Origin of the sequence: Muricauda sp. SCSIO 65647, assembly GCF_021534965.1 — a bacterium.
Taxonomy (GTDB): Bacteria; Bacteroidota; Bacteroidia; order Flavobacteriales; family Flavobacteriaceae; genus Flagellimonas_A.
The window spans coordinates 345223-402893 of record NZ_CP091037.1; the positions used below are offsets into that span (position 1 = coordinate 345223).

Below are 57671 nucleotides of genomic sequence, written 5' to 3' on the forward strand. Positions count from 1 at the left end.
TTTTAAAAAAGGAGATACCGAGGGTTTTGTGAATTATGGCCTGACCATTGAGAACATAAAATTTGCGGCAATCTTTATCGAAAACAAAGACGAGGGTATTATTAAAATATCGTTTAGGTCTACAGGAGATTTTTCGGTAAATGAATTCGCAAGAGAGCATTTCAATGGTGGGGGGCACACCAATGCTGCAGGTGGCAAAAGCAATATCTCTATGAATGAGACCGTTGAAAAGTTTACCGGTCTTCTGCCCCAATACCAAAAAAAACTTGCTGTATGAAACGGTCAATGATCACTCTCGTTCTATTATTGGCGATAACATCATGCAAACAGCCAGAACCTAGGCGTCCGGTCAAAGTGAAATCTGGTAGTTTTTTTACCGAAACGGTCGAGCGAAACAAAAAAATACTTGCTCAAGAAGAAGCGCTCATCAGACGTATTATCGAAAAAGATACGGCCAACGATTATCACCAAAGTGCTTCTGGCTTTTGGTTCCAATACCAAAAAAAGAATGATACCGCCACCTACCTACCCCGGCCCGAAGATGGGCTTCTGTTGTCATACAATATAGTGACCATGGCCAATGATACCATTTATACCGAAGAAGAAATTGGTCTGGTGCCCTACATTGTAGACAAGCAGCAACTTTTTCCTGGACTAAGGTATGCCGTAAAACTATTGAAGGAAGGTGAAAGGGCGGCTTTTCTTTTTCCCTCTTCACTAGGTTATGGCTATCATGGCGACAACAACAAAATCGCACCCTTGACCCCAATACGGTCAACGATTGAAATACATGAAATCAAGAAACAACAAAGTAGTATTAATCAAAACAAATAAACACGAATGAAGAACCGATTTCTTTATCTATTGACCCTAACAGTGTTCTTTACGGCATGCAAGTCAAGTAAATATGCTGATTTGGGTGATGGCATTTTTGCCGATATACAGACCAGCAAAGGAGAAATTGTAGTAAAACTGTACCATGAGGCAACTCCTGTGACCGTGGCCAACTTTGTATCATTGGCCGAGGGCAATAGCCCTTTTGTCGATGACAGGTACAAAGAGAAAAAGTATTACGACGGACTTGTCTTTCACCGGGTCATAAAAGATTTCATGATCCAAGGAGGCGACCCCGAGGGAACGGGAAGGGGCAACCCCGGCTACAAGTTCAAGGACGAGTTTGTAGATACCTTGAAGCATGCCAAAAAAGGACTTTTGTCCATGGCAAATTCTGGCCCTAAAACCAACGGAAGCCAGTTTTTCATTACCCACAAGGCAACCCCCTGGCTTGATGGCAAGCATACCGTTTTCGGCGAGGTGATAAAAGGTATTGAGGTGGTCGATTCAATCGCAAACACAAAGACAGTGGTTCAAGACAAACCTGAGGTCGATGTGGTGATGAAAAAGGTAGAGATCATTCGTAACGGAAGGAACGCCAAAAAGTTTGACGCCATTCAGGTCATGGCCGATTATTTCGCCGAGGAAGAAGAAGCCATTGCCGCGATGAAAAAACGTAAGGAGGATTTGGTTTTTGATTTTCAATCCCAGATAGAAAATGCAGAGACCACAGATTCAGGATTAAAAATCTTGAAGTTGAAGGAAGGTTCTGGAGAGCAGCCCAAAATCGGTCAAAAAGTATTGGTCAACTATGCGGGCTGGTTAATGGCTGATGGTGAACTTTTTGATTCTAATTTGTTGGAAGTTGCCGAAAAATTCGAAAAGGTAAACCTAAGGCTAAGAGACCAAGGAGGGTACCGACCTACCCCGATGCTATATAGTCCTGAAGCACAATTGTTCCCTGGTTTTAGGGAAGGAATGCTCACTATGAAGGTCGGGGATAAGGTGCGATTATTTTTACCTCCCCATCTGGGTACCGGTGACCGTGATTATGGCCCCATACCCGGTGGTTCAACATTGGTTTTTGATTTAGAGATCACCGATATTGCCCAATAAATGTGAGCCCTAAACTTAAAAATGGAATCGCCTTGGCCCTACTGCCCCAAATTCTATTGGTGAAGTGGCTGGCAGGGCATCCCGATTGGGTCGAAAAGTATTACAGTGAAGGAATCTATCCGCTTATTTCACGTTTTCTGCGGATGTTGTTCGGGTGGATTCCTTTTTCTTTTGGGGATCTGCTGTACACGGCTTTAGCCATCATGGCCATTCGATATCTCTATCTCCATTGGAAATCCATCTTAAAAAAACCTCTCCTTTTTCTTCGGAATGTTTTCACGGTATTTTCGATAGTCTATTTTGCTTTTCACCTCTTGTGGGGCCTTAACTACTATCGGATTCCGATTGAGGAAAAATTGGGCATTACCACAGATTATACGCCCGCCGCACTGGAAGCGATCAGCGACAAACTCGTTCAAAGAGCAAATTCACTCCACATGCAGATTACGAAAGACAGTACCCAATCGGTTTCGGTTCCCTATTCGACAGGAGAAATCTACAATAAGACCTATTTGGGCTATCAACAAATCAAAAAAGAGCATCCATTATTGGAATATAAGACCCGTAGTCTCAAATCATCCATTTATAGCATACCCTTGACCTATATGGGGTATGGTGGGTATCTGAACCCATTTACCAATGAGGCACAGGTCAATGCCAAAGTACCCCTTTTTCGACTACCGTCCATCAGTGGTCATGAAGTAGGTCACCAAATCGGCTACTCTGCAGAAGATGCCACCAATTTTATCGGGTTTTTGGTCACCTCTAGAAATGAAGATTCCTATTTTCAATATGCTTCATGTACCCATGCCCTAGCCTATTGCCTTTCAGAACTATCAGTTACCGATCCTGAAACCTTCGATGAACTTTATGGAAGTCTGAATAAAGGGGTCAGAAAAAACTATCAAGAGTTGGTTTCTTTTTGGCAGGCCTATCAAAATCCGTTCGAGCCCATTTTCAAATCCGCTTTCAATGCTTTTTTAAAGGTCAATAACCAAGAAAAGGGCATCGAAAGCTATAATGCCGTGGTCGGATTGCTGATCGGCTATGATCGCAAATACGGTTTTTGAACCAAGATGGTGAAATATGCCCGCGGCCGGTTACCTTTAAAAGGAAAATAATGCCATAAATGATTTCACGACGACCTGTCAGCCGAAAGGCAGGGATTATAGCCAACACCGCTATCTTCAAGCTGGGAACCTTAATTTATGAAAGTAATTTCATATATTTGTGAAATATGTTTCATAAATCATAAAAAGTGGACGACAAATTAAAAGATTTGGGCTACCTCTCCATTGGCTCACAAATGAGACGAGTTTACGAAAAGCTGCAATTTGAAGGTGACGATGTGTACCATTCAATTGGCTTAAACTTTAAATCAAGTTGGTTTCCAATTTATCATACCATTGCTTACAGCAGCAGACAATTGAGCGTAATGGAGATTACCGATAGAATTTCTTATTCAAGAATTACCGTTAAAAATGTAGCGAAAGAACTTGAGAAAGAAGATTTGGCAGAAATCAAAGTGAACCCAGACGACAAAAGATCCAAACTGTTCAAATTGACAGCCAAAGGCGAAGCTCTAAAGCCTAAATTAGAGTCCATTTGGGAATCATTTTCCTCAGAACTAAAAAGTCTTTTTGACATTGAAGGAAATAACTTTCTTCAATCCTTAGAAAAAGTAAATAACGATTTAAGCAAAAAATCATTTAAGAAAAATGTTCTTAAGAACTACTATGGTTTTACATTGAGAAATGCCAAACAAGAAGAATTTGAAGAGATTGGTAAACTTATGGTCCAGGTCTATTCTTCATTAGAAGGCTTCCCCAATATCAAAGAGCAACCGAAATACTATGAAATGCTTGAGAATGTTGGAAATCTAACAGAAAACCCAAATATTGAGCTTATAGTCGCGGTTTCAAAACAAGGAGACGTAGGCGGTGCGGTCGTGTATTTTAAAGACATGAAAGATTATGGTTCTGGCGGAACCGCCACAAAAGAAAAAAACGCTTGCGGGTTCAGACTTTTAGCCGTAGATCCTAAATTTAGGGGTCTAAGCTTAGGAAAAGAGCTAACTGTTGAATGTATAAGCAGAGGAAAAAAATCTGACTCAGAACAAATCATTATTCATACAACAAAGGCGATGAAAATCGCTTGGGGAATGTATGAAGGGCTTGGGTTCAAAAGGTCAGATGATTTAGATTTTATGCAAGGAGAGCTACCTGTTTTTGGGTTCAGACTAAAAAATAAAAAAGCCAACGGAAAGAAATAGCAACAGACCAATTGCTATCTGGTATCATCGAATCGTGAAATAATCAGAATAACCAGCAGATAGCAAAGGCGATAGTTAGATCCGGTGTACGAAGTGTAATTGGAAAATATTATCTAGACAGTCTATTGACCTTTGACAAAACTGAACTCGGGAGAGAAATTGAGGATTTTGTACGTTCAACAAAAATTGAAAGCGGAACTGAGGAATTCGACCTCCGTTTTAATGCTATTTTAGTTGAGAGAGTAAACCCGAAAAAGGACTTTTGAGCAAGTTTGCCCAAATAGACTTCTCTTGAAATCAACAGTTGCTGAATGACTTATAGCCCGGGCGGAAAAAACTGCGCCCAACATGGGCTATAATTTATAGCTGCTTTTCGTTAACTTCAACCAATAAACCATCAACGGCTAGGTTTCGAACGTAACCACAAATCATGTAGGAGACCGTTGGCCGTAATTAGATTATCAACTAAAATGGAAACAGTAAGCACTTATTTTATCGCTGAGATAATTGCTGCGATAGCAGTTGTTATTTCTCTTGTCCATTTGGGAATTGAAATAAGACAAACCCGAAAACAATCCATTAAAGAATCGATGGATAAAATTACCAAAGAACGCGCCGATTTCATCAAATTATTGGCAACAGAAAGTGAATTGTCACAAATAATTGCAGCTGGGCTATCAAGCTCTTCCAGATTAAAAACCAAAGAATACTTTAGGTTTACCAGTTATCTTTATTACCTATTTGTTCAACTTGAATTAGGATTTAGAAAATGGAAAAGAGGGCATATAGACGATGAACTATGGAATGCATGGAATGAAGGCGTACAGTGGTGGATTCGATGCCCTGGCACCAGAGATTGGTGGAATAATAATCCTGCCGGCGGTTTCACACCAGAATTTAAAGAATACATTAATCAAATTGTAGATGCTGTAATTAAAGAGCCTCCGGAAGTTTTTTCCAAACAGTTAGATTTTCTGAAAAAAATAACAACAGCCGACAACGTTTAACCGTAGTTCTAGACCGGAAAGCAAAACATATAAACCCGTAACTGATGGTTATACGAGACCGTTGGCAATAACCTAAAACGATACATGGAGCTCTCTTTAACAATAGCTGGGATAATCGGACCCATTTTAATGATCTTGGCCATATCTGAACATCTCAATTTTAAAATTTGGAAAGATGTACATCCAACTGTGGTCTACTTAAATGGACTTCTACTGCTGACCTTGGGAATAATTATCGTTCGAATCCACAACTTATGGACATTGAATTGGGAGTTGGCAATCACCTTGATCGGTTGGTTATTGGTACTGTCTGGTTCAATTCGAATGTTCTTTCCCAAAACTCCACAACTCAAGAAAAATGCAGCTACCAACATTCTTTTGTTGTTCATACTGTTTCTTGGGGCATTTCTATCAGTAAAAGCATACTTTACGTAATGCCAACAAAACCCATAAACAATAGTACTCTTTCGGGTACTATTGCCCATAACCAAGTCATTATACGCCATTATCAAGATAAACATCAATATGCCATCTAACAATGAAATAGTTTTCACGCTCAACAATGGGTTGAAAATGCCATCCATAGGTCTAGGGGTTCTTTTCGCAAAAAATGACGGTGAAGTTGAAAATGCGGTAATCACGGCTCTCAAATCGGGATACAGAAAAATAGATACTGCCTCAGCCTACCAAAATGAAAAAGGAGTCGGATGGGCCATAAGGCAAAGTGAGGTGCCTAGAAAGAACATATTTCTTGCAACCAAGGTCTGGAACACAGAACAAGGATATGATAAAACCCTATTTGCCTTTGAACAAAGTTTAAAACAATTGCAAACAGATTATGTCGACCTATACTTGATTCATTGGCCAGTTAAATCTAAATACAAAGAAACATATAGGGCCATGGAACGAATTTATTCCAGCGGCAAGGCAAAAGCAATTGGGGTATGTAATTTCAACATGGCACAACTAGAAGATCTGATGGAGCATTCCGGTATAGTTCCCGCAGTCAATCAAGTTGAAATGCACCCGCACTTAAGTCAAAACGAATTGCTAAAATTTGCAAATGCCCATAAAATTCAAGTAGAAGCGTGGAGACCCATTATGATGGGGCAAGTACTCGAAATCCCCCAATTGATGGCTATTGGTGAAGCACATCAAAAATCTGCTGTTCAAATCACTTTGAGATGGCTTGTGCAGAGAGGCGTTGCCGTTATTCCTAAATCGGTAACGCAGAAAAGAATCCTTCAGAATTATGAAATATTCGACTTTGAATTGACCGAAGAGGAAATGGCCGCCATCGAAGCACTCAATCAGAATAGAAATCTCGGAGAAGACCTATCACATATAGAGTAAAACAACAGAAATGGCATGAACTCACCTTTGGTGGCAAGAAGGCAACAAAATAGTGGTAGCCATATCGAATCATAGTTGTTCGGTCAAAGACAAAAAATTAAATTGTTGTCCAATTTCCAAGTTTTCAATCATTATGTAGATGAACCTTTAGTATACATTCATTTAAAACAAAAGACATGAAAAATTTTATGATGCTGTTCCACAGCGAACCCGATCCCGATTTTAACCCTACTCCCGATCAAATACAGGACGAAGTCAAAGCATGGCAAGATTGGATGGAAAAAATCGAGGCACAGGGCAAACTCCAAAATCCGGGAGAAGCGCTGGGCTTTGAGGGAAAAACCATGCATTCAGATGGATCCATTACGGATGGTCCGTATGCAGAAATCAAGGAAATCGTGGGAGGTTTCATTATCGTCTCGGCAGATTCTATTGAAGAAGCCATCCAACTTGGCAATGGTTGCCCCGTATTAAGCAGTGGCGGAAAAGTAGAAGTTAGGGACATCATGATTTTTGATGGAATGTAATATTCCATTTGGCTGTAAAATACAGTATGGACAATAGGCAACTTTCTGGGATATTTAAGTCTGAGTACAGCAACTTGGTTGCTGTACTCTGCAATTATTACGGATTGACCGACCTACAACTGGCCGAAGACATTGTATCAGATACGTTTCTCAGGGCCATGAAAGCATGGTCCCATAAGGGCGTCCCCAAATTCCCAAAAGCCTGGCTCAGAAAAGTGGCACAGAATTTATTGTACGAGCACTACAGAAGAAAAAAAATCTATGAGGAAAAAATCGTTCCTGAAATAGGTGCTGAAAAGCAACAAATCAACCGTATTGAGATTACCGACAAAATAATCGAAGATAGTCAGCTTCAGATGATTTTTGTGCTCTGTGACCCTGAACTCAATAGAGAATCCCAGCTTTGTATTGCTTTAAGAATTTTATGTGGTTTTACCATTGAAGAGATTGCCAGGGCACTTTTGTCAAATAAGGAAACAATCAATAAAAGAATATATAGGGCAAAAAAACTGATCAAAGAACGTAAGCAAATTGAAATAAATCTCACACCGAACCAATATGTTTCTAGACTTGATAATGTGCTAAGGGTCATCTACCTGCTATTCAATGAAGGATATTACAGCAGTGTCAATGAAAAAAACATCCGACATGAAATATGCTGGGAAGCCATGCGACTCGGTCTTTTCCTGTCAGGGCAAAACATCTTTCCGAAGCCAAAAATATATGCCCTTATGGCCTTAATGTGTTTCCATGCTTCTAGACTGGACGCAAGGACCTCAGGACAAGGCGGTAATCTTTTGTATCGTGAACAGGATAAAAGACAATGGAACAAAGACCTAATCCAAAAAGGGAAAAAATATCTTAACCGTTCAGCAACAGGAAATGTTGTCACCAAGTATCATCTTGAAGCTGCAATTGCTTATTGGCATACAAAAGAAACCAAAGAAAAGTGGTATAATATAGTACAGTTGTACGATAAATTACTCACCATAGAATATTCACCTGTCATAGCTATGAACCGGGTATATGCCCTTGCTCGGGCGAGTTCAATTGATAAGGCCATTCAAGAAGCACATGAATTGGAATTAAAAGATAACCACCACTATTTCTGTTTGTTAGCTGAACTTTATCATATGAACAATACTATTGACAAAGAAATAGAATACCTAGACAAAGCCATTGAGTTTGCGAACAAGGAATGTGAAAAAGAACTGATCAAAAGCAAGTTGGAAAAAGCGTACAAACAAAATGAGTGCCCTGAAAAATGATTCAAATAATAAATGGCCATAAAATCATATTCAATTCTCTCGAAACACAATGCCGGCCGTTGATGACATATATGCAAACATCGATATGACAGTAGTACTTCAAAAGCTGTGGTTCATTTAAAAGTTTTTCTGGTTTGATATGTTTGAGACACACAATTGCCTACTTTGCATATACTTTACCGTTGCCAGTAGTTATGGGGATGAACAGAACAATTCGAATAGTGCTATTTTTTTTCGTTGTAATTTCTTGTGACAAGGGTGATGAAACTATTACGACCCCAGAAAACACAAAATCTGAATTCATTTCTGCCGTCGATATTTCAAGGTATCCTGAAATATCGCGTTCAAATCCAATATTTTATGACCAAGAGGGAAATCGGAGCGATTTTTTAAACATCCTAAAAGAAAACGGAATAAATACGGTCAGATTGAGAATCTGGGTAAACCCAAGTACCGAACATTCTGGCTTTGACGAAGTAAAACAGTTTTCCCAAACACTAAAATCGCATGGATTCAAGATTTGGCTGACCCTTCATTATTCCGATACATGGGCCGATCCCGGCCAGCAAAATGTGCCATCAGAATGGGAAGGCATCAGTTTTGCTTCTTTAAAAGACAGCGTCTACAACTATACCGAAAAAGTAGTACATGAAATAAGCCCAAGCTACGTTCAAATCGGCAATGAAATCAATACCGGATTTCTCCATCCGTACGGTCATATCACAAACAACTACCAGCAATTTAAAGAACTATTACATTCAGGGGTTGCCGCAACGAGGGCAAATTCAGATACTGCCAAAATCATCATCCATTTCGCCGGTATTGAAAATTCTGATTGGTTTTTCAACCAAATGACCACTATTGATTATGATATCATAGGCCTATCTTATTATCCGATTTGGCATGGAAAATCTTTGGAAAGCCTCAAAACCAAAATGCGGTCTTTAAGTGAGGCCCATGATAAGGAAATTTTAATCGCAGAGACCGCCTATCCCTTTACCCTTGATTGGAATGATTGGACAAACAATATAGTTGGTTTGGATGACCAGTTGATTTTGCCCGATTATCCGGCATCGGTCGAAGGTCAGCGCCACTTCATCAAAAAAATCAAAACGCTGGCCAAAGAAGTAAAAAATGGCATTGGGTTCTGCTATTGGGGTGCCGAACTAATTGCCTGGAAGGGTTCTCAAGCCACCGATGCCTCGCCTTGGGAAAATCAAGCATTATTTGACTTTCAGAATAAAGCATTACCCGTATTGGGTGAATTTGAAATCGAGTGAAAAATAACCGGTGATAATATTTAGTCATCACTAGTTGTCATTCGATCTACCTTCGACCTCGCCCAGGTCCACACGAAACCCGTCATTGTTTGTTGGAAGCCACATAGACGGCCCCCTCGGGTTTCCCATAAAAGCCCGTCGGTTTCCGGTTTTCTGAAATCTCAGTGTTTTCAAAAACTATCTTGGTGCGCAAATCTTTGATATCACGACCTTCATAATTGTACCATGAAATCGATTGAGGCAAGGTAATGCCGTTAAAGACGCCCCATTCATATCTTAACCATCTGATATCATTGGAATCTTCACCCGTGCGATAGGTCACCGTGTAGCCTAACCAGGCCATTTGATGGGTATCGGCATCATAGTGGATATAGTATTCATCTTTGGGCGAGGTACCTACCCCGTCATTATAGGTAATGGCAATACCAGGATATGTCTTGCCCTCAAATTCAAGGGGGGTCGTCTCGCCATAGTTGATGCCATCGTCGGCCATGACAAACGGCATGGCATAGAAATAGAACATCAGGTTATGATAGAAATCGGCATTGCCCTTGTACGCACTGTCACCATCAAGCAGCCAAGTCTGTCGGCCATCATGCCCCATCGAAAACTTGGGCGTATCGATACGGTCTTTTCGGGTGTATAAATCGATGGTATGGGTTTCCGGTGCTTCTGGCATAGGCCTTTCAAAAGTAAGGGTCCGCTGTCTTTTCCAGAGATCGATTCCACCGTGGGCATTGAAAATCTTGTGCAACGCTTCCGGATAGTCGTTCACCGCTTCGACGACCTCAACGGTAGTTTCCGATTCTGTTTTATCATTCTTTTTGGGCTGTTCACCGCAGGCCAAAAAAAGGGCCAATACCAAAAGAAAGGAGAATTGTTTCATGGTTCGTCAATTGTTTTGTGGTTTGTCGCCAAGATAGTTGAATGTTTACAGTTTCCCTTATTTTTGGGTCATGCCAGAGCAAAAAGTCATTACAAGCCCCCAAAACCCCTTGGTCAGACAGGTTTTATCACTGAAGCAAAAATCAAGGTCTCGAAAAAAAGAAAAGCGATTTGTCATTGAAGGGCGGCGCGAGCTACAACTGGCGCTCAAGGGGGGGTATGAAATCGACATGTTGTTGATTTGTCCGGAGATTGTTTCTGAAGAAGATTTAGATATTGAACTATCTAAGCATCTTAGTACCCGACTGTCGAAACAGGTGTATGAAAAGCTGGCCTATAGGGGCAGCACACAGGGCATAATGGCCATTGCCAAGGTAAAGGAACATGGTCTGTCAACCATACGTTTTCAATCTAAAAATCCTTTGATTTTGGTGGCCGAAAGTCCTGAGAAGCCAGGCAATCTGGGTGCCTTATTGCGAACCGCCGATGCAGCGAACATAGATGCGGTACTGGTCGCGAATCCACAATCAGATCTCTACAACCCCAATGTCATCCGCTCTAGTATTGGCTGTGTGTTTACGACCCAAGTGGGCGTGGGCACTTCAGAAGAGATCATCCATTTTCTAAAAGTAAATGGTATCAACATGTATTGTGCGGCACTGACAGCCTCAAAACACTATGCGACCGTTGATTTCGTGCCCCCCTCGGCCATTGTGGTGGGGGCAGAATCTACAGGACTGACGCAAACATGGCTTGAAAGTGCTGATCAAAACCTAATAATTCCGATGCAGGGTGAGATAGATTCCATGAACGTGTCGGTATCTGCCGCAATACTTATCTTTGAGGCAAAGCGACAGCGCGGATTTTAATTTTTATGGACAAAAGTTTCCTCTTCTGGGCCATCATCGCCATTTTGGTGGTGCAATTTCTTATCGAATTCTTGCTCGAATATCTCAACGCCAAAAAGTTTGACGAACCCATACCCCTTGAACTGAACGATGTCTTTGACCAAGAAGAATACACAAAAGCGCAAGCCTACAAAAAGGTGAACTATCGTTTTGGCCTGATCAGTGATACTTTTGCATTGATCGCCACCTTGCTTTTTTTACTTTTAGGCGGTTTCGAGTGGGTCGATCAATTGGTAAGGGCTATCGCAAATGGTCCCATACTCATGGCACTACTGTTCTTCGGCATCATTTTTTTGGCCAACAGCCTGATTTCCATTCCATTCAGTTATTACAACACCTTTGTAATTGAAGAACGGTTTGGCTTCAATAAAACCACCCGAAAATTGTTTTTTATCGATTTGCTGAAAGGCTGGGTACTGACCGCTATAATCGGTGGCCCGTTATTGGCCTTGGTCATTTGGTTCATCGAGAAAACAGGTGATGGGTTTTGGCTTTATGCCTGGGGGCTTATTTCAGTTTTCATGCTGTTCATCAACCTTTTCTACAGTAGGTTGATCGTTCCCTTGTTCAACAAACAAACCCCATTGGAAGATGGGAGCTTAAAAAATTCCATTGAAAACTATGCCCGAAAGGTGGGTTTCGAGCTTAAGAACATATTCGTCATTGATGGTTCAAAACGCTCTACCAAGGCAAATGCCTACTTTAGCGGATTGGGCAAAGAAAAACGGGTGACACTCTACGACACCCTTATTCATGATTTGAACGAAGATGAAATAGTGGCCGTTCTTGCCCATGAAGTGGGGCACTACAAACGAAACCATATCATCTACAACCTTTTGTCTTCTGTCACATTGACAGGACTCACCCTGTACATTCTCTCGATTTTCATCAATACCCCTGAAATGTCATTTGCCATTGGGGTTTCACTGCCCAGTTATCATGCGGCATTTATTGGATTTGCTTTGCTGTACAGTCCGATTTCGCAGCTCACCGGATTGATCATGAACCATCTCTCTCGAAAATTTGAGTTTCAGGCCGATGATTATGCCAAAAACACCTATGCGGCAAATCCGTTGGTAACCTCTTTGAAAAAGCTCTCAAAGAACAATTTGAGCAACCTAAATCCGCATTCCGCTTATGTTTTTGTACACTATTCGCACCCTCCGTTAAAAGAACGTATCCGCAACCTAAGGGCATAATTTTTGTTGGTATAGTTTAAAGTTTGCCGTAATTTTAATATACGATGACAAAGGCGGCCATAGAAAAAGAGAACAAAGAGATTGCGAAGCAATACAAAGAGTTGTTGCGCATCAGCTATCAGACCTTGTCTGCGAAAGACAAGAAAATGATACGCTCTGCCTTTGACGTGGCCGTTGACGCCCACAAAGACCAACGGCGAAAATCTGGTGAGGCCTATATCTTTCATCCCATAGCGGTAGCTAAAATCGTGGCCTCAGAAATCGGGCTCGATGCAGTTTCGATCGCTTCTGCCCTACTTCACGATGTGGTCGAAGACACCCCTTATACCCTTGACGATATCGAACGCATGTTCGGCGAGACCATTGCTCGAATTGTCGACGGACTGACCAAAATCGCGCATCTAAAAAAAGACAAAGATATAAGTCAGCAGGCCGAGAACTTCAGAAAGATGCTATTGACATTGCACGATGATGTTCGGGTCATTATCATCAAAATCGCCGACCGCTACCACAATATGCTCACCCTCGATGCCATGCCTGAGGACAAACAGGTCAAAATGGCCTCAGAGACCTTGTACATATATGCCCCATTGGCCCACAGAATCGGGTTATACAACATCAAGACCGCTTTGGAAGACCTCAGCCTCAAATATACCGAACCCGAGGTGTATCAAGACATACAAAGTAAAATCGAGCAGACAGAGGAAGAACAGCAGGCCTACATCGACAACTTCTCAAAAATCATCAAAAACTCCCTTGACAAAGAAGGTCTGAATTATGAGATCAAGGGTCGAATGAAATCGACCTTCTCGATCAGAAGAAAGATGAAGACACAAAACGTGTCTTTTGATGAGATATATGACAAATTTGCCATCCGCATTATCTACAAATCTGATCGACAGAACGAAAAGTTTCTCGCCTGGAAAATCTATTCGATCGTCACCGACCATTTTACCCCTAATCCCATTCGGTTACGCGATTGGATCACCTCACCCAAATCAACAGGTTATGAGGCATTGCACATCACGGTCATGGGGCCGATTGGCAAATGGGTCGAGGTACAGATACGCAGTGAACGCATGCATGAAATTGCTGAAAAGGGATATGCCGCCCATTTCAAGTACAAGCATGGCGATCAAAAAGAGCAGGGCATAGAGGTCTGGCTGAACAGATTGCAAGAAGCCCTTGAAACTTCCAATGGTAATGCAGTAGATTTTGTGGAAGAGTTCAAATTGAACCTCTATTCAAAAGAAATTTTTGTTTTCACCCCAAAAGGCGAACTGAAATCACTGCCAAAAGGTGCCACACCCCTTGATTTTGCCTTTAGCATCCACACCGAAGTCGGCATGAAAACACGTGGGGCCCGGGTCAACGGCAAGTTGGTTCCGTTAAATACCGAACTGAACAGTGGTGATCAGGTAGAGATCATCACCTCAGAATCGGCCAAGCCCACACAAAACTGGTTGAATTATGCCAATACGGCACGGGCCAGATCTAAAATTCGGTCGTCCCTAAAAGAAGAAAAAAAGAAAATCGCCGAAGAGGGCAAAGAAATCTTAAGAAGAAAACTCAAATCACAGAAAGTCACGCTCAATGAAGATGTAATCAACAAGATGGTGGTCTATTTTAAATTGAAGACCAGTTTAGATCTTTTTTATCGCGTGGGCATCGGTTCGATCGACAATCAGAAAATAAAAGATTTTGCCTCATCGTACAGTAATTCGTTCCTTAACTTTTTCAAAAACAAAATACGCAAGACACCCATACCTGAAGATGTCGATAAAGATGAGCTCACCTCTAAATATGATTTATTGGTCTTCGGTAGTGAAGAAGAGCGCTTGAATTACAAATTGTCAAAATGTTGTAACCCTATTCCCGGAGATGAAGTCTTCGGATTTGTGAGCGTGAATGACGGCATTAAAGTGCACAAGAAGAATTGTCCGAATGCCATTTCCTTGCAATCAAACTATGCCTATCGTATCATCAGCGCCAAATGGATAGATTCTTCACAAGAAGAATATACGGTCGACATACAGTTAATGGGCATTGATAACCTCGGCCTGGTCAACGAAATCACCAAAGTCATTTCAGATGACCTAAATGTAAACATGCGCAACTTGAACTTTGGTACCGATGGCGGAACCTTTTCGGGCAGAATCACAGTGGTGGTCAAGAATAACTCTATACTTAAAAGATTGGTGGCCAACCTAAAACAGATTGAGGGCATCGACAAGGTCACCAGAATTTAATTTTTCGCCGTAACTTTGCCACAAGCAGAAAAAATCAGATGGGAAACGCTAAAAACCAAGAAATTGTAAAGAACGTTTTCACGACTTTTCTTGAAGAGAACGGCCATAGGAAAACGCCCGAGCGCTATGCCATTTTGCAAGAAATATACAATAGCGACGATCACTTTGATGTTGAATCGCTCTACATCAAAATGAAGACCAAGAACTATCGCGTAAGCCGTGCCACGCTCTACAATACCATTGAGCTGTTGCTCGAATGCAAACTGGTTCGAAAACACCAATTCGGAAAAAACCAGGCACAGTACGAAAAATCATATTTTGACCGACAGCACGACCATGTTATCTTGACCGATACGGGCGAGGTCATCGAGTTCTGCGATCCACGCATACAATCTATCAAAAAGACCATAGAAGAGGTTTTTGATATCGAAATTAACAACCACTCCCTATATTTTTACGGAACCCGAAATAAAGAAGAAGAAAACCTAACCAAATAACCCACATATTTCATGGTAGATTTATTGCTCGGCCTTCAATGGGGGGACGAAGGAAAAGGAAAAATCGTTGATGTTCTGACCAAAAACTATGATATCATCGCCCGTTTTCAAGGTGGCCCCAATGCCGGACATACATTGGAGTTCGACGGTATCAAGCACGTGTTGCACACCATCCCTTCCGGAATTTTTCATGAAAATGCCATGAACATTGTAGGCAATGGCGTGGTCATCGATCCGGTAATATTCAAGAAAGAACTCGATAATCTTGACAAGTTTGATATTGATATCGTCTCTAAACTTTTGATTTCAAGAAAAGCACATCTGATACTGCCTACCCATCGATTGTTGGATGCCGCTTCTGAAACTGCAAAAGGAAAAGCAAAAATCGGATCGACCCTGAAAGGCATTGGCCCCACCTATATGGACAAAACAGGCCGAAATGGCATGAGGGTCGGCGATCTCGAGTTTTCAAACTGGAAGAAGAAATATCGTGCCCTTGCCAACAAGCATGAGGCCATGATCGATTTTTACAATGTAGATATCCAGTACGATCTTAAAGAGCTTGAAGAGGAGTTTTTAGAGGGTATCAAAACCCTAAAAAAACTACAATTCATCGATAGTGAACAATATATTTTCTCAGCTATGGCTGAAGATAAAAAGATATTGGCCGAAGGTGCACAGGGTTCACTGCTCGATATCGATTTTGGTACTTATCCTTACGTTACCTCTTCAAACACCACAGCGGCAGGTGCTTGCACAGGACTGGGCGTGGCCCCGGGAAAAATAGGAAAGGTACTCGGAATTTTCAAGGCCTATACCACTCGGGTGGGCAGCGGTCCTTTTCCAACAGAGCTGTTTGACAAAGACGGTGAGACGATGGGGCGCGTGGGCAATGAATTTGGAGCTACTACCGGTCGTCCCAGGCGCTGTGGCTGGCTTGATCTGGTGGCACTCAAATATACCGTACAGATCAATGGGGTCACAGAACTGATGATGATGAAGGCCGATGTCTTGAGTGGCTTTGAGACCATTAAAGTCTGTACTGCTTATCAGTACAAAGGCAAGACCATTCAACATTTGCCCTACAATATAGAAGGTGAGAATGTCATACCTCTCTATACCGAACTGAAAGGCTGGGCAAAAGATTTGACAAAACTTACAAAAGCTGGGGAACTGCCCCCTGCGCTGAACGATTACATTGCATTTTTGGAAAAAGAACTGAACATTCCCATCAAGATAGTTTCTGTCGGGCCAGATAGGTTGCAGACCATTTATCGCTAATCTTTCATTAATACTGCATGATACGCTGCCCACACAATGCTTGATATCAATTTTATCCTTAGATTTGATGGCTTTGAAATCAGACGACAATGGTGACTACTACTTCCCGAAGAGAATTTGTGAAAAAAAGTGGCCTTGGTGCTGTAGGCGTAGCCTTGGTGCCATCCATCCTAAAAAATATGGGTCCGAATGACCGTTTGCGAACCGCGCATATAGGTGTGGGCAACATGGGTGCCGAAGATTTACGGGATATTTCCTCACATCCCCAAGTAGATGTTGTCGCACTTTGTGATGTCGATTCAAAAAATTTGGCCACTGCCCATGCAAAACATCCTAGTGCCAAAACCTTTTCGGATTATAGAATAATGTTGAACGAGTTGGCCAATGAAATAGATGCGGTCATCGTGTCGACCCCGGATCATACCCATGCTCCCGCTTCGATGTTGGCCATGAAAATGAACAAGCCCGTATATTGCCAAAAGCCATTGACACATTATGTCTCTGAGGCAAGGGCCATGAAAAAAATGGCCGAAGAAAAAGGACTGGTCACCCAAATGGGCATTCAGGTACATTCATTTTATGATTACAAACTGGCCACCCTTTTGATTCAATCAGGAATCATCGGAAAAGTACATACGGTCAGGGCCTGGTCGCCAAAAAACTGGGGGTATGATGGGCCAGAACCAAAAGGCAGTGATCCGGTACCCGAGTCTTTGGATTGGAACCTTTGGCTGGGCACCTCACATGAGAGGTCTTTTAAAAAAGAGATGTACCACCCTGGAAATTGGAGGAAACTGGTCGACTATGGATGTGGAACCTTAGGCGACATGGGCGTGCATATTTTTGATACCCCTTATAACGCACTTGCCTTGGACGTGCCGGTGACCATTCGCAATGAATGCCGAGAGCCCAACGGTTATGGGTATCCCGAAAAAAATATTGTCACGTATGAATTTCCAGGTACCGATTTCACAACGGAAACGCTGACATGGGTTTGGTATGATGGCCCGGGAGCACCAGAAATGCATGAAGACCTTAAACTGCCAGGTTCAGAAGCTGAAGCTTCAGACCAAGCTGATTCAGGTGACCAAAGTGTCAAAGACAAAATATCTTTGGAGACCAAAGCGACAGATAAAGGAAAACTGCCCGAGCAAGGGGCTATGTTCATTGGCGAAAAGGGGCGTTTGCTATTGCCCCATTTTATGGAACTACCCATGAAGATAGTGGATGGGGAATATATTGATATTTCAAAAGAAATTGCCGCTTTGGAAAAAGAACATAATATGGGCAAACCCATAAGAAACTATGCTTCAGAGGGTCCAAAGCACTATCATCAGTTCGTAGATGCCTGTCTGGGCAAGGATGAATGTACGGCTCCGTTTGAATATGCCGCCCGATTGACAGAAACCATTTTGCTGGGTGTTATCGCTGGGCGCTTCCCGAACAAGACCTTGCATTGGGATCGTAGTGCCGCAAAGTTCGCCGAACAAGAAGCCAACCAGTTTTTACAATCTACGTATCGGGAATTTTGAAGTTTTTGTCCACTTATTAAATCTATCCCAATCTTTGAGCAGGTCGTCCAAAAAATACTAGTTTTGGGGCAAATTTTAGGGATTGTATAGACTCATTCCATATCTAATCACATGGTGCTTCATCGGAAGTCTTCAAGCTCAAGATGCGCAAAGACAAGATACTGTTCAAGGTCGCGAGATCAACATTGTGTATGGGGCCAACTTCACCAAAGATGAAACACAGTTTCCAGGGGCATCGATTTTCAGCAAAGACGATGAACGCCAAGTTCAGTTTGAGCACCAAGGGGCCGACCTCTGGTGTGATATCGCCATTTTCTATTCCGCAGAAAACCGATTAAGGGCGATTGGCAATGTACGGCTGCAACAAGGCGACTCCATCGAAATGAACAGTGGCAAGCTTGATTATGATGGCAACACCAAACTGGCCCGCGCATTTGAAAATGTTGACCTTACCGATGGGCAGATGACCCTTACCACCGATACGCTCTACTTTAACCGTGAACAGCAACAGTCATTTTATAACACTTGGGGAAAAGTGGTCGACTCGGTCAATGTATTGACCAGTAAGATCGGTACGTATTTCATGGAGATAAAGAAAGTACAGTTCCGCGATAGCGTACACATCGACAACCCTGATTACATCATTGATTCTGAGCAGCTCGATTATTATCGTATTTCTAAAAATGCTTACATGTACGGCCCCTCTACCATCACTGGCGAAGACTATAAAATCTACTGTGAGCGGGGTTTTTATGATACCAAGGTTGAACAAGGCTACGGGGTAAAGAATACAAAAATCAATTACAGCAATAGAATCATCGAGGGCGATAGCGTATATTTTGACAAAATCACCGAATTTGCTTCGGCCACCAATAATATCAAGGTCACCGACACCATTAACAAAGGGGTCATAAAAGCGCATTATGCGGAGGTCTTCAAGGCCAAAGATTCAGTTTTTGCCACTAAAAGGGCTGTATCTATAGGTTTGGTCGAACAAGACCAAGACTCGTTATATGTACATGGCGACACCCTGATGGTCACGGGTAAACCTGAAGCCCGAATTCTTAGGGCCTTCAGAAACGCAAAGTTTTACAAGACCGATCTGAGCGGTAAGTGCGATTCGATTCACTCAGAAGAGAAAACCGGTGTGACACAAATGTTGGGAAGACCTATTCTATGGAATCTTGAAAACCAAATGACCGGCGATACCATTCACCTGATCTCTGATTTGGAGACCGATAAGCTTGATTCGCTTAAGGTTATCGAAAATGCCTTTATCATTTCTTTTGACACCATTGGCCAATTAGGGTACAATCAAGCAAAGGGTAAAGACCTTTTTGGAAAGTTCATCGAAAACGAACTGAAAATCGTTGACTTGGTCAAGAATACCGAGGTCATTTATTATATGTACAATGACGATGACGAAATGATCGGTATCAACAAAACTATTTGCAGCAAGATTCGACTGCATATGAAAAACAGTGATATTGAAGACATTACTTTCTTTGTCAATCCTGACGGGAATATTTTCCCAGAGGAAGATCTTCCCGAAGAAAGCCGAATATTAAAAGGTTTCATATGGCGGGGCGATGAACGCATACGTTCTAAAGATGAAATTTTTGACGAAGATGACAATACTATCGAGCTGGTAAAGATTCGGGGTATCGAAAACCCTATTGATATAGATACGGAAGAGCGGGAAAGAAGTGGCTTGCCAGAAGCTCCACCAGATTCCAATCCTCAAAATCCGAATTCGAAGGCGACCGAACCGAAACGGCCAGAATTGAAAAAAGTAAACAATCGGCCATGATCCGTCAGCTATTGAAAGGCGCAACAAATCAATGAAAGAAGATTTCTTTAGATATCAAGCACAGACCACCCCGCACCCACTGGCCCTTGAAATATCACATGCCAGTGGCAGCTATATCTATGATGTACAGGGCAACGCCCATTTAGACTTTGTTGCGGGAGTCTCAGCATGCGGTCTGGGGCACTGTCACCCCAAAGTGGTCAAGGCGGTGCAAGAACAGTCTGAACAATACATGCATGTGATGGTCTATGGCGAGTATGTACAAAGACCTGCCGTGGCCTATACCAAACTGTTGGCCTCGCAATTACCCGACAATCTAGAAACGACCTATTTGGTCAATTCGGGTACCGAGGCCATCGAGGGAGCATTGAAATTGGCACGTAGGGTCACTGGGCGTTCAGAAATCATTGCAGCACATCATGCCTATCATGGCAACACCATGGGCAGCTTGAGTGTCATGGGGTTTGAGGAACGAAAAAGTGCTTTTCGTCCGTTGATTCCAGATGTTCGGTTCATCAAATTCAACGAAGAGAAAGATTTAGACCACATTACCCCAAAAACCGCGGCGGTCATTTTAGAGACCATTCAGGGAGGTGCAGGGTTCATTCTCCCAAAAGACAATTATTTGAAAAAAGTACGGCAACGATGTGATCAGGTCGGTGCGCTCTTGATATTGGATGAAATACAACCAGGTTTTGGTCGTACCGGAAAGTTGTTCGCCTTTGAACATTTCGGTTGCACTCCTGATATTTTGGTGATGGGCAAGGGTATGGCCTCAGGGCTTCCGGTAGGTGCGTTCACCACATCAAAAGAAATGATGGCCACGCTACAAGACAACCCAAAATTGGGGCACATCACCACCTTTGGCGGCAACCCTGTCATTGCGGCAGCCTGTTTGGCCACATTGAAAGAAATCACTGAGAGTGAATTGATTGTACAAACGCTTGAGAAAGAAAAACTGTTCCGTTCGCTTTTGGTACATCCTTTGATCAAAGAAATAAGGGGCAAGGGATTAATGCTAGCACTGATCATGCAAAATGCCCAGATTGCCAATGAATTGGTCTTGACCGCCGCCAGAAAAGGCCTGATACTTTTCTGGTTGCTTTTTGAGTCCAAGGCAGTGAGAGTCTCTCCCCCAATGACGATAAATGAAGAAGAAATTGAGAAGGGCTGTCGGCAAATCATCAGTATTTTAGACGATTACCAAAAACAGTCTGTTAACTAAATTGTTGATAAGAAACCCAAATCAAGGACAAAAATGAGGCCTTTAAAAGGCTAATTTTAAGTCCATAGTAGAACCAAACCAGTATCTATGGCGTTAGATTCTAACGAAAATTCCGATAAATCCATCCACAAATTCGAATCAATGCTCAAGACAGATGATGTCTATTTCTTCGATGCGGAAGATTTTGAAGATATCATTCACCACTACCTGAACAACGGTAAAGTGTCTTTGGGAAAGAAAGCCATACAGTTTGGTCTGCAGCAGCACCCACATAGCGTAGAACTGAAATTATTGCATGTCGAGGTGTTGGTTTTCGAAGACAAGTTTGAAGAGGCCGGTAAGTGGTTGGACGAACTACAGAACATCGACAGCCATAACGAGGAAATCTATGTGCAGCGGGCAAACATACAGTCTAAGCTAGACAACCATAAAAAGGCCGTAGAGCTCTTGCAGCAGGCGCTCGAACTGACCGATGACAGTTTCGACATCCACTCACTTCTAGGCATGGAATATCTTTTTATGGATGACTATGAAAAGGCCAAATTGAGTTTCATGCGCTGTGTCGAATTTGATGACCGCGATTACGCTTCGCTCTACAACGTTGTGTATTGCTTTGAGTTCATGGAAGATTATGATGGGGCCATACGCTACCTGAACGATTACCTAGAGCGCAACCCTTATTGTGAGGTTGCTTGGCACCAACTGGGCAAAATGTACTTTTCAAAACAAATGTACCAAGAGGCACTGGCAGCCTTTGATTTTGCCATCATATCAGATGATTCTTTTTTAGGAGCCTATTTTGAAAAGGGCAAAGTACTTGAAAAACTGGGCAAATATCGCGAGGCCATCGATTGCTATGAGACGACCATCGAAATAGATGACCCGACCTCACATGCCTTCTTGCGCATAGGTAAGTGCCATGAAGAATTGGGAAACGACGATTTGGCCAAGTATTACTTCTACAATACGGTTCACGAAGATCCCCTGCTCGATAAAGGCTGGTTGGCCATTACCGAATTTTATTTTAGAAAGAAGCAGTACAAAAAGGCGCTGCACTATATCAACAAGGCAATCAATATTGACGGTGAAAATGCCCGATATTGGAAAAAATGCGCCGAGATCTATTCAGCGTTGAAAAACTTCGACGAGGCCGATTTTGCCTACAAGCAAACAGTTGACCTAGGCAATTTTGAATTGGATACCTGGAAGAACTGGGTGACCGTTCTGCAAAAAACGGCAGATTTCAATACTGCAGAGCAAGTGTTGTTGCAAGCGATCGAATTCTACCCAGAAGAGGCAATCTTGTACTATCAATTGACTTTGGTATATCTTGCCTCTGACAAACCGCATGAAGCGCGCAAGAAATTGAAAAGCAGTATGGAACTAAATGCTGAAATGGTCACACATTTTAAAACCGATTTGATGAAATACAATCGGTTCTCGTGGATAACCGCTATCTTCGCCGACGATAAAAAGGCCTCAGCTTGATCAAGTTGGGAATTCATTTTTTTAATGGAAAGTTTACGAAAACCTATTGACTACGTTGTCATAGCCCTAAAAGGCATGGCCATGGGCATTGCCGAATTGGTTCCCGGTGTTTCAGCGGGCACTATTGCCTTTGTTGCAGGTATCTATGAAGAGTTCATTTCTTCAATTAACAATATTGACCTTAAAAGTTTTAGGATTTGGAAAGAAGAAGGCTTCGCCAGTTTTTGGAAACGGCTGAACGGTAACTTCATGATAACGCTATTGGTGGGTATGGCATTGGCCGTGCTGTCATTTACCAAACTTATACGATGGCTATTGGAAAATGAACCGATACTTATTTGGTCGTTCTTTTTTGGCCTAGTGGCGGCAAGCGTCGTCTTTGTGGCCAAAGCCATAGATCGATGGAAATTGATCCATGCCCTTTTATTTCTTCTCGGAGCTTCACTGGCCTATTATATCACTGGGTTGCCCCCCAGTGAAAGTTCTGGTAGTTTGATGTTCTTGTTTCTCTCAGGGGCTTTGGCCATTTGTGCAACTATTTTACCGGGTATATCGGGATCTTTCGTACTTGTATTGTTGGGAGCCTACAAAACACTGATCGATGCTCTTGATGAAAAAGATTTCAAAATATTGATCACCATGGCACTAGGTATACTGTTTGGCATACTTGGATTCTCAAAAATCTTAAAATGGATGTTTCAACACTACCGAAACATCACTTTGGCGGTTTTGACAGGGTTCATTCTAGGCTCACTCAATAAGATATGGCCTTGGAAAAGAGTATTGCAGACCAAGACCATAGGAAAAAAGAGCATTGTCATTGATGAGAACGTATCACCCTTTTCCTTTGACGGTGATCCTCAATTAATATCGGCCCTAATTTTAGCGGTCATTGGTTTTTCGCTTATTTTTATCCTCGAAAGGGCAGCCTCAAAAAAATAAGGGAAAAACCTACGGTCAATGCATCAGCCAAGAACATTTTGGGATAAATTCTTTTTGGTCATAAAAGGCCTCTTCATGGGTGCCGCCAATAAGGTGCCCGGTGTTTCTGGGGGCATTGTGGCCTTTGTTGGGGGGTTTTACGAAGAATTTATCTACTCCCTGCAAAAAATCAATCTAAAAGCCTTCAAATTATTGTTCAACGGGCGCTTCAAGAGTTTTTTGCGCTATACCAATGCCACTTTTTTAGTGCTGCTCATCACAGGTATGTTGGTGAGCTATTTCAGTGTCTCTCGTTTGTTGGACTATTTTTTGGACAAAAAAGAGCTTTTTGTCTGGGCAGCTTTTTTTGGCATGATCCTGGGTTCTATTTATTACATCTCAAAAGACTATAACCACTGGAACAAAAAGACCGTTCCTGCAGGTATCATAGGCCTTTTGATAGGACTCTCGATCAGCTTTTTGAGCCCTGCCAAGGAAAACGACAATTTATTGTTCATCTTTTTCTGCGGGATCATAAGTGTCTCGGGTATGACCCTGCCTGGTTTATCGGGGTCTTTTATTTTGATTCTTTTTGGAAACTACGTGCTATTATTGGTCGACTCGGTCAATGCGCTATATGATACCATGGCCGAAGTGTTTCGCGGCGATTTTAGTTTTTGGAACAATGCCCAGCGAATGGAGACCCTAAAAATACTGACCATCTTTACATTGGGTTCGGCCACGGGTCTGGTCACGCTCTCACATCTTTTGGGCTATGTGTTGAAAAGGTACCATGAAATCACCACTGCGGTCATTATCGGGTTCATTACGGGATCGCTCGGTGTGGTCTGGCCCTGGAAACGCACCCTTTATAAAACTGATGATTCGGGCAACTTTTTTCTAGATTCAAATGGGGATAAAATTATTACAAACTATCAGCGGTACTGGCCCGATTGGACAACCATGGAAACTTGGGGAGCTATATTTTTTGTAATATTCGGCATCTTTGTACTCTTGGCATTGGATTGGTATGGAAAAAATAGAAAAGAAAGAAAGAAGGTACGGGCTGGTCGGTAAAAATATATCCTACTCTTTTTCAAAAGGATATTTTGAAGAGAAGTTTGAGAAACTGGGGCTTTCAGAACACAGCTACTCTAATTTTGACCTACCGCAGATTTCAGACTTCAAAGACTTGATCCAAAACCGCAAATTGGCTGGACTGAACGTAACCATTCCCTATAAGGAAGCGGTGATTCCCTTTCTTGATGGATTGAGCGAAACTGCCCGAAGAATTGGTGCAGTGAACACCATCGAGTTCTCAAAAGATGGGCTGATCGGTCACAACACCGATGCCCATGGGTTTGAGAATTCACTAAAGCCCTTGCTAAAAAAACATCACTCCAACGCCCTTATTTTAGGTACGGGCGGTGCCTCGAAGGCAGTGGCGCACGTCTTGGATAAACTGAACATCACTTCGCAATATGTATCAAGAACCAAAAGCGATCGAACACGTTCATACGAAGAACTAAATGCCGAGATAATCAAAAACCATAACATTATCGTCAATTGTACACCACTGGGCACACATCCAAATGTTAGCAAAAGGCCTGCGATTCCCTATACCCATCTAACCGAAAAACACTTGCTGTACGATCTGATCTACAATCCCGCAAAAACAGCTTTCCTGTTAGAGGGAGAAAAAAGGGAAGCCACCATCAAGAACGGACTTGAAATGTTACAGCTCCAGGCCGAAAAGGCATGGGAAATCTGGAGCGCTTAAACGTACCGCGAATCCAATATTTCTTCCTATAAATCCTTCCATCGAAATCCTGTTCCGTCAAAGGGCGGCAAAAGAAGTTTCCGTATTTTTGCCAATGCTGCTTTTAGTTAGTAACTTGTAGTAGCAAAGCGCCATCTATCACAAACGATAAATAGCAAAAAGATGGAGGAGAAAGATCACAAACTGCAAGATGCTGCAGGGGAGCAAGAACATAAAGAAAACGAACCGAAAGATTCAGAAAAACAGGCCCTTGACCCGTTGGTAGAAGAAAAAAAAACTGACCAATCGGAAGACGAAGAAACCGAGATGGCCCCTACAGCTGAAGAGAGCGAAAACGATAAAGACGTTCAAGAGGAAATCGATGAGGAGAATGCCGAAGATGCCGAAGACAAAGAAAACGAAAAAAGGCACCACATTCCTTTCTTGGATTACCATTCCATGCCAATGGAGAACCTGGTCGGTGAATTACAACGACTGGTAAGGAACGAAAAGGTTCAGGCCATCAACAAGCATGTCAACTCCATCAAATACGAGTTTGACCAAAAGTACCAAGAGTTTATTGAGCACAAAAAGGAAGAATTCGTCGCCAATGGTGGCAATGAAATTGACTTCAGGTACAATTCGGTCACCAAAAGACAGTTCAACGAGGTTTACGGCGAATACCGTGAAAAACGCGACCACTATTATAAAAATCTCGAAAAGACCCTAAAGGAGAACCTAGACAAACGATTGGCCATCATCGAACAGCTCAAAGGTCTTGTGAATGTCGAAGAAGACATGAACACCACCTACAAGAACTTCAAAGAACTGCAAGAACAGTGGCGCAATGTAGGGCCCATACCGCGAAGTAACTATAATGATGTATGGCGCACCTATCATCACCATACCGAAATATTCTACGATTTTCTGCACCTGAACCGCGAACTGCGCGATCTCGATTTCAGGCACAACCTTGAAGAAAAGCAAAAGTTGGTCGAACGTGCCGAAGCATTGCTCACAGAGACCGATCTGGGCAAGGCTTTTCGAGAATTGCAAACGTTGCACAAGATCTGGAAAGAAGATATTGGGCCAGTGGCCAAAGAGCACCGCGAAGAGGTCTGGGAACGGTTTAGCAATGCCACAAAGGCACTGCACCTGAGAAGGCAAGAGTTCAACAAAGAGCTGGAAAAGCAGTTTGAGAAAAACCTTGAAACAAAAAATGGACTTATCGCTTCCATAACCGTGTTGAGTGAAAATGTAGCGGACAGCCATAGAGTGATACAGCAACAGATAAAAGAGGTAGAAGGGCTACGTGACGCTTTTTTCAAAGCGGGCAAAGTACCACAAAAAAGCAGTAATGCCACTTGGACAGCCTTCAAAGAAGCCGTTCGTGCATTTAACCGAAAAAAGAACCAGTTCTACAAAGACCTCAAGAAGGGCCAACATGAAAACCTCGAGAAGAAAAAAGCGCTCTTGGCGTTGGCCGTCTCTCTAAAAGATAGTGAAGACTTTGAATCGACCACTCCTGAAATGAAGCGAATCCAGGCGGAGTGGAAAAAAATCGGCCACGTACCCCGAAAGTACTCTGATAAAATATGGAACGAGTTTAAAGAAGCCTGCAACCATTATTTTGACCGTATGCACTCTCGGCGCAATGCCGCCCATAAGGTAGAATATGAAAACTATGAGAAAAAGAATGCCTGTTTGAATCGGTTAAAAGCTTTTACCCTAGGCAAAGACAAAGAAAAAGATCTACAGACCGTCAAAGATTTCGTTGAGGAATGGAAAGGCTATGGGCGCATACCCTACAACAAAAAACACATCAACGGTAAATTCAACAAAATCATAGATGCCCTTTTAAAAAAATTAGGGGTTGATAGGCAAGAGGCCGAATTGATGAAGTATGGCAACAAAATACAGCAATTGGCTCGAGCCGACAGCAATAGGGCCATAGCCAACGAACGTACGTTCATAAAGCGCAAGATAAACGATGCCAAAAATGAGATTCGGCAACTTGAGAACAACCTTCAATTCTTTAGCGGTGCCTCAGAAGATAACCCCTTGGTACAAGAGGTGGTCAAAAACATAGAACGGCACAAAGAGACCCTATCGACTTGGAAAGCCAAGTTGAAAAAGCTCAACGTGATGGAAAATAGGTTGAGCAAAGAGGCAGATGACGAAAATGATAGTGCCAACGGTTCAGACGAAGAAGAATAGACCCTTCTGAAATATTATTCAAGACCTGATCCGACTAGTTATTTGAATTGATCTGGGCTTTAATACCTTGCTACTCCCTTCCTTGCAATTTCAAACTCGCCGATTATCTCTTGAAGAATCTGGGCAGCGGGCTTAACATCATGAATCAATGCGGAGACTTGCCCGATTTCAAGTTCGCCTTCCTCCAGATCACCTTCAAACATTCCTTTCTTGGCACGCGCCCGGCCCAAAAGTGTTTTCAATTCCTCAACCGTTGCACCCTTGGCATAGGCCTGTTGTACATCTTGGTAAAATTTATTTTTTAGCAATCTTACGGGAGCAAGCTCTTTGAGTGTCAGTTGGGTATCGCCCTCTTTGGCCTTGACCACTTCATTCTTGAACAGGGGATGTGATGAAGCCTCTTCACTGGCCACAAAACGACTGCCAACCTGCACGCCATCGGCCCCAAGTACCATAGCGGCCAACATCTGATGCCCAGTAGCAATGCCCCCAGCGGCAATTAAGGGGATATTGATCTTTTCTTTTACCGCAGGAATCAACACCATAGTGGTTGTCTCATCACGGCCATTGTGGCCGCCCGCTTCAAAGCCTTCGGCCACCACGGCATCAACACCAGCTTCTTGGGCCTTTAAGGCAAATTTGACACTGCTGACCACATGCACCACCGCAATGTCTTTCTTTTTCAAAAAAGATGTCCAAGTTTTGGGATTTCCCGCAGAAGTGAACACAATTTTGACCTCATTGTCTACAACAATCTGCATCAACCTATCGATATCAGGATACAACATGGGTACGTTGACCCCAAATGGCTTATCCGTGGCCTTTTTACATTTTTGAATGTGTTCTAGCAAGACCTCGGGGTACATGCTCCCCGCTCCTAAAATTCCAAGCCCACCGGCATTGGCAACTGCCGAAGCCAATCGCCAGCCACTGGCCCATACCATACCTGCCTGTACAACAGGATACTGAACATTGAAAAGTGTTGTAATCTTGTTTTGCATGCCGCTAAGATATCACTCCCGAACCAATCAGTTCATCACCGATATACCAAGCAACGAATTGGCCCTCGGTAATGGCAGACTGCTTTTCGTCAAAATCGACATAGAGTCCGCCCTCAACTTTATGAAGAGTTGCTTTTTGTAAAGGCTGTCGATAACGTATACGGGCCATAACCTTTATTGTGCCATCTATCTGAAGGGCCAATTCTGGCCGCACCCAGTGCAGTTCATCATCTTTCACAAAAAGGGTACGTCGGAAAAGACCCGGATGGGTCTTGCCCTGCCCCGTATAGATAATGTTCTCATCTACATCGGTTTCAATGACAAAAAGCGGTTCTTTGGTGCCTCCCACATCAAGACCTTTTCGCTGGCCAATGGTAAAAAAATGTGCCCCTTGGTGTTCACCGACCACTTGCCCATCATTCAAAGAATATGTAGGTTTTTGGGCATGGTGTGCCAACTCTTCTTTTTTGTCGGAAAAAGCTTCCCTCCCATTTTGATAATGCTCTGCATTTCTGGGTACCTCGACAATGATTCCCTTTTTGGGTTTTAGTTTCTGCTGTAAAAAGTCGGGCAAGCGAACTTTTCCGATGAAGCAAAGCCCTTGCGAGTCTTTTTTATCAGCGGTGACCAGATTGTTTTCTGCTGCTATTTGCCGCACCTCTGGCTTGGTCAACCCACCGATCGGGAAAAGGGTCTTTGTCAACTGCCCTTGAGACAATTGACATAGAAAATACGATTGGTCTTTGTTGGTATCGACACCGGCCAGAAGTTGGTAGGTCTCCGAACCATTCTCATTTTGAATGATTCCCCTCCTACAATAATGACCGGTAGCCACATAGTCTGCGCCCAATTGAAGAGCGATTTTCATGAATACATCAAATTTGATCTCACGATTGCAAAGCACATCGGGGTTGGGGGTTCGGCCAAGTTCATATTCGTTGAACATATAATCTACAATACGCTCTTTGTATTCAGCGCTCAAATCAACAGTCTGAAAGGGAATGCCCAATTTCTCAGCAACTATCAAGGCATCATTGCTATCTTCAAGCCATGGACATTCATCAGAAATGGTCACAGAGTCGTCGTGCCAATTCTTCATGAAAAGACCTATAACATCATAGCCGCGTTGCTTCAATAGAAAAGCCGCGACACTCGAGTCGACACCTCCTGAAAGTCCGACCACTACTTTTTTCATCCCTGCGCTTTTTGTGGATACAAAATTACAAAATAGTTCACCCCTGACCATGTCACCCAAACATGGCCAAGACAGTTTATCATGACTTATGGATTATGAAATGTTCAATTTTTCATAAAAAATGTTAAACTTTTTATAAAAAACATTAAACAAAAGCAACGTATTTCTTTTTGTTTAATCTTTGAGATAATTAGTTAAACTAAAATCTAAAAACAATTTACTATGAAAAGAATTCTCAAATTTCCCCAAATTCTTATGGTCCTCTTTCTACTGGCTATCGTGGCCTGTAGTGATGACGATGACAATGATGTTCCGCAAATAACACCAGATCCCTCAATAGTAGATTTGGCAGTAGGTTCTGCTGATTTAACCACTTTGGTAGACGCCTTGACAAGGGCAAACTTGGTCAATACCCTGCAAGGTGATGGGCCTTTTACGGTATTTGCGCCCACCAATAGTGCTTTCAACACTTTTCTGAGTGACAATAATTTTTCTTCGTTGGATGATGTGCCCACCGACCTTTTGACAGATGTTCTGTTGAACCATGTGGTTTCAGGCAACAATACATCCACTAGCCTGAGCACTGGCTACGTTTCAAGTCTATCAACAGCAGGAGCCGAAGATAGGGCTTTGAGCCTTTTCATCAATACCGATGGAGGTGTAAACATCAATGGAGTTGCAGACGTAACCACGGCAGATGTAACCGCTTCAAACGGTGTCGTACATATTGTAGATGCGGTTATTGGGCTGCCCAATATTGTAGACCACGCGATCGCTAATCCAGATTTATCGTCTCTAGTAGGGGCACTGACCGATGGCGGTAATACCACTTTTACCGATTTGCTTTCAGATACCGCTACTAGCTTTACCGTCTTTGCTCCGGTAAACAGCGCCTTTTCATCATTTACAAATCCGAATGGCAATGCTTTGGCAACGATTCTTTCATACCATGTTGTCGCAGGCGATGCCGCTTTTTCAGATGAACTGATGAACATGTATGTGACTACCGCCGCCACCAATGGAGATGGCGATGCCTTGAGCCAGTATATCAATATAGATGATGGTGTGACCATAAATGGGGCCAGTTCTGTTGCAGCTGCTGACATTGTAGCCACCAACGGTGTGATTCATGCCGTTGATGCGGTCATCGATTTGCCAACAGTGGTCACTTTTGCTGTAGCTGACCCGAATTTCTCCACCTTGGTGGAGGCACTGACGACTTTGACGCCCAGTGTTGATTTTGCCGGTGTGCTTTCCGCTCAAGATGGCAATGGTGACGATCCCTTTACTGTTTTTGCTCCTACAAACGATGCTTTTGCCGCTTTGAGTGCAATTCCAGCCGAGGCAGATTTGATTCCCATATTACAACACCATGTAGTCGCTGGCGCGAATGTTAGGTCTGGTGACCTAACAGATGGAATCTCTGCAACCACGCTCGAGGGTGATGACATTACCATCAATTTACCAGGTACTGGTGACAATATTGCCGATATTACAGACGGTGCCGGCAACATGGGCATTGGTATCATTGCTGTCGATGTTCAAGCCAATAATGGTGTCATCCATGTAGTGAACCAAGTTTTGCTGCCCGACACCAACTAATTGATAAAGGGCGAGGATTGATATAAATCCTTGCCCTTCCTTTTAATTCATACCCCACATCTTATTCTTGCCCTGGTCTGCTTGTGCCATAGAACAACTATTAACACTATAAAATCTGATTATGAAAAAGTTTATCTCTTTAAAGGGCTTGTTCTTGCTGGCCCTAACATTTCCTTTATTCTTTTCCTGTAATAAAGATGACGACAACGACGATCTAGTTCAACAAAGCACTTCGAACATCGTAGTGACCGCACAGAACACAGATGCCTTGAGCAGTCTTGTGGGCGCTCTTACAAAAGCAGATGAGAATGATGATTCAGACCTTATCGGCACCCTTGCAGGTGACGGACCTTTTACGGTATTTGCACCCACGAATGAAGCTTTCAATACACTTCTCGCTTCTTTGGATGGATTTGATTCCCTCGAAGATTTTGACACCCCAGAAGAAAAAACTTTGCTTGCGACCATACTGCAGTACCACGTGATTGCAGGGGCCGCGGCAGCCTCAACCGATTTGAGCGAGGCACAGGAACTCACTACGGTACAAGGCGAAAGAATCACTGTTTCACTTGATGGCGGGGTATTTTTGGATGATGCCACCGAAACCGACGCTGAGGTAATCATACCTGATGTGGGTGCCAGTAATGGAATCGTTCATGTCATCAGTAAAGTACTACTGCCCCAAGCAATCATTGATGCCCTAAATGCCGATGACATGGGTGACGAAACTAAAAACTTGGTTGAAATCGTAGTCGAAGCCGAATCACTCTCTGCTTTGGAAGCGGCCGTGATCAAGGCAGAATTGGTCGAGACCCTTTCAGGAGAAGGACCGTTCACGGTATTTGCACCGACTGACCATGCCTTTACTGCACTTTTGGATGCATTGGGAGACGACTATAACAGTCTCGACGATTTCGATACCGACGAAGAGATTGCACTCTTGACAGATATTCTACTGTACCATGTCATTCCAGCAAAAGTCTTGGCTGCTGATTTAGACGAAGGTGAAGTGGCCACCGCCTTGGCGGAAAACAAAATAGAAATCATTGCCGATGGAGATACCTTTGTCATTGGGGATGCTTCTGATACCAATGCGAATATTACCGGTACCGACATCATGGCCTCCAACGGTGTGGCCCATACCATCGATAAAGTTTTATTACCCCAGTCAGCTATCGATTTTGTGGCGTCATTGCAAAAAAAGAACATTGTAGAAATTGCACAAGAAACGGAAGACCTCAGCGTTTTGGTCGAGGCATTGATCGCTGCAGATGCCGGTTTGGTCGAGACATTGAGTGGAGAAGGTCCCTTCACGGTTTTTGCTCCGACCAATGATGCGTTTGTGGCCTTGTTGGGTGCTCTTGGCGACGATTACAACAGCTTGGCTGACTTTGATACCCAAGAAGAAATCGATCTATTGGTCGATATATTGAAATATCATGTGGTGGCCGGAGCAGCTGCTTTTTCCACTGACCTGAGTGATGGGCAAATGATAACTACTGTAAATGGTAGTGATGTCACTGTTAGCATCAAAGATGGAATGGTGCATATTGTAGATGCCACGGGAGATGGTGCTACAGTGACCCTACCCGATGTTGAGGCCAGCAATGGTGTGGTTCATGTTATCAACAAGGTATTGTTGCCCCAATCAGCTGTTGATTTCTTAGCAGAGCTGCAGTTGAAGAACATCGTTGAAATCGCCATTGAAACCGATGACCTAAGCTTGTTGGTAGAGGCATTGATAGCTGCAGATGCCGGACTGGTAGAGGCATTGAGCGGAGAAGGTCCTTTCACTGTATTTGCACCGACCAACCATGCCTTTGTTGAGTTATTGGACGTGTTGGGCGATGACTACAATAGTCTTGCAGACTTCGATACTGAAGAAGAGATCAACCTACTCATCGACATCTTGAAATATCATGTGGTGGCAGGCGCTGCGGCTTTCTCGACCGACCTGATGGATGGGCAACAAATCGAAACCCTTCAAGGTGGTAGCGTAACTATCGGCATCAACGGCGGCGTGTCCATAAAAGATGCCACCGATGATCCGGCACATGTAGATTTGGCCGATGTCGAAGCGAGCAACGGGGTGGTACATGTTATCGACAAGGTATTATTGCCACAATCAGCTGTTGACTTTGTTGCCCAACTACAACTTAAGACTATAGTCGAAATAGCTGTGGAGACCGATGATCTAAGTCTATTGGTCGATGCTTTGGTTCAGGCTGATGCTGGACTCGTAGAAGCCCTAGGTGGTGAAGGCCCATTTACTGTTTTTGCACCTACCAACCATGCCTTTGTTGATCTTTTGGGCATATTGGGAGACGAGTACCACGGTATTGCAGATTTTGATACGGCTGAAGAAAAGGCACTCTTGGTCGATATCTTGACCTATCATGTTGTCTCAGGCACAGCAGCCTTCTCAACAGACCTGATGGATGGGCAACAAATCGAAACCCTACAAGGCGAAAAAGTAACCATCGGTATCAATGGCGGTGTGTTTATAAAAGATGCCACTGACGATACTGCCCATGTCGATATACCCGATGTAACCGCCAGCAACGGAGTAGTACATGTCATCGACAAGGTATTGCTACCGCAATCGGCCATCGATGCGCTGACACCCCCAGTGCCCAATATTGTTGAATTGGCACAGTCTGTTGATGATCTGAGCCTATTGGTCGATGCACTTGTTCAGGCTGATGCCGGATTGGTAGAAGTATTGGGCGGCGATGGTCCCTTCACCGTTTTTGCGCCAACAAACCAAGCATTTGCCGACCTCTTATATGACTTGGGAGATGATTATCACAGTCTAGCCGATTTTGATACCCCGGCCGAAAAAGAATTGCTGGCCAAGATATTGACCTATCATGTAGTTGCTGGGGCCGCATTGGCCTCTGGAGATTTGAAAGACCATCAAAGGTTGCACACCGTTCAAGGCGAAGATGTAACGGTCATTCTTGACCATGGTGTGTTCATCCGCGACAAAACCCATTTCGATGCCGAGGTCATCGCGCCAAACAATGAGGCCAGTAATGGAATCGTGCATTTAATCGATAAGGTATTGCTGCCACAAGAGGTGATCGATGTACTGCATTGATAGCTGATTTTATAATCACTACGATTAAGATAAAAGCCCTTGGAAACGCTGTTTCCGAGGGCTTTTTATCGATAGTATCTACCACTCATCGATCACACATCAAAAGGCTCTTTTTTGCCATACAAAAATCCACTCTTGACAACTATTAATTTTCTGTGAAGGATTTATGCCGCATCTTTGAAGTCCCGAATCTTTCCAAACTATACCTATAGTGGTAGAGGCTTCCCCCGAAAGGGGGAAGTTTCATTTTAAAAAGTTCCCCAGGGCTTTATCTTTTTCCAGTCTTTTTTTGCTCCTCTGCCTGTTCCATCATCTCACGCATCTTACGCTGAAACCTGTTCTCTTTTTTAGGCTTCTTTTTATTCTCTTGAATTTGGGCATGGATCTTATCTTCATCCAAGATATAGTTCTTGATGGCCAACATGATAAAGATGGTGATCAGGTTTGAGATGAAGTAGTAAAGGCTCAACCCACTCGCATAGTTGTTGAAGAACACCAACATGATGACCGGTGACAGGTACATGATGAATTTCATATTCGGCATACCGGGCTGTTGCTGCATCTGCATGCTCTGGCCCGTGGTCATCATCATATAAAAGAAGATGGCCACCGATGCCAAAATGGGGAAAAGGCTCACGTGGTCACCATAAAAGGGAATCGTGAACGGTAACGTAAAGATGGAATCATAAGACGAAAGGTCTTCGGCCCATAAAAACGATTTCTGCCGCAAAGCAAATGAAGTTGGAAAGAACATGAACAGCGCATAGAAAATGGGAAGTTGCAGAAACGCCGGTATACAACCGCTCATCGGGCTCACCCCTGCCTTGTTGTAGAGCTTCATGGTCTCTTGCTGCTTTTTCATCGCATTGTCTTTGTACTTCTCATTGATCTCTGTGATCTCAGGCTTCAACACCTTCATCTTGGCCTGTGAGAGATATGATTTGTAGGTCACAGGCGACAAGGCCAACCGTACCACGATGGTCATGAGAATAATGGCGATACCATGTGGCAAGAAACCGCTCAAGAAATTGAAAAAGGGCGTGAAGATAAAACGGTTGATCCAACCAAAAATGCCCCAACCAAAGGGAATGGACTCAACCAGCCCCAGCTCTTTATGATCATCCAATACTTTGGCATCGGTTGGGCCATAGTACCAGTACATGTTCTGCGCCAGTTCGCCACCTTTCAGTTCCAATGGTACTTTAGACTGGTACTCTTTGGTGAACAATTGTTCTTTGGTCTCTTCTTCAACCAGGTTCTTTGAGAGCAACCCAGCCGTTTTAAAAGGTTCATCGGTCGCTAAAATGGCACTGAAAAAGTGTTGGCGGTATGATAGCCATTTTATGTTTTCTTCGGTCTCTTCATCCAATTCGCTACTTTCAGAGAGTTTGCTGATCTTGCCACCGTCATGGTTATAGGTCAAACGGGTATAACGGTTCTCATATTGAACGCTTTTGCCGCGCCGACGGCCTTTCATTTGCCATTCTAAGGCAATCGGCCTTGTGTTGTTGAAGATACCGTTCAGACCTTGGGATCGTACCGTGAAATCGACAAGATAGTCGTTTGGCTTCATTTCATAGCGGTATTCCAAGAACTGGTTTTCAGAGACTTTTGCCTTCAGCGACAATACTTGGTTTTCACCACTTTTGGTCAATGAGGGCTCAAAGTACAGTTGCGAAGTGTTCAACACCCGGTTATCATTGGTCGAGAAAGAAATGCCGAAATCAGCATTGCCATCCTTGACCAGATACACGGGCAAAGAATCAAAGTTCACGAAATTCTTCATTCGTGCCTCGACCACTTGTCCCCCCTTGTTTGAAATGGCCAAATAGAGCAACTCGTTCTCAAGTACCGAAATACCCTCTTTTGTTTGGGTAAAGCCAAAGGCACCGACAGAAGCCTTATATCCGGCAACAGCTGTAGAATCGTTCAGGTTTACCGTTGTCGCTTCGGTTGAAACCTCTTCTTTGGGCACCTCTTGTACTTTTGTCTCTGCTTCGACCTGTTCTTGCTTGGCTTTTTCGGCCTCCAATTCTTCAGGGGTGGGCTTGGTCATGTAAAACCAAAAAAGGAGGATTCCGAAAATAAGGACAAACCCTATTATCGAATTGAGGTCGAGTTTCTTTTCTTCCATGAAATCTTATTGTGCGATCTATTCGGTATGTTCAGCCTGCAAATATATGTCCAAAAAGGCATTTTATGCCAAACTGGCATTTGTTTGTTGCCGCTTCTGTGCCAGAACGGCTCTCACAAAGCCCACAAATAAAGGGTGTGGATTTGCAACGGTACTCTTGTATTCAGGGTGATACTGCACCCCCACAAACCAAGGATGTGATGGCAATTCGATGATTTCGACCAAACCGGTTTCAGCATTGATGCCCGAAGCGACCAGACCCGCTTCTTCAAAAGCAGCCTTGTAATCGTTGTTGAATTCAAAACGGTGGCGGTGCCGTTCTGTGATATGGGTCTCTCCATGATAGGCCTCGTGCACCAATGTGCCAGGGGTTATCTCACAGTCCCAGGCACCGAGTCTCATGGTGCCTCCCTTGTCAACGACCGACTTTTGTGCTTCCATCAAACTGATAACAGGATGCGGGGTCGCCTCATCCATTTCTGTTGAGTTGGCCTCTTGCAACCCTAAAATATTACGGGCAAATTCAATGACGGCCATTTGCATGCCCAAACAGATCCCTAAAAAGGGAATGTCATTCTCGCGGGCATAGCGTACTGCCATAATTTTGCCTTCTATGCCGCGTTCACCAAACCCAGGGGCTACCAAGATGCCGTCAAGACCCATCATTTTTTTGTCAAGATTGTTGGTCGCAATATATTCTGAATGGATGCTGCGCACATTTACCTCAACCTCATTGGCAGCGCCGGCATGAATGAACGACTCCAAAATCGATTTGTAAGAATCCTGTAATTCAACATACTTCCCGATGAGACCGATGGTGACCTTGTGTTTCGGGTTTTTATGGCGTTCCAAAAATGCCGTCCATTGGTCCAAATTGGGTGTGCTGCTATCGGGCAAAGCTAATTTGTTCAATGCCACGGTATCCAATCCTTCCTCATACATCATCAAGGGCACATCATAAATCGTGGAGGCGTCAATGGATTGTATTACCGCTTCTCGTCTGACATTGCAGAACAGTGCCAGTTTATTTTTGATCTCGTCAGATATCTCATGCTCGGTTCGGCATACCAGAATATCGGCCTTGATACCGCTCTCCATCAGGGTTTTTACCGAGTGCTGCGTAGGCTTGGTCTTCAACTCGCCCGCGGCCGATAAGAAAGGCACCAAGGTCAAGTGCACCACGATGCCATTGTTCTCACCGAGTTCCCAAAGCAATTGCCGTACGGCCTCGATATAGGGCAATGATTCAATATCGCCCACGGTACCCCCTATCTCGGTGATGACAATGTCGTAGTCGCCACTGTTGCCCAAAATCTGTATGCGCTCTTTTATCTCATTGGTGATATGGGGCACCACCTGTACCGTTTTGCCCAAAAACTCACCACGACGTTCTTTTTCGATGACACTTTGGTAGATCCTACCAGTGGTCACATTATTGGCCTGTGAAGTGCGCACGTTCAAAAAACGTTCATAATGGCCAAGATCCAAATCGGTCTCGGCACCATCTTCGGTCACATAGCACTCGCCATGTTCATAGGGGTTCAGCGTGCCCGGATCCACATTGATGTAAGGATCCAATTTTTGAATGGTGGTACGATAGCCCCTGGCTTGCAAGAGTTTGGCCAGTGAAGCTGCGATAATTCCCTTTCCTAATGATGAAGTTACTCCGCCCGTAACGAAAATGTACTTGGTCTGTGACATGGTAAGAGGTACTGTTACGGGGTATAAAGATACAAATTGCGATAAGAAATCGAGGTCATTCTTTCGGAAATTCTTGTTGTAATCTACGTATCAAAGGTTCTAACCCATTAGACCTGATATCGAGCATGGTCTGCAAGTGTTCGCCCAACTTGCCCTTCGGAAATCCTTTCTTCTTGAACCATACCAAATACGCGATGGGCAAATCGACCAAATACCGGTCTTTATATTTACCGAACGGCATTCGGTAATGGGCCAGTTCGAGCAGTTTTTGTTTATCGGGCCTTATTTCCATTTGTTTTTCTAAAGTACTATCTTTTCTCTCAATAAAACCCGATCATGAAACGAAGAAATTTTATGGCGACCACTGCCGCTGGCACGGCAGGTATACTATCGTCATCGGTCATGGCCCAAAATACCGAACCACATATGGATTTCAAACTCAAAAACAACATCAACCACAGTGTCTGCCAGTGGTGTTTCAGCCATATGCCCTTAGAGGATTTTCTAAAGGTACTGAACGAACTGGGCATCAAGGCCATCGATCTCATCGGACCGAAAGATTGGCCATTGCTCAAAAAATATGACATTCATTGTTCAATGTGCAATGGGGCCGAAATCAGCCTTACCGAAGGGTGGAACGATCCCCAATACCATGAACAACTTATCAAAAACTATAAAGACATCATACCCCAAGTGGCCGAGGCGGGCTATACCAACCTCATCTGCTTCAGTGGCAACCGACGTGGCATGAACGACTATGTCGGACTACAGCATTGTGTCGATGGGCTCTCACAGATCATACCCTTGGCAGAAAAACACGGCGTGGTCATTCAGATGGAGCTGTTCAACCAAGTCAACCACCCTGATTATATGTGTGACAACAGTCTATGGGGCGTTGAACTCTGCAAGCATTTGGGCAGCGACCATTTTAAGCTGCTCTATGACATCTACCATATGCAGATACAAGAGGGCGATATCATCAGAAGTATTCAAAACTACCACGCCTATTTCGGGCATTACCATACCGCTGGCGTACCGGGGCGCCATGAAATCGATGAGACGCAAGAGCTCTATTACCCCGCCATTATGAAGGCCATTTTAGATACGGGATTTGAAGGCTATGTGGCCCAAGAGTTCATACCCACTTGGGAGGATAAGGTCGAGGCTTTGAAAGATGCCTTTTTGCGGTGTGATGTATAATAGAGCTACCCTAAATGAGATATTAGGGCAATGCACATGCCTGTAGAAACAAGTTGGGCGCGATTATAAAAATTTCTTGAAAGTACCCAAATGCAATTTTACTTTAATTCATACTGATAAAAAGTACTGAATCTTAAACCAAAGAAATTGATAAGCTATGCGAGCTGAAATTGAAAAACACCCATTAATTAAAGAAAAATTAATCTATGCCTGAAAATTATAATAAAGAAATAAGTCTTTCATATTTAAAGAGATATGCAGAAAAGGACCTAGATAGCATCGAAGAAATGTTTTCTGAAGATATCGTATTAAGAGACTGGAAAATTCGTGTTGAAGGAAAAGGGAATGCACTAAATGAAACACGTAAAAATTTCGAATCTGTACATTCAATAGAAATAGACGTGCTTTCGACTTATGAGAATAATGACACTGTGGCCGCCGAACTAAAAATTACCGTTGACTCTACTGAGCAATTGTTTGTAGTCGATGTCATAACAATTGGTTCTGAGGGCAAAATAAAATCAATACGAGCGTATTTGGGTAGAGGCGATGATTAAATGACAGTGTCTAATACTGCTTTTAATTCACCAACCCTGCAAAATCGTTCTGGCGGGTTGCTACATTCTTGCTAACTTTAAAATTATGAACCGTTATCCTGATAACTAACGGGAGGCTGGATCTCATATGGAAAAGTTCTGCTTACATTTTCCATGTCGAAATCATAGCCAAGACCGTTGGAGCACGTTTCCAAAACCAAAGACGAATGAACAAAACCATTGTTTTTTTATGGCTATTGACCATCGGGTTTATTTCCTGTAAAAAATCTGAAAAGCAAATTGATAAATTGGAAATAGCTAAGAACTATTATGAAGTTCTTGACCAATCAAATGTTTCTGAAATGGCAACTTTGTTGGCCGATAGTCTTTTGACAAAAGAAACCGAATATGACTATGAACAGATATTCTCACTAAAAGAATATATTGAATGGCTAAAATGGGATGCAGTATTCGAACCGACATACGAAATCTTAGAAATTGAACAAGAAGACGGAATGGTCAAAGCTAGAATTTCAAAAATGGACAAAAGAATCTCTTTTCTTCATGAAGAACCCATTGTCACGGATCAGGTAATTCGATTTGACAATGACAAAATAGCCAGTATTGAAACAACTGAATACGTAATTTTCAACGATTCGACATTTGTTGAAAACAGAGATAGCCTTCTAAACTGGATTGACAAAAATCATCCGGCATTGAATGGATTTATACACGACCAAACAGAGGTTGGCGGAATTAAATATTTGAAAGCAATTGATCTATATAAAAATGAAAAATAATGCGCTACAACAATCTCTATAGTTCTTTCTGATTTTTGCGCCAATCCAAAACAATGAACAAAACAGTTGACAACTACCTGATCAATGGCTGTGGGCGGTGTTCGCTTGGGGGCACGCCCGATTGCAAGGTACATCGATGGACCAATGAATTGGAGCTATTGAGAACGATAACACGTGACTGCGGCCTGACAGAAGAGGCAAAATGGGGTGTGCCCTGTTACACCTTTCAAGGAAAAAACATAATGCTCATCAGTGCATTCAAAGACCATTGCTCTGTCAGTTTTTTCAAAGGTTCATTGTTGCGCGATACCCAGGGTATTTTGGTGAAGCCCGGCCCAAACTCACAGGCTGCGCGTTTGCTGAAGTTCACCGAAATCGAAAAAATCAAAAAACTGGAAACAGATATCAAGGCCTATATTTATGAAGCCGTTGAAGTGGAGAAGGCGGGGTTGAAGGTAAATTTCAAAAAGAATCCAGAACCCATACCTGAAGAACTGGAAAATAGATTTGAGAAAGACCCTGTACTGAAAACTGCATTTGAAGCCTTGACTCCCGGTCGACAAAGGGGGTACATTCTCTATTTTTCCGCACCCAAACAATCAAAGACCCGAAATGCAAGAATTGAGAAGTGCATCGGTAAAATTCTGAACGGTGAGGGATTGCACGATAAATACCAATCAACGAGACGATAAAAGAAAGCTTTGCAAAGTGGGCCAAAAAAAAGGATGCCCCTTAGCATCGGCATCCTCTGTAACGAACAATCAATCAATAGCAATTTTTCTCCCTATCTTACTGAAAGACATCTTTTAGCATCAGAACCTTAATGGTAAAGTTTTGATAAAAGAGCCTTTACCAACCCAAAGCCTATGGGGCATACTAAAGCTCAATGTTTGCCCCAGCGGCTTTTTTTAGAGGGGTATCAAGAATTGCTTTTTTTGAGTGATCTGATCTGGACATTCACTCATTCGGCAATCTTGGTTTTTCAGTGCACAGCACACTAAAATATTTTACGATATCAAAGATGCGATATATTTTTCATATATTTTCATTTATTTATTTTAGAGACAACATAAATAAAAACTTATGTTTAAGGTTTAACTTGAAAGTGAAGGGTGTATTGATGATCGGGCGGGGCTACTTCGACGTATATCTATCCAAAGCCTCAGCGATCTGACGGTTCCAGCGTAGTTGTGCTTCACGGTTACGTGAAAAATTGGTCTCCCAATCGTAGCGGTCTTGTAGGTCTTCCAGTTCTTTTAAAATCTCACGATAGATATCCCGAACCTCTTGTTTTACATTTTCTGAAAAAGTGGTCTGGTTCAAGCGTTCGCGCATTCTACGGGCGAAGAGTTCTGAAATATCGAAATGCAGCTGCTCATGGGCCAAAATGAACTCATCACATACCGCTGGCTTGTACCACGATTCTTCGGGATAGAAATAAGCGTTCACCTCAAAATCCAACTCCACTTCATGGTGAATCAGATTGGCGGAGTACTTATAACTGATACCGCTGGCCGTGGTGGCCGCGGGTACGGCATCGGGTGGTACTTTGCCCCGAAAATCAGACCACCTCAGCCTATGGTCTTTCTGCCAAGGGATCATTTCGGTAATTTCTTGTGAAAAACCATGGCCCATGCCAAAAATCGACAGTAAAAATATGGTGATCACCTTATCCACTGAAAATCGATTACCTTTTCAATATCAGGATGCAAGCTGTAGTGCACAGGGCAGGTATTTGCCGTGTTCACGAGAATTTTTCTGTTCTTCTCAGAAACACTGGCCGGAAGCTCCATTTTAACTTCAATCTTTGAAATACGCCTTGGGTTGGCCGCCATATGTTTGGTTACCGCTGCAGTGGAACCTTTTAAATCAACATCAAGGTCCCTGGCTTTGATACCCATCATGGTCAGCATGCAGCTCGCCAGTCCGGTGGCAACCGTATCCGTCGGTGAAAAAGCCTGCCCCAACCCATTATTGTCCACCGGGGCATCGGTATTGAACTCATCGCCCGAGCGTAGGTGTAGACAGGTGGTGCGCAACGCACCGTGATAGGTTACTTTAGAGGTCATCAGCTTCTACTTCTTTAATTCTTAATTCTTCGTATTTCAAAAGATAAGTACCCTCATTGAAAAAACCTGAAGACCAATCATTGAAATAATTGAACCGGTTACCGCTGTATTCGGTCAGGCCTATGATATTTGAAGTTTCAAAAAGGTTCTTTTTGTGGGCCAATTTCAATAACAGGTCGAACGTAAGGTCAAAGCCCCGAATGGCATATTTGTCTGGTGAAAAGCCGAATTTCTTTCGATACGCTTTCACGAAGGCATCATTGCCCACTTCTTTGTAGAAGGATGGAAAAGTGAAATTCAGATTCGACAAATGCGAACTTGATACCACTTCATTTTCAAAGGCATTGTTATAATTGGTGGTGAACATCTTTACTACAACCTTGTTGCCTTCTTCGGTTTCTTTGTTTGAAGCATTGAGGATAGAGCTCACGCTGGCTGCCAGATTGGACTGCTGTGTTTCGACAAATACCCAATTCTCTTCCGTTTCTGAGAGCATCGCCTGAAAATCTACCAAGTGCAGAGAGCCATCTTCGCTCATTTTTGCCACTCGTGCCATCGGAAAGGCCACCAAAATAGAATCTTTTGCAGCTTGGTTCTTTTCATCAGCAATAATGATAATGTGTTCACTTTTATGTCTTTTCGCAACATGGTCCAAAATATGTTGGCGCATCACATCATCATTGGGGACAGAAAAAAACACATTGCCAAGACTCAATTCGTTCTGCGCGGCATAGGGCGCTACCACGGGCACTTGGTGGCTCGAGGCCTGAACGGCCACTTCACCCAGTAGACTGGGGTCAATAGGGCCGACCACGGCATCGACATCATATAAGATCTCTTTTTGCAAGGCCACCTTAACGGCCTGAAGACTTCTTTGGGTATCAAGAAACTTCACATCGACCGATACACCAAGTTTCTTAATAGAATCCAAAGCGATAAGGGTGCCGGAATACAACCCAAGCGCATATTTGATATCGTTTCGCGATTTGATCTGTGCCTCGGTCTTTTCGGCATCTCTGAAATCGATACGGTCTAACCGAAACGGAAGTAGGTACAATAATTTTGGTCGGAGCGTCACATCAATGCTATCGATCAGATTTATCTTATCGAGTACCAAGGCATTCTTGACCTCAAGGCTTTTTGCCTTCATCTTTGGAAGTTTTAGCACCATTCCTGCCTTTAAGCCATTTTCCAACTCTGGATTCAGGTCAAAAAGGGAATCCCTTGAAATCTGTAGGTTTCTGGTCAAGCTAAAAAGGGTCTGTTTGGGCTTTACCTCATAAAAGATATAGTTGTCGGTGTTGACGATTTCGCTTTTTGGCTTTTGCTTTGGGAGCCGTAAAACCATTCCTTCTTTTAAACCGTTCTGCTCTATGATCTCAGGGTTCAGCTTAATAATGGAATCTGTGGAGATACCATAATTCTGACTGATTCGAAATAGCCCAATGGATTTAGGTACAGTATATGATTCAAAAAGCGCAACAGTCTGTTCTTCAAGACTATCTCCTTTTGGCCTTGGCAATTTCAACTCTTGCCCTTCGGCCAAATAACTCGTATTCTTGGGCAAATCAGGATTCAAGGCCACTAGGCTATCGATCGTGATGCCATATTTGTGGGCTATGCTCCAGCGGGTTTCTTTGGGTTGAACGGTATACATTTCGAAGTCAAGCGCTGACTCATCTTCTTCCAGTTCAGGAAATTCAGGTATCTGCAATACCATGCCCTTTTTCAATGGTGAGGCATATAAGTCCGTATTATATTTTTTGAGTTGCTCCTCTGAAATTTCATAGCGTTGCGTGATGCTGAAAATGGTCTCTTTGCGACGAACACGATGCCTCTTGAAACCCAAGGGTTCTATTTGTGGGGGTTTTTCTTCTTTTTCGATTTTTGGGTCATTGGGTCTTGGGGTACCGTCCAAAGGAATGACCAAAAGCGTATTCGGTTTTACATCATCGGCAGTCTTTAGCTCTTTGTTCAGTTGCAAGATAGTGTAAGGGGTTACCCTATATTGTTTGGCAATACTTTGCAGGGTCTCACCCTCTTTCACCTGGTGGGTAGTGTAGCGCTGTGCGGTGACCTTGCAGGCGGCCATCAGCACTACAACAACGAAAATCAGTGTTCTCAAAATTGTCTTTTTCATTCCCATTCTATCGTAGCGGGGGGTTTCGAACTAATGTCGTACACTACTCTATTAACGCCTTTTACCCTATTTATTATTTCGTTGGACGTTTTTTGTAAAAACTCATACGGTAAATTTACCCAATCTGCCGTCATGCCATCTGTACTTTCAACGGCCCTCAAGGCCACACATTTTTCATAGGTTCGCTCATCACCCATAACCCCTACGCTCTGCACGGGCAATAGCATGGCACCTGCTTGCCAGACCTTGTCATAAAGGTCCCATTTTTTGAGCCCATCGATGAAAATGGCATCGACTTCTTGTAATATAGACACCTTTTCGGCGGTAATGTCACCCAAAATACGAATTCCCAATCCAGGACCGGGAAACGGGTGCCGTCTTAAAATCGCTTCGGGCATTTCGATACTTCTGCCTACCCGGCGAACCTCATCTTTGAACAACAAATGCAAGGGTTCGACCACTTTCAACTTCATGAAATCGGGCAGGCCCCCAACATTGTGATGGCTTTTGATGGTCGCTGATGGACCGCCACTGGCAGAAACAGATTCAATCCGGTCTGGATAAATAGTACCCTGTGCCAACCATTTTGCATTTTCAACTTGATGCGCCTCATCGTCAAATACCTCAATAAACATCCGACCGATAATCTTTCGCTTCTTTTCGGGCTCGCCCTCGCCCTTCAAAGCCTCCAAAAAACGTGCCGAAGCATCTACTCCCTTAACATTGAGACCCAAACCCTTGTACTGCTCCAATACATCACGGTATTCATTTTTACGCAACAAGCCATTGTTTACAAAAATGCAGTGCAACTGGTCACCTATCGCTTTGTGCAGCAACATCGCCGCAACACTGCTATCTACCCCACCAGAAAGCCCCAGTATCACTTTATCGCTGCCAATTGTTTCTTTCAATTCGGCCACCGTGGTCTCGACAAAGGCATCGGGTGTCCAATCTTGTTTCAGGCCCGCTATTTTTACCAAGAAGTTTTCAAGAACCTGTTTTCCCTCAGTGGTATGGTATACCTCTGGGTGAAACTGGATTCCGTAGGTAGCCTCACCGTTAAGCCTAAAAGCAGCATTTTCAACATCTTCGGTACTGGCCAAACACACAGCGTTTTTGGGCAATTCTTTAATGGTGTCGCTATGGCTCATCCAGACTTGGCTTCCTTCAGTGACATGGTCTAAAAAGCTATCATCAGATTCCATTTTTGACAAATGTGCCCTGCCATATTCGCGGGTTGCGGAGGGTGCCACATTTCCTCCATGAAAGTGTGCCAAATATTGTGCCCCATAACAAATGCCCAATAATGGTTTTTTTCCCTTTATTTCGGTCAAATCAGGATGTGGGGCATCATCGGCCCTTACCGAAAATGGCGAGCCCGATAAGATCACCGCTTGATAGGGTGACAAATCTTTCGGTGCATTGTTGTACGGCTTTATTTCAGAATAAATGTTCAGTTCGCGAACGCGTCGTGCGATCAATTGGGTGTATTGCGAACCAAAATCAAGGATAAGTACTTGGTTTTGCATGGGCAAAAATAGCAATTTGGGACATTTGCAGAAACATCTTTTTAGGTATATTTATCGTACATATTGGAAAGCCGCACTATGAAACACCTCACCGCCATTATCTTTAGCTTGGCCATTGTCATTGCCGCTTATTTTTTGGGCAATGCCTATGTGAAAAGGGCCAATCCGCCACAAGTGATTTCCGTGACCGGTCTGGGAAATGAAAACTTCACCTCTGACCTGATTGTTTGGGAAGGGCGTTTTTCATCGTTCAGCCCTGTGCTCACCTCAGCTTTTGATCGCTTGAACGAGCAAAAGAAAATTGTTCGTGAATACCTTATTTCAAAGGGGATCACGCAAGAAAATATTATTTTCAATTCGGTACAGACCATCGAACAACGCGACAACAAATATGAAGATGGCAATTATGTGGGAAGTATTTTCAGGGGTTATGAACTCTCGCAATCGGTACAGATCGAATCGACCGATGTCGCCAAAATAGAAGCGGTATCAAGAGAAATCACAGAATTATTGAACAAGGGAGTGCAATTTAACTCATCGCCCCCTCGCTATTACTACACCAAATTGGCAGATCTAAAGATAGAAATGATTTCAAAGGCCACTGAAGATGCACGTATTCGAGCAGAGAAAATCGCCGAAAACGCTGGGGGCCAATTGGGCGATCTGATTTCTGCCCGCATGGGCGTATTTCAGATTACGGGGCAAAACTCTGGCGAAGACTATAGTTGGGGCGGTGCCTACAACACCTCATCAAAGAATAAAACGGCCTCTATCACCATGCGACTTGAATATAAGGTCGAGTAGCTTTTTTCTGACCATTTTTTATCTTTTCTTTGTCCACTTAAACCAATCAAACTATGATCAAGGGATTTATCTTTGATTTAGATGGTGTCATTACCGATACCGCCGAACAGCACTACCTTGCCTGGAAACGCTTGGCCGATGCCATGGGCTGGCACTTTGACCGTGAAATCAATGAGCAACTGCGAGGGGTCTCTAGAATGGCCTCACTAAAGATAATCGCCGACCACAACAATGTACAGGCCGATGACCCTACCATGATGCAATGGGCCGCCGAGAAGAACGAGCTGTATGTAAAGGCGTTGGATGAAGTCACGCCTGACGATTTTCTACCCGGTGCCAAAGAACTGTTGACCCATTTAAAACGGGAAGGTTTCAAGGTTGCCTTGGGTAGCTCTAGCAAAAACGCCAAAAAAGTGCTGCAACAATTGGGGGCCGCTCCTTTTTTTGATGCCGTGGCTGATGGCAATTCAGTCAAAAACAGCAAACCGGCGCCCGATATTTTTCTATATGGTTCGCAGGCCTTGAAACTAAAGCCCAAAGAATGTATTGTTTTTGAAGATGCCGAAAGTGGTATCGATGCCGCCAAGGCAGGTGGGTTTTACTGTGTGGGCATCGGACCAGAAGAAAGGGTCGGCCATGCAGATGTTCGATTTGAAGATATGAAGGCCGCCACCCTTTTTGAGGTAAAATCGCATTTCAAGGAGCTTTTTTAAACCGCCCTTGAATCAAATACGATAAAAGTAAAAGTCCGGGAACCACCCCGGACTTTCTTTTGCAATAAAATCAAAACCAACCTAAACACATGAATTAACTTAACTCAATTTCAAAAAGGTCGTTACAACCTTTTTCATAGCAATTTGTAGATAAAACAACCCACTATGAATTTACCCTACCTAATTTTTCAATTATTTTTGAAAAAAATACGATTTTGCAACAACTCATCTTTCAACAGGTTAGAAATGAACTGGTTAATGGTAGCGTAAAAAAGGGGCATCCCTTTAAATATTTTGCTTTCGGCACGGTCGAAAACAACAATCCTTGCCTTAGAACGGTAGTTCTTAGAAAGGTCGCTCCAGATATGACCTTGCTTTTTTATACGGATGAACGATCAAAAAAAGTTATACAGGTACAAAATGAAAACCGCGTCAGTGCCCTGTTCTATCATCCAAAGAAATTGATTCAGGTACAAATCGAGGGTCATGCCCATATTCAAGAGAACCCCGAAATACTTCGACAAATATGGCAGAACATACCCCCAAGTTCTAAAAAGGACTATACTTCGGTCGTTCCCCCGGGGTTACCGATTAATGGGCCCGAAAATGTGGAATACCTATCTGACCAGCACCATTTTTGCATGATTGAAATCGTACCCCAAAGAATAGAATATCTGAGGTTAGCGCGACCAAACCATATACGTATGGAGTTTATCAAAAAAAACAATGACTGGGTGGGAAGTTTTTTAGCTCCTTAACACCAAAAAATCCTGTTGTAACGGGTTTAAACTTTTTTGAAGCATTTCTATAAACACATCACCGTACGCTAAATACAATTCGGAAAAATTCAACTGTCGTTCTTGCAATGATTGACCGGGAAAGAGTTCGTTCTGAATTTCGGTCAGGCGCATGACATGGTCTTTTAATCTTCGTCTTTGCGCTTTGAGCAGTCGTTTTTCAAGTTTATCGAGTCCGTTTTTTTGCTTTTTTTCTTGTGCCCTGACTGCCCCCAAGAATGATTTATCGGTCTGTTTCGCCAACTCATAAAGATGGGCAAACTGTTCTTCCAATATCTTTTTCTGTGGAGCAAAGTTGATATCAATGTTCGATATCTGTCTGATTTTCTTGTTGATGAGCGAATTCTGTTTTAAGAAAAGATCCTGGGGTTGAAGGCCAAGTCTTTTTATCTTTTCAGCATGCTTAGTTGATAGTACCAAAGCTGAATTGCGTAACAACAGCACAGGAAATACGATGCCAAGAGCATCAAAATAGCTCTTGAGTTCAAGCCAGTATGCCAGTTCACCACCACCCCCGATGTAGCATAGATTGGGCAAAATGATTTCTTGATACAAGGGTCTTGCAATGACATTGGGCGAAAATCGCTCTGGATGGTCGTGCAATTCTTTCAGTAGTTCCGCTTTTGAAAATTGCAACTCAGTATCGTTGATGAAATAATTTCCCCTTTTTTCGATTATCCGCTCTCGGAGCCCATCCTTTAGATAAAAAAAATTGATTTCCCTCGGATTGACCTGAATCGAATACTTATTTGATAGTCTAGATAGTTTTTCGTTTGATTTTGAAACTTCCTTATAGGGAAGCTGCTCAAAAATATCCTTTTCAGCATAGGGCACCAGTAATCGTTTCAAATGGGCATTATCGCCATCTACGATGACCAAGCCCTGTTCACCGAACAGTTCATTGGCCAGAAAGCGAGTGGCTTCTGTAAGTGTTGAATGTTCTAAATAGGCTTCCTTGAACAACTTTTTGAGATATTCTGCATGGGGCGATTCGCCCAATTCTGCCGAAAAAACCTCAAATATCCCATTCAATCCGTCCGTTGACAATCGACCTACCGCACCGTTCGCTGAACGGTTCCACCGTATCTTCTTGCCCTTGAAACTAAAATGGTTGATTTCATCAAAATCATGGTCTTCGGTGGCCATCCAATACACGGGCACAAAATCATAGCCTGGGTATGCTTGCTTGAGTCTTTTGGTCAGATTGATGGTCGAAACAATCTTGTACAAAAAATACAAGGGCCCTGTGAAAAGGTTCAATTGGTGCCCGGTGACCACAGTGAAGGTGGTATCTTTTTCTAACCGTAAAATATTTTGTGATGTTGCTCGATCGGCCCTAATATGCCCATACTGTTCTTTCAGGGCGCTGACCAGAATTTTTCGGTTTTCAGAAGAGAAGTTCGTTGCCTTCTCTTTTATTTGCCCTTCAAAATTTTCCAGCTTCGGAAAACGGTTATAGAAAGATCGTAATTCTTCTTTTTCATCTAAATAATCGCAAATCAGCGAAGAGAAGTATCCGGTTTCACGAAAAGACAGACAGTCGATTTCCATATGAACTAAAAAACGGCCTAAAGATACGTTTCATCTTTGAGCGTAATCCTAAAAATACGTTAATTGGGCGATTGTGCCTTTGGGTAGAACGAAAAACGGGTCGTGATCAGCGATTTATTTGCTAGATTTGATTTTATTCAATCAAACCGTACCACATGAGTCGATTTTTACTTGTACTTGTCATTTTGATTCCCTTATTTGGTTTCTCACAGAAACTAAAATCTCCATCTGAATTTTTGAGCTATGAGCTCGGTACACAATTTTCACGCCACCATGAAGTGCTCGATTATTTTCAATACGTGGCCAAAAGTCAGCCCAACAGGGTAAAATTGGAACAATATGGCATGACCAATGAACGAAGGCCCTTGCTTTTGGCCTTTGTATCTGCTGCTGAAAATCTCTCCAACCTTGAAGATATAAGGCAAGAACATTTGAATGCGACCACAGGAAATGGCGATACTGATAAAGCTATCGTTTGGCTAAGCTACAATGTTCACGGTAATGAAAGTGTCAGTACAGAGGCTTCGATGAAGACCATATATGAACTGCTTACCACTAAAAGCACTTACCTTGAAAACACTGTGGTTGTCATAGACCCCTGTCTCAATCCTGATGGGCGTGATCGGTACACCAACTGGTACAACCAATATAAAAATGTTCCCTATCAAGTAGATCCGAACAGCAGGGAGCATCATGAAGGCTGGTGGAGTGGCCGCAGCAACCACTATATGTTCGACCTCAACCGTGATTGGGCTTGGTTGACACAGGTTGAAAGCCAGCTACGCTTAAAGGTATTCAACAAATGGTTGCCCCATGTACATGTCGATTTTCATGAACAGGGCGTTAACAACCCTTACTATTTTGCACCTGCCGCTGAGCCTTATCATGAAGTGATTACCCCCTTTCAGCGACAATTTCAAGAAACCATAGGTAAGAACCATGCCAAATATTTTGATGCTAACGGCTGGTTTTATTTTACAAAAGAAGTCTTTGACCTGTTCTATCCAAGTTATGGCGACACCTACCCTACCTACAATGGCGCCATAGGTATGACGTACGAACAGGGAGGTAGTGGCAGGGCCGGCTTGGGCGTGATCACCAAAATTGGCGATACGCTGACACTAAAAGATAGAATTGCCCATCACCTTACCACTGGGCTTTCAACGGTCGAAGTAGCTGCAAACAATGTCGAAAAACTTAATGATGAGTTCGAAAAATTCTACAAAAACCGCAACTTCAAATACAAGAGCTATCTTTTGAATGGAAACATGGACAATATCAAGGCACTTGAAGAGTTATTGGCCAAGCACAATATAGACTTTGGCAGGGCCAACAATGGTTCGGTAAAGGGATTTCGATACCGATCAGGTACTTCTGGGAGTATGAAAACCTCAGAGAACTCATTGGTGGTCTCTACCAATCAACCCAAGGGAACCTTGGTAAAGGTACTATTTGAGCCCAATGCCAAACTCAGCGATTCGCTTACCTATGACATTACGGCCTGGTCATTGCCCTATGCTTATGGTTTGGATGCGGTTGCCTCGACCACTTTGATCAATTCGTCTGATGCAAGTGCCGCTTCTGCAGCGCCCGTTAAATTACAAGATGCCTACGCGCACATTACCGATTGGAACAGTATGCAGGATGCGCGTTTTTTGGCAGCATTGATCAAAAATGGGGTTAGGGTTAGAACCGCTTACCATCCTTTTTCCATAGAAGGAAAAACCTTTGAAAGGGGCAGCCTGATCATCACAAAGGCCGACAATGAAAAATTGGAAAATTTCTTGGATATAGTCTCAAAAATAGCCAAGAAGTATTCAAAATCAATTACATCGACCGATACTGGTTTTGTAGATATGGGCAAAGACTTTGGCTCAGCTTATGTGCAAATGATTGAAAGGCCAAAAGTCGCTGTATTATCTGGTGACCCCACCTCTACCCTTCGTTTTGGTGAAGTTTGGCACTTCTTTGAACAACAATTGCATTATCCACTCACGGTCATCGATGCAGATTATTTCGATAGGGTCGATATGAACAATTACAATATTGTAGTGCTGCCTAGTGGCGGTTATGGCCAGTTTTTCAATGAAAAAAGGTTGAAAAAATTGAAGTCTTGGGTAGCAAAAGGTGGAAAAATAGTTGCCATGGGCGGAGCCATAGGGGCCATAGATGGCGAAAATGGTTTTGGCATCAAGCAGCTAAAAAAAGAAAAAGACAGTGCGACATCAAAACCCGAAGCGCATGAAAATATACAGCGTGAACGGATGAAAGAGGCCATTACTGGCGCCATTTTCAAAGTCAAGGTCGATAATACCCATCCTTTGGGGTATGGATACGGCCGCGAGTACTATACCCTTAAATTGGGCAGTACCGCCTTCGAATATCTAAAAAAGGGCAATGTGGCCTATTTTGAAGAAAACACGAAGCCCGTATCAGGTTTTGCCGGTAGCAAAGCACAGAAATCCATAGGTAAAACCCTTGTTTTTGGAGTTGAAGAACACGGTAAAGGCCAGGTTATCTACATGGTCGACAACCCATTGTTCAGAGGTTTTTGGGAAAATGGAAAGTTATTTTTCGCCAATGCCCTTTTTATGGTGAATTGAATTTTCTCTCGTTTTACCATACCTCCCTACGCAAAGAGACAATTGTCATTATTAAAATGAGTACCTTCATTACGATCGGTCAACCATGACAATTGGCTATGGAACACAAATCATAAAATTTGTGAATCTCTAAAAGCAATAGCTGAAAATCACTAACTTAGATATGTCTTTGTACATTCAAAAAGAAAGAGCCATGAAAACAATCCCATATCAAAAAAAACGGTTAACCCTGATTGCCTCGGTGCTATCGATAGTCTTATCGGTGTTTACCGTTCTTGGCCAAGAAAAAAGTGGGGAATTTAAATCGTTCAAGGGAAAAGTAGTCGATGCCGACACCAATCGCCCACTTGTATTTGCCACATTATCGGTCGAAGAAACGAACATCAGTACCATAACCAACACCGAAGGGGGATTTCTCTTAAAAATACCCGAAGAGATAACTTCAGGAAACGTCTTGGTTTCCTTTTTGGGCTATCAGACCAAAAGCATCCCCTTACAACAATTGAAAGGGGTCAAAAATAAGATCGATCTCAAGGTTTCGGTGACCCAACTATCAGAGGTAGATGTCGAAGTACCCAAAAATCCGGAGGCCTTGGTTCGTGAAACAATGGCCAAAAAGGGCGAAAACTATTTCAACGATCCTACCCTGATGACCGCTTTTTATCGCGAGACCATCAAAAAAAGAAGAAGAAACGTTTCATTGTCAGAGGCGGTCGTAAATATCTACAAGGCACCCTATAAGTCACCAAGAAGAGATGCGGTAGAGCTTTTTAAGGCAAGAAAAAGTACCGACTACAGCAAATTGGATACGGTGGCCTTAAAACTTCAAGGAGGGCCTTTCAATACGCTGTACGTAGATCTCATGAAATACCCTGAGTACATTTTTGATGCGGAGTCTTTTTCAAATTATCGATTTAGTTTTGATCGGTCTACCCGTATCAATGACCGTCTGATATTCGTTATCAATTTTACGCAGAGAGCGTCGGTACCAGATCCCCTTTACCAAGGTAAGCTATATATCGATGCAGAGAACAAAACCTTGACCAGCGCCGTTTATTCATTGAACATCACAGATAGAGTAAAGGCAGCAAGGTTGTTTGTGCGAAAAAAGCCGGCTAAGGTCGATGTTTGGCCTACTGAGGTCGCCTATAGGGTAGACTATAGGGAAAAAGACGGTAGATGGTATTATGGCTATAGCAATGCCGCACTGACTTTCAAGGTCGATTGGGAAGACAAACTGTTCAACTCTGTTTACAGCATGACCGCTGAAATGGCCGTGACCGACTGGGAACGTAATATTTCGGGCGAGCTTCCCAAAAATAGGGACCGTCTGAAAACGTCTATCATTCTTGGCGACGAGGCCATCGGTTTTTCCGATCCAGATTTCTGGGGCGAATACAATATCATAGAGCCCGAAAAATCTATTGAATCAGCTATTCGTAAAATACAGCGGCAGCTTCGACGGAAAAATCGGGGAAGCAATTCCAAGCCTTAGATTGGGTTTGATCCAAATCGAGGGATATTTCAACAAAAAAACATCTTTGTTTTTGACACAAAGATGTTTACATCGTAAATGAAATAGGCAACAATCAGGTTAGGGCGACTATCCCTTAAATTCCAGTATTGTTTTTCGAATGATGGAAACACATTCCAATAACTCTTCTTCAGTCATGACCAAAGGCGGCGCAAAACGGATGATGTTGCCATGGGTAGGCTTGGCCAAAAGACCGTTTTCTTTCAGGGCCATACATATCTGCCAAGCCGTTGAACTGTCTTCAGAATCATTGATTACAATGGCATTGAGCAATCCTTTGCCACGAACCAAGCGTACCAACTCTGATTCTTCGACCAGTTTTTCCATCTCGACACGAAACAGTTTGCCCAGTTTATCCGCATTTTCGGCCAAGTTTTCATCCCTGACCACTTCAAGCGCGGCCATGGCCACGGCACAAGCCAAAGGATTACCACCAAAGGTAGAGCCATGATTGCCCGGGCGTATGACATCCATGACCTTATTATTGGCCAAAACTGCCGATACTGGTAGCACGCCTCCCGATAATGCTTTTCCCAGAACCAAGATATCAGGTTTGATGCCAGAATGGTCAACAGCTAACAGTCTTCCTGTTCTAGCGATGCCTGTTTGTACCTCATCGGCAATAAAAAGCACATTTTTTGCCCTGCACAGTTCGTATGCCTCTTTGATGTAATCTTCGTCGGGTACATAAACCCCTGCCTCGCCCTGTATGGGCTCAATCAAAAAAGCGGCCACATTTTCATCTTTCAAGACTTCTGCCAATGCATTCAAATCATCGTAGCGTATTGACACGATACCGGGAGTGAACGGACCAAAATTTTCGGTCGCCAAAGGGTCGTTGGAAGCGGAGATAATAGAAATTGTACGCCCATGAAAATTATTCTGACAGACAATGATTTTTGCCTGGTTAGAATGTATTCCCTTTTTTTCATATCCCCATTTTCGTGCTAATTTCATGGCCGTTTCAACGGCCTCGGCACCCGTGTTCATGGGCAATAGTTTGTCAAAGCCAAAAAACTCGGTAGCGAATTTTTCATAACGACCTAGCATATCGTTGTAAAAGGCCCTTGAGGTCAACGTAAGGTTTTCTGCCTGATTTTTTAAAGCCCCAATGATTTTAGGGTGGCAATGCCCTTGGTTTACCGCCGAATAGGCCGAGAGAAAATCATAGTATTTCTTGCCTTCGACATCCCAAACAAATACTCCTTCACCTCTGCTCAAGACGACAGGAAGCGGATGATAGTTTTGGGCTCCGTGCTTTTCTTCCAGCTCAATTATCTGCTGTGATGTTAATCCTTCTAAAACAGCCATTTTAAAAATTTTCAATGTTAATAAAACAACTATTCCTTCTGTACCTTTTTCCTTTCGAGGACTCGAAAATTCAGCGTAGGAGAGAAATCATCCTTGTAGTGCCACAAAAATAGCAATTATTTGGATTTCTCTCTATTCATGGTCGTCAGAGCCACTTTTTGTGCCGGCCAGAACAGACACCTGAAGCTCTAATCTTTTGAGCTCACGAAGAATGTCATTTTTGTCCATCTGCATCCACACATACAATTTGAGCATGCCCATCATAATAAGACAAAGGAATCCAGCCCCTAGCCAAACAATTAAATCTTTGGTTTCTTCGGCGTCAAAAAATTGTACCAAGCAGTAAACAAAAACTCCGAATACGATAAGATGTACTACGTTCATCATTATAGCAAGCCACCCCATTTTACCGCGATATACTTCCTCTATTTTGCCAAACAGATTTTTTTCTTCCAATTCATCGTAAAATGCCGCTTCTTCTTTGCTCAAGGTTTCTTTTATGAGCTCATCTATTTTTTCAGTCTTTTTCTTCATCTTTTCTGGTTTTTAATATTGTTTTTATCTTTTCCCTAGCCCTAAACAATCGGGTTTTTACCGTATTGACCGATACGTTGGTCACTTCACTGATCTCTTTTAAGCTATACTCCTCTAAGTAAAACAGTCTGAGCACTATTCTTTGATCGACAGTCAATTCAGGCAGTATCTTCAATATCTTTTGAATTTGCTGTTCCTTGACCTCATCATGTTCGTTTTCATCAGACTGTCTTTCCCAAAAACCAGGAGCGACCTCTTTACGATACCTATTGCCTCTTTTGATGCTATCCAATGCCTTTCTGCTAACAATGGTCAGTGCCCAACTACCAAAGCTGTTACTGTCTCTGAGCGTGGCCATTTTGGCCATTATGGTTCGCCACGTGTCTTGGGTAATATCTTTGGCCTGTTCCCAATCGTTTGTATATTGAAAAGCTTGGCGGTACAATCTTTTGTTCCAGCGCTTCACCAACAATTCAAGGGCCTTCTTATCGCCCGACCGATATGAAATCACCAGCAATGAGTCCAATATTTTTTTCGGATTTCCCATAGTCGTCAATCTATTGACGTCAACACGTAAAAAAGGTTCCCTTTTATTAAAAAAATATTTCCAAATTAGAAATCTCAATCCACACCGCCCAAAAACAACTATTTTTGCCCGATGCGAAAAAGAAACCGACAGAAATTTTTTGAAAACATAGAAGTTATCGATGCGGGCGCCAAGGGCAAAGCGGTGGCAAAAGCCCCTGATGGTAGGGTCATTTTTCTGTTGAACGCCGTACCGGGCGATGTGGTCGACGTGAAAACGTTCAAAAAGCGCAAAGCTTTTTTTGAGGGTACGGCCACGACATTCCATAAACTTTCAGACAAACGTACGAACCCTGTTTGCGAGCATTTCGGTACCTGTGGGGGGTGCAAATGGCAGCACATGGCCTATGAGCACCAACTCCATTACAAACAAAAGGAAGTTGAAAACAATTTAAAGCGTATCGGTGGACTTGAGCTTCCGGAGGTTTTGCCCATAATCGGTTCTAAAAATGAGTATTTCTATCGCAATAAAATGGAGTTTTCTTTTTCTGATAACCGTTGGCTCAGTGAGGCAGAAATCAATTCCGAAGAAAAAATCGAAGATAGAAACGCCCTTGGTTTCCATATACCGGGAATGTGGGACAAAATTCTTGACATCGACAAA

Annotated in this window: 50 protein-coding genes (2 of these 50 only partly in view); 36 read left to right on the forward strand and 14 right to left on the reverse strand. The window is 43.1% G+C overall.

What is annotated here, in order from left to right:
- The 11 genes from L0P89_RS01465 to L0P89_RS01515 form a co-directional block, all read left to right on the forward strand.
- Window positions 1-277, forward strand: partial view of a DHH family phosphoesterase gene (locus L0P89_RS01465; protein ID WP_235267973.1) — the 3' end only. Its footprint begins 740 nt before the window's first position; only the last 277 of its 1017 coding nucleotides appear in the window; the start codon falls outside the window, past its left edge; the stop codon is at window positions 275-277.
- Window positions 274-834, forward strand: coding sequence for a gliding motility-associated peptidyl-prolyl isomerase GldI (gldI, locus tag L0P89_RS01470; protein WP_235266637.1), 561 nt, complete (start codon window positions 274-276; stop codon window positions 832-834). Before L0P89_RS01465 ends, gldI begins: the two co-directional genes overlap by 4 nt.
- 6 nt (window positions 835-840) lie before the next feature.
- Window positions 841-1950, forward strand: a complete 1110-nt coding sequence (locus L0P89_RS01475; protein ID WP_235266638.1) for a peptidylprolyl isomerase — start codon at window positions 841-843, stop codon at window positions 1948-1950.
- A 2-nt stretch (window positions 1951-1952) separates the two neighbouring features.
- Window positions 1953-3020 (forward strand): DUF3810 domain-containing protein, encoded by a 1068-nt coding sequence (locus L0P89_RS01480; protein ID WP_235266639.1) that lies wholly within the window; start codon window positions 1953-1955, stop codon window positions 3018-3020.
- A 188-nt stretch (window positions 3021-3208) separates the two neighbouring features.
- Window positions 3209-4222 carry a GNAT family N-acetyltransferase gene (locus tag L0P89_RS01485; RefSeq protein ID WP_235266640.1) on the forward strand — a complete coding sequence of 338 codons (1014 nt, stop codon included), beginning with the start codon at window positions 3209-3211 and terminating at the stop codon, window positions 4220-4222.
- Between the two features lie 470 nt (window positions 4223-4692).
- Window positions 4693-5229 carry a hypothetical protein gene (locus L0P89_RS01490; RefSeq protein WP_235266641.1) on the forward strand — a complete coding sequence of 179 codons (537 nt, stop codon included), beginning with the start codon at window positions 4693-4695 and terminating at the stop codon, window positions 5227-5229.
- 84 nt (window positions 5230-5313) lie between these two features.
- Window positions 5314-5664, forward strand: a complete 351-nt coding sequence (locus tag L0P89_RS01495) for a hypothetical protein (protein ID WP_235266642.1) — start codon at window positions 5314-5316, stop codon at window positions 5662-5664.
- A 90-nt stretch (window positions 5665-5754) separates the two neighbouring features.
- On the forward strand, window positions 5755-6582 hold the full coding sequence (locus tag L0P89_RS01500) for an aldo/keto reductase (protein ID WP_235266643.1): 828 nt from the start codon (window positions 5755-5757) through the stop codon (window positions 6580-6582).
- Between the two features lie 176 nt (window positions 6583-6758).
- Window positions 6759-7109, forward strand: coding sequence for a YciI family protein (locus tag L0P89_RS01505; RefSeq protein ID WP_235266644.1), 351 nt, complete (start codon window positions 6759-6761; stop codon window positions 7107-7109).
- 26 nt (window positions 7110-7135) lie between these two features.
- On the forward strand, window positions 7136-8377 hold the full coding sequence (locus L0P89_RS01510) for an RNA polymerase sigma factor (RefSeq protein WP_235266645.1): 1242 nt from the start codon (window positions 7136-7138) through the stop codon (window positions 8375-8377).
- A 221-nt stretch (window positions 8378-8598) separates the two neighbouring features.
- Complete coding sequence (locus L0P89_RS01515) at window positions 8599-9657, forward strand: glycosyl hydrolase 53 family protein (protein WP_235266646.1); 1059 nt, start codon at window positions 8599-8601, stop codon at window positions 9655-9657.
- A gap of 82 nt (window positions 9658-9739) precedes the next feature.
- Here L0P89_RS01515 and L0P89_RS01520 read toward each other — a convergent pair whose 3' ends face one another.
- The gene (locus L0P89_RS01520) at window positions 9740-10543 is read right to left on the reverse strand and encodes a DUF6503 family protein (protein ID WP_235266647.1); all 804 of its coding nucleotides are present in this window, start codon (window positions 10541-10543) and stop codon (window positions 9740-9742) included.
- Window positions 10544-10613: 70 nt separating this feature from the next.
- Between L0P89_RS01520 and L0P89_RS01525 the strand changes: the two genes are divergently transcribed.
- From L0P89_RS01525 to L0P89_RS01585, 13 genes are all read left to right on the forward strand, one after another.
- A complete protein-coding gene (locus L0P89_RS01525) occupies window positions 10614-11411 on the forward strand; it encodes a TrmH family RNA methyltransferase (RefSeq protein ID WP_235266648.1) in 798 nt (265 codons plus the stop codon).
- A 5-nt stretch (window positions 11412-11416) separates the two neighbouring features.
- Complete coding sequence (locus tag L0P89_RS01530; protein ID WP_235266649.1) at window positions 11417-12649, forward strand: M48 family metallopeptidase; 1233 nt, start codon at window positions 11417-11419, stop codon at window positions 12647-12649.
- Window positions 12650-12693: 44 nt separating this feature from the next.
- Entirely contained in the window at window positions 12694-14898 is a 2205-nt protein-coding gene (locus L0P89_RS01535; RefSeq protein WP_235266650.1) for a RelA/SpoT family protein, read from the forward strand.
- A 38-nt stretch (window positions 14899-14936) separates the two neighbouring features.
- Window positions 14937-15395: a Fur family transcriptional regulator gene (locus tag L0P89_RS01540; protein ID WP_235266651.1), complete on the forward strand. Its 459-nt coding sequence runs from the start codon at window positions 14937-14939 to the stop codon at window positions 15393-15395.
- 12 nt (window positions 15396-15407) lie between these two features.
- Window positions 15408-16676 carry an adenylosuccinate synthase gene (locus tag L0P89_RS01545; protein ID WP_235266652.1) on the forward strand — a complete coding sequence of 423 codons (1269 nt, stop codon included), beginning with the start codon at window positions 15408-15410 and terminating at the stop codon, window positions 16674-16676.
- A gap of 89 nt (window positions 16677-16765) precedes the next feature.
- Window positions 16766-18208 (forward strand): Gfo/Idh/MocA family protein, encoded by a 1443-nt coding sequence (locus tag L0P89_RS01550; protein ID WP_235266653.1) that lies wholly within the window; start codon window positions 16766-16768, stop codon window positions 18206-18208.
- Between the two features lie 121 nt (window positions 18209-18329).
- A complete protein-coding gene (locus L0P89_RS01555; protein WP_235267974.1) occupies window positions 18330-20018 on the forward strand; it encodes an OstA-like protein in 1689 nt (562 codons plus the stop codon).
- A gap of 31 nt (window positions 20019-20049) precedes the next feature.
- Window positions 20050-21243, forward strand: a complete 1194-nt coding sequence (locus L0P89_RS01560; RefSeq protein ID WP_235266654.1) for an aspartate aminotransferase family protein — start codon at window positions 20050-20052, stop codon at window positions 21241-21243.
- A gap of 87 nt (window positions 21244-21330) precedes the next feature.
- Window positions 21331-22731 (forward strand): tetratricopeptide repeat protein, encoded by a 1401-nt coding sequence (locus L0P89_RS01565; protein ID WP_235266655.1) that lies wholly within the window; start codon window positions 21331-21333, stop codon window positions 22729-22731.
- 24 nt (window positions 22732-22755) lie between these two features.
- Window positions 22756-23673: a DUF368 domain-containing protein gene (locus L0P89_RS01570; protein WP_235266656.1), complete on the forward strand. Its 918-nt coding sequence runs from the start codon at window positions 22756-22758 to the stop codon at window positions 23671-23673.
- Between the two features lie 18 nt (window positions 23674-23691).
- Entirely contained in the window at window positions 23692-24729 is a 1038-nt protein-coding gene (locus L0P89_RS01575) for a DUF368 domain-containing protein (RefSeq protein ID WP_235266657.1), read from the forward strand.
- The gene (locus L0P89_RS01580; protein WP_235266658.1) at window positions 24683-25432 is read left to right on the forward strand and encodes a shikimate dehydrogenase; all 750 of its coding nucleotides are present in this window, start codon (window positions 24683-24685) and stop codon (window positions 25430-25432) included. Before L0P89_RS01575 ends, L0P89_RS01580 begins: the two co-directional genes overlap by 47 nt.
- A 162-nt stretch (window positions 25433-25594) precedes the next feature.
- Window positions 25595-27628, forward strand: coding sequence for a DUF349 domain-containing protein (locus L0P89_RS01585; protein ID WP_235266659.1), 2034 nt, complete (start codon window positions 25595-25597; stop codon window positions 27626-27628).
- 59 nt (window positions 27629-27687) lie between these two features.
- On the opposite strand, the gene L0P89_RS01590 is transcribed toward L0P89_RS01585, so the two are convergent.
- Together L0P89_RS01590 and mnmA are read right to left on the reverse strand one after the other, a co-directional pair.
- The gene (locus L0P89_RS01590) at window positions 27688-28629 is read right to left on the reverse strand and encodes an NAD(P)H-dependent flavin oxidoreductase (RefSeq protein WP_235266660.1); all 942 of its coding nucleotides are present in this window, start codon (window positions 28627-28629) and stop codon (window positions 27688-27690) included.
- Between the two features lie 4 nt (window positions 28630-28633).
- Window positions 28634-29824 (reverse strand): tRNA 2-thiouridine(34) synthase MnmA, encoded by a 1191-nt coding sequence (gene mnmA, locus L0P89_RS01595; protein ID WP_235266661.1) that lies wholly within the window; start codon window positions 29822-29824, stop codon window positions 28634-28636.
- 222 nt (window positions 29825-30046) lie between these two features.
- Here mnmA and L0P89_RS01600 point away from each other — a divergent pair, with 222 nt between their 5' ends.
- Complete coding sequence (locus L0P89_RS01600) at window positions 30047-31426, forward strand: fasciclin domain-containing protein (protein WP_235266662.1); 1380 nt, start codon at window positions 30047-30049, stop codon at window positions 31424-31426.
- 121 nt (window positions 31427-31547) lie between these two features.
- Window positions 31548-34526, forward strand: a complete 2979-nt coding sequence (locus L0P89_RS01605) for a fasciclin domain-containing protein (protein WP_235266663.1) — start codon at window positions 31548-31550, stop codon at window positions 34524-34526.
- A 268-nt stretch (window positions 34527-34794) separates the two neighbouring features.
- Here the strand turns inward: L0P89_RS01605 and yidC are convergent, their stop codons facing one another.
- The 3 genes from yidC to L0P89_RS01620 all read right to left on the reverse strand — a co-directional run bounded on the left by yidC (window position 34795) and on the right by L0P89_RS01620 (window position 38653).
- The gene (gene yidC, locus L0P89_RS01610) at window positions 34795-36660 is read right to left on the reverse strand and encodes a membrane protein insertase YidC (RefSeq protein ID WP_235266664.1); all 1866 of its coding nucleotides are present in this window, start codon (window positions 36658-36660) and stop codon (window positions 34795-34797) included.
- 63 nt (window positions 36661-36723) lie between these two features.
- Window positions 36724-38361, reverse strand: a complete 1638-nt coding sequence (locus L0P89_RS01615) for a CTP synthase (RefSeq protein ID WP_235266665.1) — start codon at window positions 38359-38361, stop codon at window positions 36724-36726.
- A 55-nt stretch (window positions 38362-38416) separates the two neighbouring features.
- The gene (locus L0P89_RS01620; RefSeq protein WP_235266666.1) at window positions 38417-38653 is read right to left on the reverse strand and encodes a DUF3820 family protein; all 237 of its coding nucleotides are present in this window, start codon (window positions 38651-38653) and stop codon (window positions 38417-38419) included.
- A gap of 44 nt (window positions 38654-38697) precedes the next feature.
- Here L0P89_RS01620 and L0P89_RS01625 point away from each other — a divergent pair, with 44 nt between their 5' ends.
- The 4 genes from L0P89_RS01625 to L0P89_RS01640 all read left to right on the forward strand — a co-directional run bounded on the left by L0P89_RS01625 (window position 38698) and on the right by L0P89_RS01640 (window position 41589).
- Window positions 38698-39561, forward strand: coding sequence for a hydroxypyruvate isomerase family protein (locus L0P89_RS01625; protein WP_235266667.1), 864 nt, complete (start codon window positions 38698-38700; stop codon window positions 39559-39561).
- Window positions 39562-39767: 206 nt separating this feature from the next.
- Complete coding sequence (locus tag L0P89_RS01630; protein ID WP_235266668.1) at window positions 39768-40118, forward strand: nuclear transport factor 2 family protein; 351 nt, start codon at window positions 39768-39770, stop codon at window positions 40116-40118.
- Window positions 40119-40324: 206 nt separating this feature from the next.
- Window positions 40325-40897, forward strand: a complete 573-nt coding sequence (locus L0P89_RS01635) for a hypothetical protein (protein WP_235266669.1) — start codon at window positions 40325-40327, stop codon at window positions 40895-40897.
- Window positions 40898-40950: 53 nt separating this feature from the next.
- Window positions 40951-41589 (forward strand): YdeI/OmpD-associated family protein, encoded by a 639-nt coding sequence (locus L0P89_RS01640; protein WP_235266670.1) that lies wholly within the window; start codon window positions 40951-40953, stop codon window positions 41587-41589.
- Window positions 41590-42031: 442 nt separating this feature from the next.
- Here the strand turns inward: L0P89_RS01640 and L0P89_RS01645 are convergent, their stop codons facing one another.
- Genes L0P89_RS01645 through guaA form a run of 4 tightly spaced genes read right to left on the reverse strand, consistent with a single transcriptional unit; the run spans window position 42032 to window position 46635 of the window.
- Window positions 42032-42574, reverse strand: a complete 543-nt coding sequence (locus L0P89_RS01645) for a DUF922 domain-containing protein (protein ID WP_235266671.1) — start codon at window positions 42572-42574, stop codon at window positions 42032-42034.
- A complete protein-coding gene (locus tag L0P89_RS01650) occupies window positions 42562-42966 on the reverse strand; it encodes an OsmC family protein (protein WP_235266672.1) in 405 nt (134 codons plus the stop codon). The genes L0P89_RS01645 and L0P89_RS01650 overlap by 13 nt, the downstream gene beginning before the upstream one ends.
- Window positions 42956-45106, reverse strand: a complete 2151-nt coding sequence (locus L0P89_RS01655) for a LysM peptidoglycan-binding domain-containing protein (RefSeq protein ID WP_235266673.1) — start codon at window positions 45104-45106, stop codon at window positions 42956-42958. The genes L0P89_RS01650 and L0P89_RS01655 overlap by 11 nt, the downstream gene beginning before the upstream one ends.
- Window positions 45103-46635: a glutamine-hydrolyzing GMP synthase gene (gene guaA, locus L0P89_RS01660; RefSeq protein WP_235266674.1), complete on the reverse strand. Its 1533-nt coding sequence runs from the start codon at window positions 46633-46635 to the stop codon at window positions 45103-45105. Before guaA ends, L0P89_RS01655 begins: the two co-directional genes overlap by 4 nt.
- Window positions 46636-46713: 78 nt before the next feature.
- On the opposite strand from guaA, the gene L0P89_RS01665 reads away from it, so the two are divergent.
- The 3 genes from L0P89_RS01665 to L0P89_RS01675 all read left to right on the forward strand — a co-directional run bounded on the left by L0P89_RS01665 (window position 46714) and on the right by L0P89_RS01675 (window position 48910).
- Window positions 46714-47439 carry an SIMPL domain-containing protein gene (locus tag L0P89_RS01665; RefSeq protein ID WP_235266675.1) on the forward strand — a complete coding sequence of 242 codons (726 nt, stop codon included), beginning with the start codon at window positions 46714-46716 and terminating at the stop codon, window positions 47437-47439.
- Window positions 47440-47492: 53 nt separating this feature from the next.
- Window positions 47493-48152 carry a beta-phosphoglucomutase gene (gene pgmB, locus L0P89_RS01670; RefSeq protein WP_235266676.1) on the forward strand — a complete coding sequence of 220 codons (660 nt, stop codon included), beginning with the start codon at window positions 47493-47495 and terminating at the stop codon, window positions 48150-48152.
- A 215-nt stretch (window positions 48153-48367) separates the two neighbouring features.
- Complete coding sequence (locus tag L0P89_RS01675; RefSeq protein ID WP_235266677.1) at window positions 48368-48910, forward strand: pyridoxamine 5'-phosphate oxidase family protein; 543 nt, start codon at window positions 48368-48370, stop codon at window positions 48908-48910.
- Here the strand turns inward: L0P89_RS01675 and bshC are convergent.
- Entirely contained in the window at window positions 48899-50500 is a 1602-nt protein-coding gene (gene bshC / locus L0P89_RS01680) for a bacillithiol biosynthesis cysteine-adding enzyme BshC (protein ID WP_235266678.1), read from the reverse strand. The two genes, L0P89_RS01675 and bshC, sit on opposite strands and share 12 nt — an antisense overlap.
- 155 nt (window positions 50501-50655) lie before the next feature.
- On the opposite strand from bshC, the gene L0P89_RS01685 reads away from it, so the two are divergent.
- Together L0P89_RS01685 and L0P89_RS01690 are read left to right on the forward strand one after the other, a co-directional pair.
- The gene (locus L0P89_RS01685) at window positions 50656-53103 is read left to right on the forward strand and encodes a M14 family zinc carboxypeptidase (RefSeq protein ID WP_235266679.1); all 2448 of its coding nucleotides are present in this window, start codon (window positions 50656-50658) and stop codon (window positions 53101-53103) included.
- A gap of 193 nt (window positions 53104-53296) precedes the next feature.
- Complete coding sequence (locus L0P89_RS01690) at window positions 53297-54598, forward strand: carboxypeptidase-like regulatory domain-containing protein (RefSeq protein ID WP_235266680.1); 1302 nt, start codon at window positions 53297-53299, stop codon at window positions 54596-54598.
- A 108-nt stretch (window positions 54599-54706) separates the two neighbouring features.
- Here L0P89_RS01690 and rocD read toward each other — a convergent pair whose 3' ends face one another.
- The 3 genes from rocD to L0P89_RS01705 form a co-directional block, all read right to left on the reverse strand.
- The gene (gene rocD / locus L0P89_RS01695; protein ID WP_235266681.1) at window positions 54707-55948 is read right to left on the reverse strand and encodes an ornithine--oxo-acid transaminase; all 1242 of its coding nucleotides are present in this window, start codon (window positions 55946-55948) and stop codon (window positions 54707-54709) included.
- A gap of 132 nt (window positions 55949-56080) precedes the next feature.
- The gene (locus L0P89_RS01700) at window positions 56081-56482 is read right to left on the reverse strand and encodes a DUF6768 family protein (RefSeq protein WP_235266682.1); all 402 of its coding nucleotides are present in this window, start codon (window positions 56480-56482) and stop codon (window positions 56081-56083) included.
- The gene (locus L0P89_RS01705; protein ID WP_235266683.1) at window positions 56466-57029 is read right to left on the reverse strand and encodes an RNA polymerase sigma factor; all 564 of its coding nucleotides are present in this window, start codon (window positions 57027-57029) and stop codon (window positions 56466-56468) included. Before L0P89_RS01705 ends, L0P89_RS01700 begins: the two co-directional genes overlap by 17 nt.
- A gap of 111 nt (window positions 57030-57140) precedes the next feature.
- On the opposite strand from L0P89_RS01705, the gene rlmD reads away from it, so the two are divergent.
- Window positions 57141-57671: the 5' portion of a 23S rRNA (uracil(1939)-C(5))-methyltransferase RlmD gene (gene rlmD / locus L0P89_RS01710; protein ID WP_235266684.1), read on the forward strand. It continues 879 nt past the right edge of the window; only the first 531 of its 1410 coding nucleotides appear in the window; it begins with the start codon at window positions 57141-57143; its stop codon lies off the right edge, out of view.

Bases quoted from the DNA above. Each gene is read 5' to 3' on its own strand.
- gldI (WP_235266637.1), top strand. From the start codon at position 274: ATGAAACGGTCAATGATCACTCTCGTTCTATTATTGGCGATAACATCA.
- L0P89_RS01475 (WP_235266638.1), top strand. From the start codon at position 841: ATGAAGAACCGATTTCTTTATCTATTGACCCTAACAGTGTTCTTTACG.
- L0P89_RS01490 (WP_235266641.1), top strand. From the start codon at position 4,693: ATGGAAACAGTAAGCACTTATTTTATCGCTGAGATAATTGCTGCGATA.
- L0P89_RS01495 (WP_235266642.1), top strand. From the start codon at position 5,314: ATGGAGCTCTCTTTAACAATAGCTGGGATAATCGGACCCATTTTAATG.
- L0P89_RS01500 (WP_235266643.1), top strand. From the start codon at position 5,755: ATGCCATCTAACAATGAAATAGTTTTCACGCTCAACAATGGGTTGAAA.
- L0P89_RS01505 (WP_235266644.1), top strand. From the start codon at position 6,759: ATGAAAAATTTTATGATGCTGTTCCACAGCGAACCCGATCCCGATTTT.
- L0P89_RS01510 (WP_235266645.1), top strand. From the start codon at position 7,136: ATGGACAATAGGCAACTTTCTGGGATATTTAAGTCTGAGTACAGCAAC.
- L0P89_RS01520 (WP_235266647.1), bottom strand. From the start codon at position 10,543: ATGAAACAATTCTCCTTTCTTTTGGTATTGGCCCTTTTTTTGGCCTGC.
- L0P89_RS01525 (WP_235266648.1), top strand. From the start codon at position 10,614: ATGCCAGAGCAAAAAGTCATTACAAGCCCCCAAAACCCCTTGGTCAGA.
- L0P89_RS01530 (WP_235266649.1), top strand. From the start codon at position 11,417: ATGGACAAAAGTTTCCTCTTCTGGGCCATCATCGCCATTTTGGTGGTG.
- L0P89_RS01535 (WP_235266650.1), top strand. From the start codon at position 12,694: ATGACAAAGGCGGCCATAGAAAAAGAGAACAAAGAGATTGCGAAGCAA.
- L0P89_RS01540 (WP_235266651.1), top strand. From the start codon at position 14,937: ATGGGAAACGCTAAAAACCAAGAAATTGTAAAGAACGTTTTCACGACT.
- L0P89_RS01545 (WP_235266652.1), top strand. From the start codon at position 15,408: ATGGTAGATTTATTGCTCGGCCTTCAATGGGGGGACGAAGGAAAAGGA.
- L0P89_RS01550 (WP_235266653.1), top strand. From the start codon at position 16,766: ATGGTGACTACTACTTCCCGAAGAGAATTTGTGAAAAAAAGTGGCCTT.
- L0P89_RS01560 (WP_235266654.1), top strand. From the start codon at position 20,050: ATGAAAGAAGATTTCTTTAGATATCAAGCACAGACCACCCCGCACCCA.
- L0P89_RS01565 (WP_235266655.1), top strand. From the start codon at position 21,331: ATGGCGTTAGATTCTAACGAAAATTCCGATAAATCCATCCACAAATTC.
- L0P89_RS01570 (WP_235266656.1), top strand. From the start codon at position 22,756: ATGGAAAGTTTACGAAAACCTATTGACTACGTTGTCATAGCCCTAAAA.
- L0P89_RS01575 (WP_235266657.1), top strand. From the start codon at position 23,692: ATGCATCAGCCAAGAACATTTTGGGATAAATTCTTTTTGGTCATAAAA.
- L0P89_RS01580 (WP_235266658.1), top strand. From the start codon at position 24,683: ATGGAAAAAATAGAAAAGAAAGAAAGAAGGTACGGGCTGGTCGGTAAA.
- L0P89_RS01585 (WP_235266659.1), top strand. From the start codon at position 25,595: ATGGAGGAGAAAGATCACAAACTGCAAGATGCTGCAGGGGAGCAAGAA.
- L0P89_RS01590 (WP_235266660.1), bottom strand. From the start codon at position 28,629: ATGCAAAACAAGATTACAACACTTTTCAATGTTCAGTATCCTGTTGTA.
- mnmA (WP_235266661.1), bottom strand. From the start codon at position 29,824: ATGAAAAAAGTAGTGGTCGGACTTTCAGGAGGTGTCGACTCGAGTGTC.
- L0P89_RS01600 (WP_235266662.1), top strand. From the start codon at position 30,047: ATGAAAAGAATTCTCAAATTTCCCCAAATTCTTATGGTCCTCTTTCTA.
- L0P89_RS01605 (WP_235266663.1), top strand. From the start codon at position 31,548: ATGAAAAAGTTTATCTCTTTAAAGGGCTTGTTCTTGCTGGCCCTAACA.
- yidC (WP_235266664.1), bottom strand. From the start codon at position 36,660: ATGGAAGAAAAGAAACTCGACCTCAATTCGATAATAGGGTTTGTCCTT.
- L0P89_RS01615 (WP_235266665.1), bottom strand. From the start codon at position 38,361: ATGTCACAGACCAAGTACATTTTCGTTACGGGCGGAGTAACTTCATCA.
- L0P89_RS01620 (WP_235266666.1), bottom strand. From the start codon at position 38,653: ATGGAAATAAGGCCCGATAAACAAAAACTGCTCGAACTGGCCCATTAC.
- L0P89_RS01625 (WP_235266667.1), top strand. From the start codon at position 38,698: ATGAAACGAAGAAATTTTATGGCGACCACTGCCGCTGGCACGGCAGGT.
- L0P89_RS01630 (WP_235266668.1), top strand. From the start codon at position 39,768: ATGCCTGAAAATTATAATAAAGAAATAAGTCTTTCATATTTAAAGAGA.
- L0P89_RS01635 (WP_235266669.1), top strand. From the start codon at position 40,325: ATGAACAAAACCATTGTTTTTTTATGGCTATTGACCATCGGGTTTATT.
- L0P89_RS01640 (WP_235266670.1), top strand. From the start codon at position 40,951: ATGAACAAAACAGTTGACAACTACCTGATCAATGGCTGTGGGCGGTGT.
- L0P89_RS01650 (WP_235266672.1), bottom strand. From the start codon at position 42,966: ATGACCTCTAAAGTAACCTATCACGGTGCGTTGCGCACCACCTGTCTA.
- L0P89_RS01655 (WP_235266673.1), bottom strand. From the start codon at position 45,106: ATGAAAAAGACAATTTTGAGAACACTGATTTTCGTTGTTGTAGTGCTG.
- guaA (WP_235266674.1), bottom strand. From the start codon at position 46,635: ATGCAAAACCAAGTACTTATCCTTGATTTTGGTTCGCAATACACCCAA.
- L0P89_RS01665 (WP_235266675.1), top strand. From the start codon at position 46,714: ATGAAACACCTCACCGCCATTATCTTTAGCTTGGCCATTGTCATTGCC.
- pgmB (WP_235266676.1), top strand. From the start codon at position 47,493: ATGATCAAGGGATTTATCTTTGATTTAGATGGTGTCATTACCGATACC.
- bshC (WP_235266678.1), bottom strand. From the start codon at position 50,500: ATGGAAATCGACTGTCTGTCTTTTCGTGAAACCGGATACTTCTCTTCG.
- L0P89_RS01685 (WP_235266679.1), top strand. From the start codon at position 50,656: ATGAGTCGATTTTTACTTGTACTTGTCATTTTGATTCCCTTATTTGGT.
- L0P89_RS01690 (WP_235266680.1), top strand. From the start codon at position 53,297: ATGAAAACAATCCCATATCAAAAAAAACGGTTAACCCTGATTGCCTCG.
- rocD (WP_235266681.1), bottom strand. From the start codon at position 55,948: ATGGCTGTTTTAGAAGGATTAACATCACAGCAGATAATTGAGCTGGAA.
- L0P89_RS01700 (WP_235266682.1), bottom strand. From the start codon at position 56,482: ATGAAGAAAAAGACTGAAAAAATAGATGAGCTCATAAAAGAAACCTTG.
- L0P89_RS01705 (WP_235266683.1), bottom strand. From the start codon at position 57,029: ATGGGAAATCCGAAAAAAATATTGGACTCATTGCTGGTGATTTCATAT.